Origin of the sequence: uncultured Helicobacter sp. (genome assembly GCF_937906905.1) — a bacterium.
Classification (GTDB): domain Bacteria; phylum Campylobacterota; class Campylobacteria; order Campylobacterales; family Helicobacteraceae; genus Helicobacter_B.
Genome location: NZ_CALERY010000022.1, coordinates 115,343 through 170,201 on the forward strand (window position 1 = coordinate 115,343; position 54,859 = coordinate 170,201).

The following is a 54,859-nucleotide window of genomic DNA, read 5'->3' on the forward strand; positions in this document are numbered from 1 at the left end:
TGATTAACCTCAAACACACTAAGCTTTGATTTACCATCAAGCCGCTTGGCAAGCGTCTGGCTGAAATACTCGGGGATATGCTGGACAATGACGATTGGCGGGAGATTGCACGCAGGGAGAGCGACGAGAATCTCCTCTAGCGCGATGGGTCCGCCGGTGGAAGAGCCAATCACAATGAGTTTCTCACGACTGATAAGACAAGGATTGCTCTTTAGCAGGACATCTGGGTGATGTCTGTCTTCGATTGCTTTTAGATCGCGCGGCATGCTAGTCCCTGATTTTAATGTAGGTCTTATTGCCTAGGCGCTCGACTTTGTCTTTGAGCCCTAGGATATCATCGGCATGCCCAATGTAAAGCGTGCCATTTGGCTTAAGCGTGCGTAAGAGCCTTTGCAAAATCGCCTCTTGCTCTTTGGGCTGGAAATAGATAAGCACATTGCGACAGAAGATAATATCAAACTCATCTTGGCGGAATGGATAGGTAGTATCATGCAAATTAAGCTGAAAAAACTTAATCATCTTTTTGAGCGTGCTTTTAGCGCGTATAGTTTTGGTGCCATTAGCAAACACTTGGAGCGTGTCAAAGTATTTATCCATGTTTATCCAAGTTGGCAAGGAGAGTGTAGGGCTTAGGGTAAATACTCCATCTTTGGCATCTTGAAGAACTTTGGTGTCAATATCGCTGGCATAGATTTCCACATCGCACGATGAATTATACACCTCGCAAGCATAAAGCACGGTAGCAGCGATTGAGTATGGCTCCTCTCCTGTTGATGAGGCTGCGCAGTAGATTTTGATGTTGAACTGGTTTTTGAATAGCGCAGGAAGCACGCGATCAAGCATATCTTGAAAATGCACCTTTTCGCGGAAAAAGTCCGTTTGGTTTGTCGTGAAAGCATTGATAAAAAGTTGCCTAGCTTGGGGGTTTCTGTTTGCCAAAGCGATAAGCTCACTCGCAGTAGTGATATTGTCAAACACAGGAAATTGCTTCAAAGAGTCAAGGCGGTTTTTCATCATGGTGTGCTTGGAGCTATCCAAATAAATCCCCGTAAGCGTATGGAGATAGGTCTGGATCTCTTTAAACGCCTTATTTGTATCGATTACCAAGTGCGATCCTTTATCAAACTTACCAAACCCAAGCCTGCCGAGTCCAAACTTACCAAACCAAAATCAAAAGCTCTGGCATTTTTCAAGCATTTTCTCATAATATCGCAATGCCTTTGACACAAGATAGCTATCATCATCGTAGAAAAGTGTCTCATAGCTGTTTTCAAACGCATTTTTACTCCAATTTGCCGAGCCGATATAGAGCCTGGCACCATCGATAATGGCGAGCTTTTGGTGCATTATACCATAGTAGTTAGCGTTTTGGGCTTTTTCGCCTTTGAGCAGGCAAACGGAAATGTTATTATATTTATCCAAATAGCCAACGACAGAGCGCGAGTCGTTTCTGCTGCCTTCATCAAAAATCACGCGGATTTTCACGCCGCGCTTAGCGCTATCACGCAGAGCTTTTGCCAACTCACGATTGGTAAAGCTATAAATCGCGATATCGATGGATTTGTGCGCGTGTTTTAGAGAGTCAAGCAGAGTTTTATAAGCTTTATCTCGCTCATAGGGCATCATAAATAGCTCACTTCTGGCTAGACTTGGTATGGGCAGTAGCGCCGAGACAATCGCAAAAAGAAATGCTAAAGAAATTCTCCTCAACTCCAAATCCTTGCAAGTAAATCTGTGCTATAATGAGCGACATTTTACTCCAAATTAGGTAATTTTATGAAAATCGTTTTGATCAATACTGACCCAATGGTCGCCAAGCTCGTCGAAGCCACCGCCAAAAAGACGGGGATCTCGCTCACAAGCTATGCTAACACAGATGAAGTGGATTCTAGTGTGCTGACACAGGAGAGCTTCGTATTTATCGATGAGGGTGCAATTGGATCAGATAGCGGGCGTGTGAAGTCTATCGCACAGGGCTTCCTAAGCTGCCTGCTCTATGCCAAAACCAAGCCCATAAAAGAATTTACGCATGTTGTCAAAAAGCCTTTTCTCCCTACCGAGATTTTAGATATCCTCCAAGCCGAGCTCTTAAAGCTTGGTCAAGATTTGCGCAATGCCTCCAATATCACAAAAGATCAAATCGCAGAATCTAGCGAAGTAGGCGCTGGAGAATCTGGCGAACATGCCAAAGAGGCAAGCACACATACTGACACTAACATCAATCCCAAAGAACTTAATATCAAAGATTTAGATCTTAGCATGCTTGATGAAGCTGGTGCTGGGGGCTTGGCTGGCGATTTGCAAGAGGGACTTGACTTGGGAGATGATTTGGAGCTAGATCTACCAGAGAATCTGGAGGGCGACTCATCAAATGCTCTTGATGAAAAACTTGATAAAACATTCGCTCTGGATTCTAATACGACAGAATCCGTGGAGGATTCTGGGGAGCTAGGAGCAGGCTTGATAGAATCTAACGCAAACTTGGATTCTGTGGATTTAGGACTAGACTTGACGCTAGACTCTGGAGAATCTAGTGCGCAAGCGGAAACCGCGAGCGATAACGACACAAAAGAAGCAAGTGCAGGGGAGATTATAAATTTCTTAGACGAAAGCGACATGGAGGAGCTAGATTTTAGCGAGATTGCAAACGATGAGAGCGATGAGAAAAACAGCGCAAGTCTTGATGAAACAAGCATAGAGAGCATGGCAGACACCACAGCAGGCGATGAAACTAGCAAAGCAGAGGAAGCAGAGAATCTAAATCCCGCTATAACCAACGATAATGACACAGAGCCCATGGACTCTAGCGCAGAGCCTACAGCTTCACTTGATGAGTTAGGAGAGCTTGGCGAGGCGGATTTCACAGCAGATTTGGGAGAGGATTTAGACACAGATTTGATTGGGGATTCTGCGCTGGATTCTGTGGGTTCTCCCCAAGATGAAGCAAGCTCTTCTAACGCTCTGGGAGCCCTTGATGAAATCGAAAACTCCACACAAACCGCAATCCTCCCGCAAGATGAAGTAGAGCTCGTGAAAACCCTGCTCGAAGATTCTAACGAGCCACTTGATAAGGCAGATGAGCAAAAAGCAATCAATCAGGAGAGCAGCCAAGAAGCCAGCGATGATATGCCAAGTAGCGATGTGCTAGAAGAGCTAGAATCTAGCGCGGATTCTGGAGCGGATTCTAGCAATGATACAAGTGGCGATATGGAAGCAAATATAGATTTTCTACCAGAATCTAGCGAACTAGATTCTGGCGAGCTAGGGGCAAAAAATATACAAGAGGAAACACAAGAAGCACTGCTGGATAGCACAGAAAATGAGCAGACCACCAAGCAGCATGAAAGCGACATAGAGAATAGTGATGAAGAAGGGTTTGCAGACATCTCGCTTGATGACTTGGCGCAGGTCGATCCTCAAACACATGGCATGGATTCTCAAGCAGATTCCGCCACAAAACCAAATACCAATAGCACAAACAATGAGCAAAACGACTTCTTGCAGCTTAGTGAAAAAGAGATCTGCAAGGTGCTTGGTGAGGAGATCCCAGAGGATATCGCTGGGCATGGAGATATTGCTGGGGATATGAGCCCAGAATCTAGCCAGGATATCATGAAAGACGCCCCACAAGACACGCAAGAGCTTCTAGAGCCAGAATCTAAGATAGCAGAATCCACAGACATTGAAGAATCACCAGAATCCACCGAGCAAGAAATTGCCCAAAAGCAGGGCACAGAGAGCAATCTGGTCGCAGATGAGGCTATGGCAGATATGCAGGATATTGAGGGAGATTTTGTAGAAGACATCGAAATCCCAGCAGACGACCCCACAGAATCTAGTCAAAATCCTAGCACAAGCGCTATGGCAGAAGAAGTAGATTCCGCACCAGCAGAAGCACAACCAGATCAAAACACGGAAAATACAAAAGCTCCCACAGAGACTTTGGACAACAAAGCCCAAGTGGAAAGCATGGAGGATTTAGCAGATCTGGCGTTGGATAAGGACGACTTAGATGAAGATGGTGCGGAGAATTTACATACAGAAGATATGAGCCTAGAATCTAGCCAAGATATGGATCTAGACATAGATCTAGGAGCAGACCCAGATCCAGTAGCAGATGAGTCTCTATCAGCCCTAGAAGCTGAAAATATTAGCCCAGACCCTGCCAATGACTTAGCCGATGAATTAAGTGAAAATTTAGGAGATGATTTAGGCGAGTTTGGTGCGGGACTACAAGCGATCAATGATTTGCGCAATGAAATGCAAACACTTGGCGATCTTGATCCATTTGCCACAAATAACATCATGCCACATGCAAGTATGCCAAGCACATCAGGCACACCAACACTTGCTAATAGGACACAAGAAGAGCTTTTCAGCGAGCTGCTTGCCAACAAATCTGCACAAGAGATCCGCTCCCTACTCAATGGAGCGCAAATCTCAATCAATATTAGTTTCTCAAATAAGCAATAGAGGCATACATGCAAGCACAACAAAACCAAAAGCTCCATGGCAGAATGCTTATTCTTTCAGGTCCATCTGGCTCTGGGAAATCAACACTCTGCAAGGTTTTACAAGAGCACTTTAGTGATATTTACTTCTCTATCTCCACAACCACACGCGCCCCCAGAGAGGGGGAGCAAGATGGAGTGGATTATCACTTCGTAAGCCAAGATCGCTTCATCAGTGATATTAAGCAAGGTGCATTTCTAGAGTGGGCACAGGTGCATAACAACTACTATGGCACTTCGCTTTTACCCATACAAGAGGCGCTTGCGCAAGGGAAACTAGTGATTTTTGATGTAGATGTGCAAGGACACCAAAGCATTAAAGAGCACTACGGGAATCTCGCACGATCGGTTTTTATCACAACAAAAAGCAAGCAAGTCCTGCGCGAGCGACTAGAAAGCAGGCAAACAGACTCTAGTCAAAACATCGAAATGCGCCTGCTACACGCATACAATGAAATGCAACAACTTGCGCATTTTGATTATCTCATCGTCAATGACGACATACAGAGTGCCAAACGCGCCATTATTGGGATTGCCACCTCACTAGAGTTTATCCCACAGCCCGAAGTCTATCGCACATTGTGGCAGGATTTCGCACAAAACTAATCACACCACAGAGCAGATACCAAAGCCAGGATCTAGCCCACTCACGCAAATACCATAGAATCTAAAGCCCAAATCCCATCTCCCCAACCAATCTCCAGAATCCAGTAAAATCTAGCCCTAAAACCCTACGCCCATTTCTAATGCGACAAACAGGCTACTAGGATTTTGGTAGCGCCCAGCAATCTGTGCCTCCTCCAGAGCATAGACCACACAAATCGCCCGAGCAAAATACTCTACTCTCGTGTGCATATAGATTCCAAGCGAAGCTTGCCAGCGATGAGCGCCAGAAAATGATGTATGCGCAAAATTCTTATACGCCCTATCTGCGACTTGATCAAACCCCTGATGAGATCCGCCAAAATCCCCTAAGCTCGCCTTGCGCACAGAATGCAAGCCCGCTGCGACATAACTATACTGCATGCTAGATTCCAGCGCGAGAATCTCCCCAAGTCTTATATGCGTGCTCGCTCCCACTCCAAGCGAGAAAAGTGTCGTAATGAGGGCGCCTACTTGCATGGATTCTAGTGGAGCGATGAGCTCTAATGTGATTGGCGCATGCGCACTAGCGAGATTTAGCCCAATACTAGGCTGCGCAAACGCAAGCATGCCAACACTTCCATGCGCACTATCCCCGGCAAATCCAGAAACCCCAAACCGCGTGGCAAGACGCGCAATAAAGCGCTGCTGCCATAAGCCAATGTCGCCTGCGACATACCCGCCATAATTTGTGCCCTGCTCCTGCCCCACTCCGTAGGCGCCAAATCCAACGCGTTTATCAATACATCTGGCTTCTGGGCTAGATTCTGCACAGGTGAGCGCATGTGCCATGCCTTGAGCAAGTATCCAAAACCCCAAAAACAAGACCCCCCTTAGAGTGCTAGAGCGCATTATATGCCGCCATTTTCCTGAAATCTCGCAGAATCTTGTGGGTTTTCCACATCTAAGCTGCTTTGAGAATCTGGGGTAGAATCTGTGCCTGGAGTTTTGGCGACTTGAGATTTTTCACTTTTAAAGGGCGGACCTTTTGCGATGATTTTTGTAAGCTCTGCGGCGCGCTTTGGATCCATTTTGCCTAGAATCTTTGCCATTTCTGTCGCACTTAGTGAAGCAAGAATACCCGCAGCTTCGGCATCATCAAGCTCTGCGATAATGGGCGCAGCTTTAGATTCTTTCATACCAGAAAATGTTTTGGCGACCTTAGAAGTGGAGGTTTCTTTTATCTCTTTGAGCAGCGCTTCGTTTTTGGCAACAAGATCTTGGATAGCCTTTTTCTCATCAGCCTGGGTTTTGGCGATTTTCTGCGCACTAGCGTTCATGGACTCTATTTTGGCATTAAGCACACTTTCTTGCTCTTTGAGCTTAGATTCTCGCTGATCAAATAGATTTTGCGTGGCGTTTTTGTAGGCTTCAAGATTTTGCATTTTCTCATTGAGAGAGCGCAGACTCTGGGTAATCTCATCTTTTCGTGATTCAAAAATCGCATTACACTGCAAAACATGCTCTGGATTTGCCTCTTGCTTTTGGATTTTGAAGTTTTGGGCTTTGGGAGATTTGTCTCCTGTGGCAGTGCTTTTGGTAGTGTTTTCATCTGTATGTTGCGACTCTCCTTGTGGCGCAGCATACAATGCGTATAGCACAAATACCAGCAGTGCAAATATTCTCATAGTAGCTCCTTTTTATGCAGCAAAATCGCCACTTCATCAAGCTCTTTTTGCTCTTTTTGCTTCATGGCTTTTACCATCTCCTCACGCTGCTTCTCGCGGATATGTTTGAGCTTCTCAAACTCCACATACAGCGAGCGGTGCTGGGATTCTAGTGCAGCGATTTGCGCTTTTAGTATAGCTATCCCTTCTTGGATAGAATCTATTTCAAAGACAAACGCCCTTTTGCGCGCATTGGCTTTGAGAAATGTATCAAAGCTCCCAGAATCTGGTCGCTGTAGCCTTGCAAGCTCTGCGACAAGTGCGCTCATCTCGCTTTGCTTGCTGGCGACTTGATTATTGGCACGCACAATTTGAAGCTCACACATATTGAGCTTTTGCTCTTGGGCTTTGATGAGCGCATCAAATTGTGTTTTCATGACTCTAGATTCTAACGATAAATCGTCTCACTTCGATCAGCACCCGTGGAGATGAGCGCAATTTTCACGCCTACAAGCTCTTCTAGCCGAGTGATATAAGCTTTAGCCTCCTCTGGTAGCGCGTCATAATCTTTCACACCTCTGCACTGCTTGCCCGCCCAGCCGCTCATGCACTCATAGATTGGCTTAGCATATTCCAAATCGCTTGGGACATACTCTATACGCTTGCCTTTATACTCATAACCCACACAAATCCGCAGCTCTTCAAGATAATCAAGCACATCAAGCTTCATAAGTGCAATAGCACTGCAGCCATTGAGCTTGCAAGCATAGCGCGCAGCCAGAGCGTCAAACTCTCCACACCTGCGCTCACGCCCGGTTGTCGTGCCAAATTCTGCGCCCTTATCTCGCAAAATCTCCCCTCGCGCACCAGAGTCCTCCGTAGGGAAAGGTCCATGCCCCACGCGCGTGCAGTAGGCTTTCATAATCCCCAGCACATAATCAATATCACGAGGTGCGAGCCCACTTCCTGCACTCGCCCCAGCCGCAATAGTCGTGGAGCTCGTAACAAATGGATATGTCCCATGATCAATATCAAGCATACTACCCTGCGCGCCCTCTAGGAGAATCTTTTTGCCCTGCTCTTGGGCTTCCCAAAGGAGTGCAGTAGTGTCTGTGATAAAAGGCGCTAGAATCTTAGCAGCAGATTCTAAGGAAGCGAGATTCTCTTCCAAAAGTCGGGCGATTTCATTGTTTGTGGCAGTGCTATGCCCTACATTAGAATCGAGCGATTCTATAAAGCTCTGCAAACGCTTGGAGAGCTTTTGGATAATTATTTTGCCCTGCTCACTATCGCGTCCGCATTCATAGAGATTGCGCAAATCACATGCACGCAAACCCACGCGCGCAATTTTATCCGTATAACAGGGACCTATGCCCTTTTTGGTCGTGCCTATGGCATTTTGACGCTCAAGGCTAGAATCTAGCTCTCCATGCAAAGACAGAATAATATGCGCACGATCAGAGACAAAAAGTCGCCCCAGCAGCGCCTCTGCGCCGCCAAACTGCTCGAGCTCGTGTATAAGTGCATGTGGCTCGATGACCACGCCATTGCCAATGATATTGATACAATGGGGCGTAATCACACCAGAGGGGATAAGATGCAATGCGTATTTGTGCCCATCTACGACAATCGTATGCCCAGCATTATGCCCTCCTTGATAACGCACGACATAGTCGTAGCGCTGGGCTAGGACATCGACAACTTTTCCTTTACCCTCATCACCCCACTGAATCCCTACAATCAAATCTGCCATTTTTACTCCTTTACTTCTGCCGCATGGTATGCACTAGATCAATAACATTATCTGTATAGATTCCAAATCCACAGCACAGGCAGTCCTGGATTTTATATTTGCCCCCGAGCATAAGCGTCTTGTTGCCATAAAATACACGAAACACCACATCATCATAATAATCCACAAATGGCATTTCAAGCGGAGAGATAATAATCTGCTCATACCGACAGGCATGGGCTTTTTGCGAGAGACGCTCAAGCTCAAATCGCAAAAACATCGGGGAGCGAGGTAGAAAATCATCTAAATCTTGCAAACTACTGATGCGCGCTAAATCACACATAAACTGCGCCTTTTTCTCAATCTCGCGCATAGAGAGAGATTTGTAGGTTGCTTTATCCACACCAATCTCACTCATACATAGCTGGAGAATTTTGATATTGCTAAACTGCAGCAAAGCACGCACACCACATCGATCCAGAATCTCAAGCCCAATAGTAATCATCGTATTTAGGTCATTGGTATGAATAGATTCCGCGCCAATTTGGTAGATCTCATTTGTTGGATAGCTAAAGACTGGCTGGATATAAAACCAGTTTTTATGGCTTGTGGCGCGCTCCAATCGCTTTGTAATCGTGCGGATTGTATCAATCGTAGAGTCATAGCGCAGAGAGATTTGGTGATTATTTTGGCTACTTAGGCGGATAAGGTGGCGATCAGAGAAATTCTGCTGGTGCTCGAGATAGGAAAAATAAGGCGTGATAATCTCTTCAAACTCATATCTGTAAAAAATCTCACACGCAGCATTTTCTAACTCGCGCTTGATTCTGGCACTTTTGCCAAAGTAGAGTTTGGTGCCTTCTGGGGTTTCGTGTTCGAAAATCATAAGAATCTCTTTTGTAGTGTTTTCTTGCGCTTTTTAGGTGGCTTGTTATTTCTTGTGCCTCATTGGCTAGATAAACAAAGAATTTACGCTCTCGTTATGGTAGATTCTACGCACCACTTCAGCAAATAGTGGGGCGACATTAAGCGTGGTAACCTTACTGCAACTCTTACACAAGGGGATAGAGTTGCTCACAATCACTTCATCTAGCACGCTCTCTTCTATGCGCTCAATCGCTGGACCGCTTAAAATCGCGTGCGTGCCTAGAGCCATCACAGAAGTAGCTCCCTTATCTTTCAAAGCTTGGGCTGCTTTACACATAGTCCCAGCAGTATCAATCATATCATCGACTAAAATCACATCTTTGCCGCTCACATCACCGATGATATTCATCACTTCACTCTCATTTGCTCTCTCTCTGCGCTTATCGACAATGACTAAATCAAGCCCAAGCTTTTGCCCAAAATACCTAGCCCTAGCCACTCCGCCAATATCTGGGCTAGCGATGATGGGGTTTGGGAGCTTTTTGCTACGGATATGGTCTTGAAAGATAATTGAGCCATAGAGATTATCTACTGGAATGTCAAAAAAGCCCTGTATCTGCCCTGCGTGCAAATCCATAGTAATCACTCGATCAATGCCGGCATTTTGGATAAGGTTTGCTACAAGCTTGGCGGTGATTGGCACGCGTGGAGCAGCCTTGCGATCTTGCCTTGCATAGCCAAAGTAGGGGATAATGGCAGTGATAGAGCTAGCGGAGCTGCGCTTAAAGGCATCGCTCATAATGAGCAGCTCCATAAGGTTGTCATTAGTTGGCATACAAGTAGGCTGGATAATGAAAACATCTTTGCCGCGCACAGATTCATTGATCTGCACGCCAATTTCGCCATCACTAAAACGATTGATCGTAATCTTACTAAGCACTGCGTCGAGATGTTTTGCAAATTCTTTGCCAAATTCTGGGTGTGCATTCCCGCTAAAAACTTTAAACCCTTTCATAAATCCCTTCTCCTTGCGATACTGCTCCTAACCGCGCTTGAAGCTGAATGCGCCCATTATAGCATATTTTCTATTTTTCTCTCTGCAGGCGATACTCTATCTGGGAGCTGATAGATTCTAGGGCGCATTGGATTTGTGGCTGGCTGAAAATTTGGCTTGATCGAGCTTGCAAAATAGTGTGTGATCTAGCGGCTTGACCAGCTTGCTTGACACCAGAGAGACAAGCGGCAATGGCAGAGTATGCGCCCTTTGTATCAATAGCACTCAAAATCTCATCGCCCAAATACACAAGCCCCAAATCCTCCCCAAATGCACGCACAAACATCTTGGCATGATCATAGCTTGGCGAGTCTCCTTGAGAATCTAGTTTAGACTTCACGATAGAAGCGATAGGCGAGATTTTAGCGCCCCTGGAATTTTGGCTAGATTCTAATCCAAAGCTCTCATGAGAATCTAGCATTCCAGAGTCTAAAGATTCTATCGAAGTTAGCACGCTTCTCAAGCGCTGGTGGCGCACGAGCTCTGGCAAGGCATTTTTGTGGAAGCGAAATAGCTTTTCTTCAACAAGCGTTGTGCGTGCGCTAGATATGGGCGTGCGCACACAGCCTAAAATCTCATCGCCCACCCGGACAAAGCGCAATGAAGGAAGTCGCCCTTGCAAAAACATCGTAGGGTGACTTAGGCTAATATCCGCCTGCAAAGTCGCAGGAGTCAGCGTAAAAGCTTCATAAAAACGCTCGCGCTTATCACTCATCGTCGTGTAAGCACGCGCAAGCGGCACTGCTATGCCCTCGTTAAATACATCTAAATGCCCCAGATACTCCACTTGCATATTGACATCTGCACCTGCGATTTCCTCGCTCCATGCCTTTAGCGCAGACTCTAGAGAATCTAGCATAAACCCAGCTCGCGTCAAATCCATAGCCGCATGTTCTTGGCGCTTAGGGTCGATGACTTCAATCTCACAGAGTCTCTCGCCCTGCTCTCGCGAGAACACTAACTGCGCATAAGCACGCAAGCTGTAAGTATCTTGGCTAGGGCTGATGAGATAGAGTATATCATCAGCTAGCACATACAATCGCCCATCAAAAGGAAAAAGCACCACCTCATCGATAGTGCTTGGAAAACACGCAGCATTAAGCCCTGGTTGGATTGAATTAAATCTCTTGCCAAAATGCACAAGCACCACACACTGCTTCTGGTTAAACTCAAGCACTCGAGCAAATAGAGATTCTTTAGATTCTGTGGAGTCTCTGGAGGAGTCAGCGACGATGGTAAAAACCCCATGCGAGAAAAACCCAGAATCCTGCCCTGCACGATTCTGGGAAATCAGCGCATGTAGCATGGATTCTAGCGAGATTGGTGCGAGACTTGGCGCAATAGAAGCAGATCGTGTAGATTCTGGTATGGATTTCATAAGCCAGCGCAGTGGTATTGGTATTTTGGCGATCTCCCCGCCCTTTTGGACATAGGCTTGTATATAGACACGCAACGCCTGGATATCATAAAATCCCTCAAGCCGAAAATGCAACATCGCAAGCAAAAGATACATCGCGCTATCATTGCGCTTGGTGGGGTCAAGTCGCATTTCTTGGAAGATAGTCGCTTTAGCTTGAGTGAGAATACTGCGCTCCAAGCGTGCTTGCAAAAACGCCTTAGTATAACGATCTTTGCAAGAAGATTGCAGACTCTTAGCATGGGCAAATTGCTTTGGACGCTCAAGGCTGGTAACCACATGTCTTAGCCAAGCTATCCCAGAATCCGCCGCCAAATCCGCCAAGCGCTCCAATAGCGTAGAATCCATGGATTCTAGTAGCTCTTGCACGCATGTATCTAGTCTAATAGGGCTTTGCGTTGGCATAAATGACCGAATCACATCTCGCGCACCCTGAAAGCCAAAAAGCTTGCTTGTCTGGGGAGCTGGATTAGTATAGGCTGGATTGGGGGTGGCATTTACCACCAACACACCCAGAATCAACAGCAGCGCAACTCTCACCTATGTCTCACAATCGCACAAGTTTCGCGCCCATGCCGCCCATGTGTGCTGGCGCATCGGCAAAGCTCACTACACTAGGGTGTGTGCGTAAAATCTCTGCCACTACGCGCGAGAGCACACCTGTGCCTATGCCATGATAGATGAGCACCTCATCAAAGCCAGCAAGCAGACTATCGCTGATAAAATTCTGCACCAGTTCTTGTGCCTCCTCTGCGCGCAGTCCATGCAAATCAAGCGTAGGACTAGTGCTCTTGGCAGAGGTTAGGAGCTTGGTGCGCGCAAGCGATTTTATGCCAGAGCCCTTTGCCCCAGAGCTTTTTACACTAGAGTCCCTAGATTCTGGCAATACAGGGAGCTTGCTAGCGCGCTCAATCTCTACACGCTTCACGCGCATACGCATACCAGATTCTAGTTCAAGTAGTGCGGAGCGAGAATCTAGCTGTGCAATCACCGCACGCTGGGATTTGTAGCTAATCACATCGCCACGCTTGATATTTGCTTTGTTTTTTGATGTATCCTGGGTGTTTTTAGATACTGCAGTGTTTGTCCCAGAATCCTGCATGCTCGCTTTGATACCAAACGCACCATGCGATTGTCGCAAAGGCTCGATAATCGCATGCGCGCGGTTTAAGTTTCTGTGAATATCTTGGAGAGTTTTTGCCTGCTGCTTAAGTGCGCTCTGGGCTTCATGGTAGGTAGATTCTAGCTCGCGCACTTTTTTAGCATAGCGAGCTTCTAGATCAAGAATCTTTTGCGCGTAAGATTCTTGCTTCTTTTGGGCGCGTGCGATTTGTTCTTCTAGGCTTGCTTTTTTAGATTCTAGCTCAAGCTCGAGATTTATGCTTTTCTCAATAAGCGTATTAAGGCGTTCTTTGTCATCGCCATAGTGGATTCTAGCTTGCTGGATAATATGCTTTGGGATACCATATCGCTCCGCACTCTCAAACGCATAACTCTTCCCAATACTACCATGCAGGAATGTAAATGTCGCCTCATAGCGCTGCAAATCAAACATCGCTGCACTAAGCTGCACGCGAGAATCCCTGGCCATAAGTGCAGCCAAACGCTTGTGGTGGGTAGTGATGATGATTTTATTTGATCGATCGAGCAAAATCTCTAGCAGTGTCTTATATAGGCTTGCTGCCTCATCGGCATCGGTGCCTAGCTCGATTTCATCAATACCTAGGAGCAACTCATCACGCCCAAGCTGCTCTCTAAACTCCACAATCCTGCCTGCAAAGGTGCTGATGTCATTTTTAGAGCTTTGGGGATTAGAAATAATGGCATAGATATGTTTATAGTAGGGGATAGCGCTTTTGTGGGCGTTGATTTTCATAGGGATTAGATATTTAGCTAGAAATGCCGCAGAAAGCAGGGATTTTAGCAGCATGGTTTTCCCTCCAGCATTCACACCTGTGAGCATAAGAAGCTTAGCAGTGAAATCCACACTCACAGGCACAGGCGCACGCAAGCGCGGGTGGCAAAACTCCCGCAGGATAAATGACGCAGAATCTACCATGTGCGCAGGAGCTTTAGTCTTTGTGCTAGATTTGGTGCGCGGCTGACTATTGACTTGCACAAATGATAGATTATACGCACGCGCAAACGCACATCGCCCAAAAAGCCCATCACAAAGCTCAAAGCGCTTATCAAGGAATCGCAAAAATGCTAGCTCCTTGCGCGCAATATCACTAAGGCGAGCGCAAAGCTTGGCAATCTCTAGCGCAAGCAAATCTTGCAAATCACGCTCTTTCTCATAGAGCCTGGCAATCTCTTGAGGCAGCACATAAAAAAACCCGCCCGCAGTGCGATCAAGCACAGCACCCTTAAGCACGCGCGTGTAGCCAGCTTTCAGCAAGAGCGTTTGCGTGTCGCTTAGAAGGTGGATTTGCTTATCAACAAAATAAGGCGCGAGCGAGTCTTTGTGCAAGAGAGATTGGAGAGTGGATTTGATAGAGGATTTCACGCTAGCAAGCTGGGCTTGTATCCCATCAATCACCTCGCACGCCCCAGCTCTAATCTCACCTCGCTCATCAAAGATACAAAGCTCGCTAAGCAAGGTCTTGGGGATTAGGATTTTTTCTATCATTTGCGTGAAGCGAAGCTGTGGGAATGGCAATAGGACCTGCTGGAGTGTATAGAAAAACTCCAGCTCCTTGGCAATATCAGCCAAATGCGTGAGGCGGAGCGTGCCTTGCTTTTGCAAGAGCATAAAGGCATAAGAGAGCGAGGCAATGTGGGGCAGTGCAGGCAGAGAGTCTAGCGAGTCAATCTCCTGGATCAGCGCATAATGCACATACATATCGCCCTGGAGATAGATCCCCTTGGATCTAGCAAAAAACCCTGCCAAGCTATAAAGAAACTCCTCCAAATCCAACCGCTCAATAAGTATAGAATCCTTAGAGCAAAAGTGCTGGCAATACTGCGCAGGGCTTAGGGACTCCAAAGGCTGCGGGGACTGCAAGGACTCCAGGGAAGACTCTTGCGCCAGCAGCCCAGAATCTAGTGCATGCTCTAGGGTGCGAGTGGATTCTGGGCTAGAAGCTGAAAAATGCGCAGAAGTGCTCATAGAAATCTCATCGCATAGCTTCTTGTGCAAGCATAGGCTCAATAGATTGGATAATCATTATAGGTCTATGGCTAAAAGAATCCATCTGCATGCTAAATTGCACCCTAGCCCACTCGCCCTGCATGCAACCATCTTTGGCAAAAAACCACATTCCCTGTATGGGGGTATTAAAAAAGCTAAATTTCTTGTGTGATTTTATGGGCTGGATTTTTTTAATGCGCAATATACTTGTGAAAATAGGCTTAGGATTGCCCTGACCATAGGGCTCAAACTTATCAAGCAGCGCGAAAAGCTCCTCATCAATATCCCTAGAATCTATGGGCAGCACTGCCATTTCACCTAGCGCTTCCCCCTCATCTCCACACCCGCACTGCCCGCTATCGCCTGTCGCACTACCACTCCTTGACTTGCACTTAGGCGGGTCTTGAAGCTGACTCAAATACGCACAAAACGCCTCGAATAACTCACTCTCCACACTAAGCCCAGCTGCTTTGCTATGCCCGCCAAACTCACCTAAAATTTCACTCGCCCCTAGCAAAATCTCCATAATATCAATGTCATTCCACGATCTCGCGCTGCCCTTTAGGCATGTTTGAACAAGATTTTGGGAGTGATTGGGTGCATGAACATCTGCTGGATTTTTCAGGCTGGTAGAAAGCACAAATGCGGGACGCTCATACGCACTAGCAAGCTGTGCTGCGACAATACCAAGCACCCCCTCATGCCAATCATCTCCACGCGCAACAACTGCATGCTCATAGACAATAGCACTCGCATGCGCGGATTCTAGCACGGCTTTTGCAGTATCTTTGCGCGTTTGATTGAGCATTAGAAGTGCTTGTAGCCCAGAATCTAGCGCATGCTCTAAGGTGTGCGTGGATTCTGGGCTCTCTGGCTGGCTAGCTGGCTTGGATTCAAGCGCCTTGGCGTGCATATTGGATTCTAAGCTATTGCAATCAAGCAACAAAAACTCGCTCGCAATCCGTCCCTCCCCCATACGCCCAGCAGCATTGATAAGCGGGGTAAGAGAAAATGAAATATCCGTAGCAGTAACATAGCGGGTTTTAAGCCTGGATTTTAGCTTACGCAAAGCTGGAATCTGCGAGCGATCAAACTGCTTAAGCCCATAGAGCACGACACATTTATTGATTTGGGTTAGTGGCATCATGTCTGCAATTGTCGCAAGCATAACAAGCTCTAGCAGTGGTGTTAGCGAGATTTCTGCACCAAGTGCGACTTTCAACCCTGCGCAAAAATACCACGCCACAAGCGCACCACAGATTTCTTTCTGCACGAAAGTGCAGTCGCGTTGCTGGGGGTTTATGATAAATGGCGCATTTGGCAGGGTGTCTTTGGGGATATGATGATCAGTGATGATAAGCGGTATCCCCTGTGTAGCACAATACTCCGCCGCCTCATAGGCTGTAATCCCATTATCCACGGTAATAATCACATCGCTTGGGTGCTGCTTGATAATCGCACTAGATATTCCATAGCCATCGACAAACCGACTTGGGATTACATACTCGACATCTCCATAACCTAGCTGGGCAAAAAACTTCATCATCACTACACTAGCAATCACCCCATCGACATCATAATCCCCCACAACCAGAATCTTGCAGGGCTTTGCGGTATCCGCAGGCGTGTTTTGTATGTGGGAGCTATTTTGCGCAGTGAGATGTGGGCGGATCTTCTCCGCGAGAAACTCGCTCGCCTCTTTGCAAGATTTTAAAGTATAGGGGTGTGGAAGTGAAGAAAGCGTAGGGAAATCCCACTGCTTGGTGCGATTATGAAGCAGGGTATAGATCTCCTGCTTGCTTAGCACATGGGGGGTTTGCTCGGCTTTGGATTCTGTATTAGACATGCGGTTGGGCTTTAGCCTTGCCTGCTGCTTTGGCTTCTTGTGCGGCTTTGACAAATGCTAGGATAATGGGGTTTGGTGCTTGCAGTCTTGAAGTAAATTCTGGGTGAAACTGCACTGCGACGAAAAATGGGTGATTCTCTAGCTCGATTGCTTCAATGAGACCTTGTGGCGATTCTCCACAAATCCGCATGCCATTTGCCTCTAGTCTTGCGCGGTAGGCAGGGTTTGCCTCATAGCGATGACGATGACGCTCTTTGATACTTTTGGCATTGTGATAAGCTTGCGCGATTTTACTACCTTTAGCCAGGATACACTCATACTCACCAAGCCGCATGGTCCCGCCCATGGGGGATTGGTGAGTGCGCACTTGGGTTTGCCCGCTACTATCAATAAAATCTTCGATAAGATAGATACATGGCTCGCTTGTATCTGGGTCAAACTCAGCAGAATCCGCCTGTGCAATCCCCAGCTCATGACGCGCAAACTCGATAATACTTAGCTGCATGCCAAGGCAAATCCCAAGAAATGGGACATTGTGGATTCTGGCATACTCGATAGCATTGATTTTCCCAAGCACTCCACGAGAGCCAAACCCCCCAGGTATCAGCACACCATCAACATCGCACAGCTCATCAAGCTGACCACTTTCAAGCATTTCGCTATCAATCCACTTAATATGCACACGCGTGTCAATATTCGCACCCGCATGGATAAGCGCTTCTGTTAGGGATTTGTAGGATTCTTTTAGGTGGAGATATTTGCCTACAAAGGCGATTGTAATCTCATCTTTGGGGGAGATGATTTTTTTTACCAGCATATCCCATTCGCTCATGTCTGGTGTAATGGACTCTAGCGAGAAATGTCTAGCCACAGGGGCGAGAATCCCTTCTTTTAGGAAGTTGAGTGGGCATTGGTAGATACTCTGGGCATCAAGGGCTTCTATCACACTATCATCTGCCACATCACAGCTCATCGCAAGCTTTCGCTTCAAATCTTTGCCCAGAGACTTTTCGGATCGCGCGATGATGATTTGGGGTGTAATCCCTATACGGCGAAGCTCCTGGACAGAGTGCTGGGTGGGTTTAGTTTTAAGCTCGCCAGCGGCTTTGACAAGCGGGATAAGTGTTACATGGATACTAAGTGTTTGGTTTGGCAGCTCGTGTTTAAGCTGACGCATAGCCTCTAAGAATGGTAGCCCCTCGATATCCCCGATCGTCCCACCAAGCTCGATAACAAGAAAATCCGCCCCCTTGCCCACAGCTTTAATGCGTTGCTTAATCTCATCGACAATATGCGGGACAACCTGAATTGTCTTGCCTAAATAGTTCCCCTTACGCTCGTTTTCGATGACAGAGAGATAAACTTGCCCGGTGGTGAAGTTATTGTTTTTGCTTAGGTTTGTGTTTAAAAATCGCTCATAGTGTCCAATGTCTAAATCTGTCTCTGCACCATCAGCAGTAACAAACACTTCCCCATGCTCAAGCGGACTCATCGTGCCAGGATCGACATTGATATAAGGATCGATTTTTAGGATATTCACCCTATAACCACTCTGCTTAAGCAGCGTAGCAAGTGATGATGATGAAATCCCTTTCCCCAGTGAGCTAAGCACGCCCCCTGTAACAAAAATATATCTCGTGTGCGCAGTGTGTGTATGTGGCATATTGAAGTCCTTCCACGCGCGAAGCTTTTGTATGCACTAGGCACTAAAACTCTGCGCTAAAATCTAGCAATAATTTCCATAATCCTATACAAAAACCCCTTACAAAGTCATTATTTTTAGGTTTATATTTCTGTTTTACAATTCTGCGGTTTTAGCCTTACAGAGCGACACACCACCCAAGGACTCCGCTGATGATATTTTGCATTTGCTTTCTAGTGCTGCTAACTATCCCAAATATCCTCATTGATCTCTTGCAGATAAATCATGTCAAAAAATTCTCTCAAAAACCAGCCGTTATCCTACCTAGAAATGATTATGCTCTCTCTGCGAGCTACTCGCTGGCAAGTCTTAGATTCTCAATTTTCTCGCATATCTTTGAAGCAGGAATCTTTATCTGCTGGGTATGGTTTGGACTCTCTATGTGGCAGGCATTTCTCGCAGAAGAAGCAGCACTTGGGTTTATTCTCTTTGTGCTGGGGTTTTTGTTTATCACTTCCTTGCTCCAGCTTCCGCTCAATGCCTACAAGCAGCTCGTGCTAGATAAGCGCTATGGATTTTCTAACACGACTTGGAGCATATTTCTTACTGATACGCTAAAGAGCTATGCTCTTATGGGGATTTTTGGCTTTATTGTGCTGTGGATTTTGCTTATGGTTATGGACTATACCTACTGGTGGGCACTTGGCTTTGGGATTGTTTTTGGGTTTGTAGTGCTGATGAATGTTCTATACCCCACACTTATCGCGCCAATTTTTAACACATTTACCCCACTTAGCGACGAAGCATTATCTAGTAAAATCGCCGAGCTCATGGGCAAAGCAGGCTTCAAAGCAAGCGGCGTGTTTGTCATGGACGCTAGTCGCAGAGATGGGCGACTGAATGCATATTTTGGCGGGCTTGGAAGCACCAAGCGCGTAGTGCTCTTTGACACACTGCTGGAGAAAGTGAGTTCAGAAGGCTTGCTTGCTATTCTCGCCCATGAGTTAGGGCATTTTAAGCACAAAGATGTGCTCTTTAATCTCTTTCTCTCCGCCTGCGTGCTGTTCGCGCTCTTTTTTATCGCTGGCAATCTCCCCAGCATACTATTTAGCGCGCTAGGCTTGGAGAACAACCACGCCACCAGCCTAACCATCTTGCTACTCATCGCGCCAATCGTGTCGTTTTGGGTCATGCCACTTATAGGGTATTTTAGTCGCAAAGCAGAATACCGCGCTGACTCTTATAGCGTCTCGCTTACCAATGCTCGCGTGCTCAAAGAAGCACTCATACGCCTAGTCAATGAGAACAAAACATTCCCCTACTCACACCCTGCCTATATTTTCTTTCACTACACACACCCACCGCTTTTAGAGCGACTTTGCGCACTTGATAAAACCCCACAATGCAAATCAAACAAGCCCTAACACACGCAATCCATACGCTAAAATCTGCAGAATCTAGCGACTCCGCTGCATTTTTAGATTCTGCAAGCCTTTTGGATTCTGGGGGTGCTTTAGATTCTAGGGACGCAGGTGCCTACTCGCCAGACATTTACCCCCTAGCCTCTCACCCCACGCAAGCCGCGCCAGAATCTACACGCACGCGCTTTAGACTTGAAGCAGAGATTCTGCTAGGCTTTGTGCTAGGGCATGATCGAGTATGGCTGCATACGCATGATGATCACATACTAAACCACGATGAGCAAAGGCAGTTTTTCACGCTTATCGACAAGCGTGCGCAATCCTACCCTATCGAGTATCTCACCAAGCGTGTGAGCTTTTTGGACATGGAGCTTTTTATTGATTTTGGTGCGCTTATCCCACGCCCAGAGAGCGAAATTCTAGTCGAGCGAGCATGCAGCCTACTAGAGTCCATCATCTCCGCAAACACGCATACCCCACACACAAGGCAAAATCCCCACATCATCGAAGTAGGAGTAGGCTCTGGGGCACTTAGTATCGCAATCGCACGCGCCCTACCCCAAGTGCAAATCACTGCCACAGATATCAGTGAAAGCGCACTTGCTATCGCGCAAAAAAACATCAAACATTTTGGGCTAGCAGATCGTATCACGCTGGTGCAAACCTCGCTATTTGAGGGCGTGGATACTGCTGGAGTCTCGCTTGTGCTTTCCAATCCGCCCTACATCGCGCGCGCCTATCCTATCGGCAAATCACTGCGTTACGAGCCTGCTTGTGCGCTATTTGGTGGGGATCGGGGTGATGAGATTCTAGCCGAGATTATCCGCGCTTGCGCACGAGAATCTATCCCTACACTCGCATGTGAAATGGGCTACGACCAGCGTATCTCCATGCAGCAGCTCTTAGAATCCAGCGGATATAAAGCGGAGTTCTACACAGATTTGGCGGGATTTGATCGCGGCTTCACTGCCCATAAAAAGCTTTAAGACCTTTTGATTTTGCCTAGATTGAGCGCTAGAATCTAAGGCAATCTCGCTCCTAGAGCAAGTCCAGCACAGCTTGGGCATGCCCCTTGGCTTTGACATTATAAAAGGCATGCTTAATCACGCCATTTTGGATAATAAATGTTGAGCGAATAATCCCCATGAGCTTTTTGCCATACATCATTTTCTCGCCATACGCGCCATACGCACTCGCAGTTGTTTTATCTGGGTCGCTTAACAGGATATGGACCAGGTTGTGTTTGCGTGCAAAATTTTGATGACATGTAGGGGAGTCCGGGCTCACACCGATGACCACAGCATTTTTGGCATAAAATTGCGTAAGCAGTGCGCTAAAGTCCTGCGCCTCTATCGTGCAGCCTGGTGTATTGTCCTTGGGATAAAAGTAGAGAATAATTGTTTTTTGCGCGAAATCTTTGAGCGAGATTTCAGCGCCATCTGCGTTTGGCAAGGCAAACTCTGGGGCTTTGTCATTTGGCTGAAGTTTTATCGTAGAGCTCATGAGATTCCTTTATGCAAAATTGCGCGATTGTAGCAGAGCTGCGCTTAAGACAACCAACCCTAGCCCAGGATATCCATCTCCTGCGCGCCGTGATAGAGTGCAACATAGCGGGTGATGAAGCTATCGCGCGCATTGAAATAAGGGTTTTTAGGAGTGGCGGGGCGTTTGGATAGATTTTGGGGGGTATTTGTAGGTGGATTCTCGTGATGAGATTTGGCAGGATCTTTGATCTGCTTTTGAGTAGATTCTGTGAATATGTAGAGCGCTTGGGCGGCAGCCATTTTCTCCACCTCGCTAAGCCCCTCGCTCGCGCGCAAAAATACTTGATACTCCCTATCGCTCATTTTCTCCAAAATCTCTAGCCCAAATGTCTCCCTTTGCGCTGAAGCAGAATCTATATGTGCTTGCGTGGTGGGGGATTCTTGGTGCTCTGGCTGGGGTTTATCAGGCTTTTTTGCAGGGGCTGTATCACTAGCCTTGGTCGAAGGGGCGTTATGCGAAGTTTGTGCGCCCATGCTACCAGAATCTAGCAGCGAAGCAAGAGAAGTCTTAGAAAGCCCATAGTCAATACGCACACCACGCTCCAAACGCCAAATATCAAAGCCCATGAAGCAAAAACCACTCCAACCAGCCCGCTTCTATATGCGCCACTACAATCTACAACGCATGGAGGCTACACAATAGCTTCCAGCAAGATTCTAGCGACATTGCGCGCGCTGCCGTGCTGCAAGTAGGCGCGTAGCTTGTAGGCACTATCAATAAAGTCTTGTGCGTGTGCTTGGTGGTAGGCGCGCAAGAGATTTTCCACGCTCATAGACCCTTGGACTAGCTCTTGGTGGATTGTGGAGCTGCCGCAGCCGGGCTTCTCCCCACACAAGGCATTGTAGAAAATATTTGCCAGCCCAATATAGCGCAAATGCACAAAACAGCGCGCGATATAGTAGTCCAGCCACGCTGCCTTATAGCCTAGCGCAAAGGGCGTGCCAAGTAGCGCAGCCTCTAAAGTCGCCGTGCCAGAGCAGATGAAAGCAAAGTCTGCTTGCATAAGTGCGGACCTTGTCTCAAAGCATAGGGTAAATTCCTGCAATGCTCCCTTTGTGCTAGGATCGCTCTCATAGATAGCCTGCAAATGCGCCATATCGCTAGAATCCTGTGCGAAAGTGCTTGGGATCACAAGGAGCTTTTTGGCATTAGGCAGCTGCTTTGCCACGGCATAAAAGGTGGGGAAAATCCGCCTAATCTCCCCACGCCTAGAACCGGGCATAAAGACAATGCAAGGCGTGTGTGGTTGGGAGCTTGCAGGGGTGGCTTTGGCATTTGCCCTAGAATCTAGCAAGCTGGATTCTAGCTCATCTAGCAGCGGGTGTCCCACATACACAAGCTGCCCACTCTCTCTTGCCTGCTTACTATAATACTCCGCCTCAAAGGGCAAAATCCCAAGCAATTTATCGCAATATCGCTCTAAAATCTTTGCTCGCCAGCTTTTCCACGCAAAGAGCTGGGGCAGGATATAGTAGTAAATTGTTGCGCGTTTGTTTGTGGGCTGCATAGCCCTTATACGCTTGCTTAAGCGAATGTGGAATGATGAAGAATCCATAAGCATAATTACATCAGCTTCTAGCGCGATTGCAGCTAGCTCCCTTTGCGCGCGCCATAGAAATGGGATTTTTACAACCACATCGCTAAAGCCCATAATGGAAAAGTCTCTTGGGTGGTAGTGTGGAGCTAGCTTGATCGCGCCTCTATGAGAGAGCTCCGCAAACAAGCTAGGGTCAAAGACCCCCACAATCTCTAGCGTAGCTTTAGAATCTAGCGTAGATTCTAAAGCTAGTAGGGCAAGCAGCTCGCGCACAACTTCTTTAGCGTGGATATTCGCGCTAGGCTCTAGCGCGCTAAGAAAAAGTCTCATTACTGGCAATCCTTATTTGGCATAAGGAAGTATAACAGCTTTTATGCAAAGGATTCTACGCTTTGCGATGAGAAAGCACAATTGGTAAAAGGTAGATTCTAGGGCAGTGGGTAGATGTCAAAACTCATTGGCTTAGGCGTATTAAAGAGCAATTAGAATCTCATAAGATTTTTATAGATGATACGAGCTTGAATCTCTGCTCAATGGCACACGCAATGTTTCAGCCATCGTATTGGTAGGAAAAGCCTTGCTACTATGAGCATTTTATCATTATGAAGACTTTTTCACTTATGAGCTAAAAATCTTTATGGATTATCATAAAGTGGCGTGCTATCTTTGCTTACAAAATGATGAGTGGCTGGATTATGAAAGCTATTGACATATCCGCATTAAACACGAGCTAGAATCTAATGGGATTTCTGTGTGATAAGGAGTTTAAATCCTTGATAGATTTGACACACACAATAGTCCAAAAGCCCTTTTCTTAGTGTAAAATAAGCGATCTTGGTCGCCATGAGATTCATAATTTCATAGCGCAATAAACAATATGCACTTGCTTAGTTTATAAAAGCTAGTATGCAAGCGTGATAAATACCACTTCTGGCGGGTTAAAAACTCTTGGTAAGCGGTAATTGAAACTAAGACCTCGCGAGATGATGAGATACTGATCGCGAGGCGCGCGTAATGTGCCAGCAGCATCTCGGCGAGAATCTGGCATCTTGGATCTTGGCGTGTGAGAATCTAGCTGATACACCCCACCGCTAAAGCGCGGAAAAATCCCTTGGTTTGGCACATAGAGTCCATTTAGGAGATAAGGGATTCTCACCTGCCCGCCATGTGTGTGTCCGCTTAGGATAAGATCCACAGGGAGAGACTGGAAAAGCTCAATAAACTCTGGGCGGTGGGAGAGCAAAATACGAATCGGAGCAGAATCTACCCCCAAATCCAGATTAGATTCTAGCGGGCATGTGCCAAGATCAATCGCTGCACGCACAAGCTGCGCCCACTCCTGCTCCCATACCCCACCTTTCCATTTGCCCCTATCCCACTGATCTTGGCTTATGGCTAGATTCTCTGTATTTTTGATAGTGTTTAGGGGTTTGCGCTTACCTTGCTCATCATAAGCACTGAAATATGGATCATCTACGCCAAACACCACAAGCTCACGCCCATGAACCAAAAGCCGCTGGCAAGGTGCATGAAAATCCAGCACCGACACGCCAAACTCACGCAGCTTTTGCTTGATATATACAATCTCCCCGCTCCAAAATTCATGATTCCCGCTGACATAAAGCTTTGGTATATGTGGGAAGCGTGAATGAAGCGCAGCAAAAAACTCCCACGCACCCTGCATATCCTCATCATCATCGACCATATCTCCACTTAGCGCGATAAGATCAGGTGGCGTGGCTTGTAGCGTGGCTAGAATCTGCTCCTGGTAGATTCTACCAGAGTGCAAATCGCTAAGCAGGGCAATTGTAATAGGTGATTGAGTAGTGTGGATAGGAGCAGAAGTAAGGGCTATTTGCGATGAGTGTGAGAGCTGCAGAACATAGTGGCGCGTAGTGAGCGGCGCATAGAGTGCGACACACAGCAGGCAAAATCCCCCACCAGCCAGCAAAAACCACAGCATAGATTTCATTTATTCAGGCTGCTCCACAGATATTTGTGTTTGATTTGTGGGGCTAGTGGATTGCGTGGCAGTAGATTCTGGGGGCTGCTTGGGGCTAGTAGAATCTACTGCTTGAAAAGTAGAATCCAATAGCGCATAGATTTGTGTCTGCAATGGGCTATGATATGAAGCCACCCACGCTTTGATCCCCTGACCTTGCGCGTTTGTAATCTCTCTGTCTGCCCCATGCTTAAGCAGTAGCTCTACGATTGTAAGATAAGAGGTTAGATGAGCATTGCTAGATTCTGCGGATTTAGATTCTAGGCTGCCTTTGGCAAGCAGAGATTCTAGTGCGGCGATGAGCGGGGAGCAGTGCCATGGGCTTTGTTTAAGCAAGCAGGACTTCTCGCCATTGCTTTTAGCACCTTTGTCTAGCAAAACCCCCACCGCATCGACATAGCCATTTTTCGCTGCGGTATAGAGGGCATTATCCAGCTGCACACCAGAATCCAATATCAACGCAAACAGCTCACGCGCAAGCTGTTTATCATCGCGATCTGGAAAGCTCTCAAGCACGGTAGCAAGCATGTCATACTCGTGATTTGGAAACTTAGCTCCAGCATTAAGTAAATAGCGCGTGAGCTCCACATCGCCTGAAGCGATAGCGATGATAAGCGGGCTTGGACTAGATTCTGGGCTAAGGCTCGCGCCAGAATCTACAAGCAGCTTGACAATGTCGCTACGCCTTAGCGCACACGCGATTGTGAGCGCATAGCTTGGGTGCGCAGAGGTAATGTAAAAAGCATTTGGATTTGCCCCGTGCTGCAGCAATGCAGCGATAAGCTTGGCACTTGGATCTGGCACTAGGAGGGCGCGCAAGAGCAGGTCGCCTGGTAGATCCTGCGGGCTATTTTGTAGATCATCTTGGTGGGCTTGGCTAGTATCTTGCCCAGAATCTTGGCTGGCATAATTACTAGATTCTACACTAGATTTACCTTGAGTGGAGTCTAGGGCTTTGGGCTGGGCTGCCACGCTTACGCCTTTTTCATCAAGCAGCAGCACCGCTGTATTCACAAAACCTAGCGCGATTGCGGATTCTAAGGCTTGCTGGTAGGATTTCTGGGAAAGCTGCTTTAGCAGCATGCGTTTAGCGCGAAATGCCTTGCCTATCTCACTCTGGGGCGTGAAAGTGGAGTTAAGAATATTTTGCGAGAGAGCTTGGAGCGTAGGATCATCTGCGCGCAAAGCATTTTGATAAGACGCACTAAGGCTAGCAATAATCTGCTTAATGAGTGTTTGGAGATAGATTTGGTAGTCTTTCTCATCAAGGATTATAACATCACGCTTATGCAGCACGCCTGTGAGATCATCATCAATGCTCACGCGCACCCAGTTTGAATTAGCTTCATCAGTGCCCCCCGCGGTTATTGTAAGCAGAAAGTCGCTTTTATAGAGCTTTTGAATGATTTTGCCATTGGCAGAGTCTTTGAGGTTGATGAACTCCGCCTTGCTCACTAGGCTCGCCCCCTGGTGTGCATTGGCTAGGGCAAAAATTGGCACAAAAAGTAGAAGTAAAATATATCTCATGATCTCCTCATTTTACACAATGTCATATAGGGATAATGTCGATGCGTTGTGGCATTGTGGCACGATTTTGATCGACACTTGTGGCAGGGCTATCAAGCGCTGACGCAGGATAAGGAATGGCATGGCGCAAAATCTCTGTGAGAAACTGCTCTGGTCGATTTATCCAATACGCATAATCGCATACAAGAATCAAGCACTTTTTGATTCTGCTAATTGCCACATTGAGCGCATAAGCAGCGTTAAGATTCCTAGAATCTGTGAGATGATAATGCAGCATAACAGGCGAAAACACCACACACTCAAACTCCTGCCCCTGCGAGCCGTGAATCGTCCATGTGTGTTTGTAGGGGATTTTATACTCATACAGAAGCTTGCGCTGGCGGACAAACGGCGTGATGATCGCGCTTGAGGTGGGATCGAGTGTAGGGAAAAGCTTGGCAATCACTTGTGCCTCGGCATGACTCATTTTATCCTGTGTGCTTTGATTTTGCAGGGTTTGTGAGCTTGACTTGCAGTCGATAAAATACAGCTGTGTTGGCTCATTTTTCCCACAAAGACCATTATGATAGATATGGTGATCTAGGATTTTTGCTAGATTATCCCCATATCTATGTGTCTGGCGCAAAATCGCTAAACTGGTATGGGTAAATTGCAGCGGCGTGGTCTGGGGCTTATGAAAAATTGGCGCACTTGGGTGAAAATTCGACTGCGTAAGAAAATCCTCCATAAAAAGCGCAGAGAGATTGAAGAGATTTGCCACACTTTGTTCTCCTTGCATGCACGATTGGGACATTTCGCAGATTGGCATAAGCTGCTTATGATCACCAAGCAGCGTGATAGGCGCACTCTGGGTGGCGAGTGCTAGGGCTTTGCTAAGAGGCGTGAAAGCACACTCATCAAGAAAAAAATGTGCAAACTCCATGCCAAGACCCTTATAACGCCTGATGAAACCATCCATTGTCATGCCAACCACGAGCGAATCTTTAAGCCGGGGTTTTAAGGTCGTGCCACCAAAAAGACTTTGGGGCTGCTTTTGCTGCAGAATCTGGGGGTCGCACACCTCAACAAATCGCTCCAAAAAATTTGTGCTAGGCGTGCCAAGCCGCAAGATTTTAGCGCGATCCAAGCCCAGCGTATCAAATTTAACAATAAGTGCTTTTAGCACTTGCTCGAGCGCGGAGTTTGTAGGTGCGAGCACGCACACCTGCTTATCACGATAAATATAATGTAACAATGCTTCAAACAATACCGCTTGCGTTTTCCCACTACCTGGCGCGCCCCAGACATAGCTAAATGGACTTGTAAGAATGGTGCGCAGAGCTCGGGCTTGCTCCTCATGCAGATAAGGCGCGATTGTTAGATTCTGGTAGGCGCTTAAAGTGGAGCCTGCGGAGTTGAAGTCTAGACTAGATACTACGCCCGGCTTAGACGCAGAATCTAGCGCAAAAATAGGCGCATTTGTAGGCAGGCTTGGCTCATTTGATTGCTCGAAAAACTGCTCGAGATTACGGATAAGAAATTTCAAATCGCTAAAAATCTTGATTTGCGCTGGATTCTTGCTAATCTTTCTAAATAGCGTCAAATCGGCACATTCAATAGCAAGGACTTGGGTTTTCTCATCATAAAATAGCACCTGGAATCCACTCTCATCGCCAAGAAAATAAAGCGTGGAATCTATTTTGATTTGCAGCGAATCGGTGCTTAGCATTTTAGCGCGCACGCGAAGCTTTATCACAGGCTCGCTACATTGGATTTGCACAATCCCTATCTCCTCACAGCCCAGATTATGCGCCAAGAGATAGTCATAATACACCTTACAAGCTTGTATCAACGCAGCCTTAGGGCTTGTGCGATGAATCTCTTGGCTTATGGAGTCCGGGCTGACCGAAGACATCTGCAAGAGAGTTTTGGGAGAAATTTCACTAGACATGAAGCTTGGCATAGAAGCGCTGCAAATGGAGACTAAGCAAACATCTCATCAATAGAATAGATTCTAGGTGCTTTGCCTGCAAGCCAAATCGCACACTCAATCGCACCTTTGGCAAATGTCAAGCGATTGGTGGCATTGTGCGTGAGCTCTAAATACTCGCCATCAAGATAGAATCCCACGCAATGCCGTCCAGCCACATCGCCGCCGCGCAGTGAGACTATACTAAGCTCGCCAGGCTTCCGTGCGCCTTGTTTGATTCTATCGGTTACCAAAATCTTCTCCAATGGCTCTTCGCGTCCTTTGGCGCAAGATTCTGCGAGACTTAGCGCAGTGCCACTTGGAGCGTCCTTTTTATAGCGGTGGTGGATCTCACTTATCTCAATATCGGCATTAGGGAGCTTGGCAGCGACTTGCTCGACCACCTGGCGCAAAATCGCCACTCCAAGCGACATATTCGATGCATAGAGCACTGCAGCACGCTTGGCATAAGACTCCATGAGAGCGAACTCTTCCTTGCTAAGCCCTGTGGTGCCTATTACGCAAGGAATAGAGGCAGAGGCGGATTCTAGCGCATGCAAGAGAGAGTTTGTGGCTTCTTTTGTGCTAAAGTCGATAAGCACATCACAGCTGCGCAGCAGCTCTGCGAAATCATTTGTTACAAAGCTCCCCTCTGGCAGACTAAAATCCAGCTGCTTACGCACAAATACCGCGCCAAGCTCAACCCCACTATAAGAGCCAATCTCTTGAATAATAAGCTTGCCTACGCGCCCACTTCCACCAAAGATTCCAATCCTTATCATGCAAAATCCTAATGCACAGAATCCAAATACGCGATTGCCTGCAATGCAGCAGTAGCTCCATCACTCGCAGCGCAGACGACTTGCTTTGGCGCATTGATACGAATATCACCCGCAGCAAAGAGTCCTGGAATATTTGTCCTCATCGAGAGATCAACAACAACAGAGCCATACTCATCGCACGCACAGAGCATAGAGCCATCATCTTGGGCTAAGACTTGAGTATTGACATCATAACCTACAAACACAAAAACACCTGGCGCGACAACTTCACGCGTCTGCTTACTCTGGGTATGCTCGATAACAATGCTTGTTACACCTGTATTGTCGCCTTTAATTTCTAAGGGTATGTAGGGAGTTAGGAATTCGATTTTAGGATTAGCTTTGGCATGCTCGATTGTTACAGGTGCAGCACGAAAGCCATCTCGCCTATGCACAAGATAAACTTTAGCACACATTTTGGTGAGATAGATTGCCTCTTCCAATGCAGTATCACCGCCACCGATAACAACAACTTCTTTGTCTTTATAGAAAAATCCATCACAGGTAGCACAGGTGCTAACACCACGCCCCCAGAATGTATCCTCTCCAGTTACACCTATACGCTTGGGACGACCACCCGTGGCTAGGATCACAGATCTTGCTTCTGTCGTTTTGCCATCTTCGTGGTGTATCACAAAGTGTGAACCACTTTTGGTGATTTGCTTAACCGCAAGCATTTCGTGCTTTAGCCCGAAGCGAAAACACTGCTCCTGCCATGGCTCCATGAAATCCAGCCCGCTTTTTATCTCGCTCACCCCAGGGTAGTTCTCTATCTCACTACTCCCAGTGATCTGCCCACCTGGCATACCTTTCTCGAACAAAACAACATCTTTAATCCCACCACGCGTAGCATACAATCCAGCTGAAAGCCCCGCAGGACCACCACCAATAATCGCTAAATTTATCATAAAATCTCCTAGTCCCCCACCAGGGGGAAACTCAAACACCTGAAATGCTGATAGAATCTTTATATAGAAGCCTATAGAAGTGCGTTGATTTTGTCTGCTAAAACAGCCTTGCTTGTCGCACCCACAATTTGATCGACAATCTCGCCATTTTTCATGAACAAAATCGTAGGAATGCTGCGGATTCCAAACTTTGCAGAAAGCTCTTGCTCCTGGTCAGTATTGACTTTGCAAATAGCCGCTCTGCCCTCAAACTCCCCAGCAAGCTCATCAATCACAGGGGAGAGCATGCGGCAAGGACCACACCAAGTCGCCCAGAAATCCACAAGCGCTACGCCATTTTTTGTTACCTCATCAAAATTGTCCTTTGTTAGCTCAATGTATTGTCCCATGTTTTCTCCTTATTATTGGGTAGGCGGAGATTATACAACAAGTAGTGTAATGTTTTGGAAAATCTCGCAGGTATTTTTGATAATTTTTACAATTTATGTGCGCTATAAACAATCGCGCACATACCATAATGGCAATATCCATACACCCCATGCGCGACAGCAAATCACAAACCCATGGATTGCCACGCAAAAGGTTCACACAGCAACAGAATCTAGCGTTTATAAAATGGCGGCTTTTTTGATGGCTGTGGTTTAATGTTGTAAGTGGGGTGTGGGTTTATCTCCAAATCTTTTTTCAAGATTCTGTAGTTATCACAGCCTTGCTGCAAGCCTGCATTACAAGTATAGGCATAAAGATCAAGCGCGTAGCTTGTATTTTGCGTAACACCCAGCCCCTTTTGGTAGAGCACACCCAAATTATTGCAGCTTTTCACATCAGCGGAATCACATGCCATTTTGAAGTATTTTGCCGCATAGGCATAGCTTAAAGGCACGCCTTCTAGGGCATTGGCATACATATAGCCAAGATTTGCACAGCCCTTGATATCTCCAGCATTACAGGCAACATAGTTTAGGTCGGCTTTCGAGAGAGCATGCTTATTTTTACCATAAATATTTTTAGTGTTGCTCATGAGACCTAAGTTATAGCAGCCTAGATTACTGCCGCCATTGCATGCAAGCTTGTAGTAGCGAATCGCAGTGAAAAAATCTTTATTCACACCATCGCCATTGGCATACATGAAGCCCAAATTGTTGCAAGCAATCGCATCACCACCCTGGCATGCAGTGATGTAAAATTGCACGGCAAGCTCTTTGTCGTCCTTGCTCGCATTTGTTTTGTCGTTGTAGAGCATGGCAAGATTAGTGCATGAGGTGGGATCACCTGCAGAACAGCCCATTTCATAATATCGCTGGGCTTTCTCGAGATTAACATCTACACCCTTACCTGCGACATACATTGTCCCAAGCCCAAAGCAACCTGATGGATTCCCACCCTCACAGGCTTTTTTAAACAATCCAAAGGCTGTAACAAAGTCGTTTTTCTTCGCTGCATCAATCGCTGCATTGAGCTGGGCTGTAGGGATATCTGGTGCTGTGAGCCTGTCGCTTAGAGGATATTGATGAGGTAGGAGATTGGAATCTTGCAGGTTTCCACTTAAACCTCCCATGAAATTTGGGTCGTTTGGATCAAGCGGTAGATTCTCGCCATTTTCATTATTGATAGCGAGATTTGGATTTTGCGAGGGTGGCGGGAGATTATTGTCATCATACTGCGCACCTTGCTGGGCTATGGCATCTCGATCAAGTCCATAGGTAAATTTTCCCTCTTCAGCCTTGAGTGGTGAAGCTGCAAGCACCACAAACAAGCACAATATAGCCAAAGCAATAATGTGAAAACTCCATTTTCTCTCAATAACCCTATCCATGTCATACTCCACGAAAATTTCCTAACAGAACCAAAGCAAAAAATATTCCTAAATATTTGCAGCCAGAACAACAACAGCACCACAAACACACCAAAACCAGAATCTAAAATACAAACCTAGCTGCAATACAAAAAAGGGAGTAAAACACAAGAATTAAAGAAGCAAAAAGTAAAAGTGGTGTCCTCGGCGGGATTCGAACCCACGACCTTACGATTAGGAATCGTACGCTCTATCCTGCTGAGCTACGGGGACAAACCCCAAACCCCAAATCTTAAGCTAGGATCCGGGGAGATAGCGAGTTATTTTTTCGCTACGAGATCTTTCAGGCTTTTGCCTGGTTTAAATTTAGGCACATACTTATCAGCTGTTTTATAAGTTTTGCTGCTTCCAGGAACCTTACCAGATTTACCCTTTTGCATAACAGCTTCAAATTTACCAAATCCAACAAGCTCTACGCTTTTTTTCTTGCTTAGTGCTTTTTCTACCGCAGCAATAAAAGCATTCACTGCAACTTCTGCATCTTTCTTGCTAGGAAGCTTTCCAGCATCTTTTACAAGCTCAACAAATTCTGCTTTATTCATCGTATCTCCTTTAGAGTGAAATTTAAAGCGGATTTATTGTAGCCATTTTGTATCCCAAAATCAAGTGTTTTAGCCGATTTCAGTTACTTCCACTCGCATTTATCCCGCTTTTTTACCTAGTTCAAGCCCTGCAGCAGAGAAAGCACCTGATCCTTATATCGTGCAAGCGCCTCTTGCGAAGTAGCCTCAAAGCGCGTTACCAGCACAGGTGTAGTATTGCTTGCACGCACCAGCGCCCACCCCTCATCAAATACCACACGAACCCCGTCAATATCAATGATTTCACGGATATGCGGAAAACTACTTGGGGGATTGACTAGGGCAGATTTCAACGCAGTAATCTGTGTAAATTTTTTCTCTTCTGTGGTAGCAATCTTCTCCTCATCAGTAGAATAGAGCTTGGGCAGAGCATTTATGGCGGATTCTATCTGTGCAGGGGTAGAATCCACAAACAGCTCTAGCGCACGCAGTCCGGCATAGAGCGCATCATCATAGCCAAAATACCGATCATGAAAAAACAAGTGCCCGCTCATTTCCGCTGCCAAATGCGCATTCAGCTCTTTTAACTTGGTTTTTAGATTGCTATGTCCTGTTTTATACATCACTGCCTGACCTATGGCATTTATCTCATCATACATCACCTGTGAGCATTTCACTTCCCCTATGACGATAGGTCGCGCAATACTCTTAGCCATGTCCCTGGCAAAGAGTATTGCCATCTCATCGCCTTTGTAGTTGTGATTCTCGCTCATAAGCGCCACGCGGTCTGCATCGCCATCAAATGCTATGCCTATGGGAATCTTATGCGCTTTCATTGTAGCCTTGATATCGGCGAGATTTTTCTCCTCACTTGGGTCTGGGTGGTGATTTGGGAATGTGCCATCAGGCGTTTCATACAAGCTCACATGCTTTATCCCAAGTCGTGCAAGCACAGATTCTAGCCCAATTGCCCCCACGCCATTACCATAATCAAACACCACTTCATAAGGAAACCCTTCAAGCTTTTTAAAATGTGCTACAAGAAAATCCTGATATGCCTCCAACGCATTGAGGGGCTTTGCTTGCACGCTAGAGGCAGTATAAGCGAGCTTACCCTGCTCCAGCAGCCCTGCTAGCTCCACCCCAAGCGCCTTTATCTGCTCGCCATAAAAGGGCTTTTGCGAAATGGTGATTTTAAATCCATTATACTGGGGGGGATTATGGCTGCCCGTAATCATCACGGAGCTTTTGATAGCGCTTACACCAGAATCTATCTCATGAAATGTCGCAAAATACGCTACGGGCGTTGGAATCATTCCCATGAAATACACCTCCACCCCGCTAGCCATGAAACCATCTTTTAGCCACTCATAGAGTATGGGGGAATGCGTGCGCGCATCATAGCCTATCGCCACTGCACACTCGCCAGCAGATAGAATCCGCTGCCCCAGCAGTGCCCCTATACCAAACACGCTTTGTTTTGTTAGATTCTCCTCAAAAATCCCGCGTATATCATACTCACGAAAAATACTCATATCCATGCAAACTCCTTATGGTGTGATGAAATTGGTCGCCAGATTCTCATTGAAATTTGATTCTGGCGCTAGGATTCTGGTTTAGATTCTGCTTGACTTGGCGCTGTTTGGGCACCTTGAGCAGAATCCCCAGAAGATCCTTGTTTGGCTCCCTCTGGCTTCTCCATGGAGAGATCTTTTGCCTGCTGACAAAGGGTTTTCCATTCATTGTGTCCCTCAAGCTTTATGCACTTCTCAAAATACCCAAGGGCGGCTTTTTGATCGCCCTTTGTGCGCGATAGTCCTGCGATCGTGTAGTAGAGCTGCGCTCGCTCTTCTTGTGTGATTTTACTAGATTCTAGTGGCTTTAGCAGTGCGATGGCTTGCTCATAGCGCTTGGATTCTCGTAGGACATTTGCCAAAGCAAACTCCGCATAAGGACTAAACTCATCGCTTTTATGGCGCTTTTGCAATGTGATAATGGCATTTGCATACACTTCTATACTCATGCTGTCTTTCTCATCAATCGCATAGCCCAGAAGCGCTGCATACACAGGAATCATACGCTCATCATCACGAAAATGCTCTTGTAAAAATGGCAAAGTCTTCTTTGCCTCACTCCTAGAATCCAATGCCTGTAAAATCCTAAAAAGCGTAAATGCCACATCATAGTGCGCTTTCTGGCTAGCAGCAAGCTTCATCGCATCACGCGCAGCAAGCGAGGCTGTTTGATACTCGCCAAGCTTGTAGAGATTGTCCGCACTTTTATAAAGCCACAAGAGACGATCGCGATCACTTTTGCTAGATTCTGGCATACCACGGGCTAGCTGCTTGGCGATTGTATTAAGCCCTGCTTCATCAGCGCAGTCAAAAGCAAATACCCTCTCCTCTGGCAAGAGATTGTAAGTTGTAGTTTGGATAAGCTGGCGATTTAGCTGCTTGCAGTCTTTGGCAGCGACAGACTCCTTGAGTAATGCATCAAGCGCCTGCTGGCGATAGGGGCTTTGCTTATCATCTTTGTAGAGGGCGAATACTTCCTGATATTTGCCATTTTGCAGCAAGATTTTCGCGCTTAGCTCCTTTGCCTTTGTGGCTTCCTCGGTATCTGGGTATTTTGACATAAGATAGGCATAGTGCTTAAGCTTCTCCTCATCTCCACCCTCAATGGCAAAAAGTATCGCATCATCGCGGTCTTGGACATCTTGAAAGCGAGGGGGCTTATCCTCAGCATAGGCTTGAAGATAGCGCTGATTGGCTTCATGCGCACGCTCAAAATCCTGTGCTTTAGCATAATAATCCCCAAGCATAAAAAGCTGCTCTTCCTTAAAGTCCATCTCCTTGGTATTCGCACTTAGATACTCTGCCACAGAGGCAGCGACTGCGTATTGTTCATTCTCTACAAGCGAGTCGATAAGCTCTTTTGTCAGCCCCAAAGAATCCAAGAAAAACCTTGGGTAATTTTGCAGCACTTTAGAAATCAGCTCCTTGGCGCTTTGGAAATTCTGCTGCTCTAGTTCAAATATCGCCCACTCCAGTGCGATTTCACTCGCACTTGGGATATCTTTCGCCTCTGTATAAGCGCGCTGGAAGTAAATCCGGGCATGTGTAGGGGCATTAAGCTTCGCGAGCTTGGCTAGCTGCATATCCGCCAGGGGTGAAAATGTGGATTCTGGGTATTCGTTTAAGATACGCTTGTAGTAGTATTCTGCTTCTGCGGGATTGCTCTCTTTATAATATGCTTCGGCAAGGATATATAAAATCTCTGGCACATCAGGATCGGAGGCATATCGCCGCACCCAATCAAGCGCTGACTCTATAAGCGGCTCTTGATCCTCGAGATCAAGTTTTGAACTAGCAATAATGCGATTATAAGTCAAATCACGGCGAAATACAGAATCTGGATTTTGCATAAGCGCTTCGTTTATCTCGGTAATCGCACCGATATAATCCTGCTGTGCCATAACAGATTTGATATGTGAATAGATTTCGAAATCCCTGTTTTTCGTAGCTTGGAGCGGACGATTGTCGGTGTTTAGCTCAGGGACTATAGGAGTCTGTTCGCCCAAAATCTTTACTGGAAAAAGCAATCCCTGCTTGTAGTTTTCTTGCGAGAGAAATGGGATTATTTTTTTATAGCCTACAATCTGCCATAAATGCGCGCTTCTTTGTGGGTATTTATCAAGACTAAAGCCCTCTTTTGGATCTTTTGGGATAGCAAAAAGCTTTTGCTGGTGCTTGGGATAGACATAAAGCCAGAAATCCCCATCAATCATCTTATACGACAAGCGGAAAAAGCTATTCTCCAGCCCAGGAAATCCACGATCGGGGATTCTGGAAATTTTACACTCTATGGAGATCGCCTTGCCATAGGCATCTAGCACTTCTGCACATGCAAATGGCGTATCATTGCGCAAGCTTAGCACAGAGAAATCCTGCCCAGCCTCCTTGCCAAATGTCGTGGAAATTTCCAACGCGCCAATGCCTGCCACCATAGCACCAAGCAATACAAAAACCCGATATATTCTCATACTCTATAATCCACTCTCTGCCACCCTCTTGGCACTTTCTAGCTATTTTGGTTCAAGGGGATTGAAGCATACACAGCCTAAGCACTAGTGCTATCAATACGCCCCAACCACATACTGCCCTATAAAATCAAGCAAGAATTGAACCATAAAAATGCTAATACAGCACGCAATCGCCAAGCCCCAGAGCAGGATTTTGGCAAAAGTATTTGCACTAAAGTAAAATCCACCAAAAGATTTAGGCGAGCTCTGCGAGCATTGTTCGCTAGCATTATGCACTTCTTGAGAGAGTCTGGCAAAATTAGCTGGGGTTTGAAAATACATCGCCACCACAGGTCGCAGGTAGTAAAATACCGCAATCGCGCTATTGATAAGCAAAATCCCCCCTAGCCACACATAGTCCAAACTAAACGCACTCATCACAACGCCAACTTTCCCGAAAAATAGCCCAAATGGCGGAATCCCAGCAAGCGAGATGAAGAAAATCCCCCCTAGCACGCCATAGGCTGGAGCTATGCGCGCTACACCTGCAAGCTTATCGCAAGTAATCGCACTAGATTCTGGTGTATTGACGAAATTTGTCTTAGCCAATAAGCCAAATGCGCCAAGGTTACTCACAACAAAGAGAATCCAATACAAATATAACGCACTAAGGCTCATTTGCGTATTGATAAGAATACAAGCTAGCACAAAGCCAGAATGTGAAATCGAACTAAAGGCAAGCATACGCTTGATATCTTTTTGCACGAGTGCTGCGATATTTGGTAGTGTGACAGAAAGCACAATAATCGGGTAAAGCACATAGGAAACAAGCCACTGCAAGTTGCTTTGAACAAAAAGACTAAACACACTGATTGCCAGAGTAAAAGCAGCGATTTTGGGGATTATAGAAATGACACCCGCCATAATCGCGCTTGAGCCTTGATAGACATCTGGTGTCCATGAGTGAAATGGCACTGCAGAGATTTTAAACCCAATCGCTGCGACCATAAATATAATCCCAAGCACAATAGCAAAGCCTGAAAGATAAGAGCCCATACTCATGGCGTTATATAATGCACCCAAATCAAAAGACGCGCTTGCAATATACCAGCATAGCACCCCAGCAATATAAAGCACGCTCGCTAGCACACTGAGCACAAAATACTTCACGCCTGCTTCTATGGAGGCTAGATTCTGGTTTAATGCGATAAGTGCGACAAGTGAGAGTGAGCCAATCTCTAGACCAAGGAGAATAACAAGGAGATTCTGGCTTGAAACCATAAGATCAAATCCCGCAACCATAAACAGATACAGCGGATAAAACTCCCCTACTCTAAACCCCCTATCATCACTAGCCCATGCAATCGCGCAACCAGAATCTACGCCACAAGCACCTCCACCAAAAGAAAGCACGATAAACACCAGCGCACAGAGCCCCATAGTCAGCTGGGCAAGAATCGTGAAGCCACTAATATGCACGAGCGTGAAAAATGCCTCGCCAGGCTGCAAATATGCACTAGCAATCATACTAAGCAGCAAGGCAATGGAGCAAAGCGCGACATTGAGCAGACGCTGGGCGGAGTCAAACGCGCGTGCAAACACATTGATAAGCAGCAGCACAAGCGCACCGACAATAAGCACAAGGCTAGGAGCAATCGAGCCAAATTGCAGACTAACAAGTGTTAGATTATTCATGGCGTCCTCCAGCATAGGGGTTATGCGTGCTCGATCTTGCGCCGCTCTGTGGCGCAGAATCCACGGAAAGGGAGTCTGCCTTAGAATCTAGCTTGGATTCTGTGGCACCAAGCCCAGAATCCACTTGAGAATCCAAGCCTTCGTGCAATACAGCTTTCACGCTCTCACTCTGCGCACGCGAAGCAGCAAGGTGAAGCGAGTCTTGTGCGCCTAACTCGATAGGTGTGAGTAGGGGCTTAGGATAGATTCCAAGCACGATAATAAGCACGCTAAAGACACCAAAGACAAATCGCTCACGCAAATCGCAATCACTAAATCGCGCGAGATTTGCGCCCCCTACACCTAAAAACACTTTCCTATATAAATGCAGCATATATGCCGCAGAGAGAATAATCGTAAGCCCGCCCAGAAGCGCAATGATAGGGTGGCTAGCAAAAATCCCAAGCAAGCTCAAAAACTCACCTACAAATCCTATGCTAAGTGGTAGCCCGACATTTGCCATCATCACAAGCGCAAATACCGCGCTAAACACAGGTGCCACGCGCACTATCCCAGAAATCGCACTAATATCACGAGAATCTATGCGCTCCTCTATACTGCCTATAAGCATGAAGAGTGCTGCGCCCACAATCCCATGCGCAAACATCATAAACACTGCTCCAGAGAGACCAACCAGCGTGAAAGAAAACACCCCGAGCACAACTACCCCCATATGAGAGAGCGAGCTATAAGCGATGACTTGCTTCATATCTTTTTGCGCATAGGCAAGCATCGCGCCGTAGATAATCATCACAAGCCCCAGCAGCAAGATCCATGAGCTAGATTCTACACTCGCATCTGGAAACAGCGGCAAACAAAATCGCACAAGTGCGTATGTCCCCATTTTTAGCAAAAGCGCAGAAAGAAACACCGAGCCAATTATGGGCGCATCTCCATAGGTGCGTGGTAACCATGCGTGAAAAGGGATAATAGGAATTTTCACTGCGATTGCGAAGAAAAATGCCAGAAATAGCCACATCTGGTAGCTTGGCGGTAGCGGCTGCGCAAGCCAATCGGCAAGCTCGAAGCTAAATCGCCCATGCTGCAAGAAAAACAAAAACCCATAATATAAAATTCCAAGCAACATGATAAGCGAGGCAAAAAATGTATAGAGAAAGAAGCTCAACGCACTTTTCACGCGATCACCACTACCCCAAACGCCAATCATATAGAGAATTGGCAAAAGCGAAAGCTCCCAAAACACATAAAAAAGCATAAGATTTTGCGCACTAAACACGCCTATGAGAATAGATTCTAGCAGAAGCACACTTGCGATGAAATGCCCCATGGATCGCACACCACGCAAAAACACCACACTAAGTAGCGCGATAATAGCACAAAGCGCGATAAGCACTAGTGCCATGCCATCAATTCCCACATGATAAAACACACCAAATGCAGGGATAAGCGCGAAACTATGCTCAAACTGCATGCCACCTTGTGTAGTATCAAACCCAAACCACAGCGCACATACAAGTCCAAGCTCAATGCCAGCACAAATCACGCCAAAAAGCTTCGCGCTCCCATCATGCAAAAATGCCGCCATGACGCCTGCAATCAGCGGGAAAAAAATAATAACGCTTACCATATATTCCATTACATACCTCCTAGCACAAACACGCTAAGCCCCAGCAACATAATTAGCACACCAAAGACCATAAGCCTAAGTGCGCTTGTAAGGCTACCATTTTGGATTCTCGCTAGCAGGCGTGAGAGCCAGAGAAGTAGCACACCCACCGCATACATACTTTTCTCAAAAACTCCTCGCTCAAATCGCCACGCCAAGCTACAAAGCCAGCCAAAAAAACGCGAGAAAATAAGATGATAGAGTGCTGGGATATAGTATTGGTGCGATAGGAGTGTGTGGAGTCTGCATTTGCTAGATTCTGTGGTTTTACACACACGAGATTTGCACGCACACCCATAGCGCACCACTGCAAGCACAATCCCAAGAGTCGCCACCCCAAGCGCAATCCCCGCGAGACTCATCGCACTTAAATCTCCATGTGGCATACTAAAGGGCTTAATATACTGCAACATAGCGAGCAGCTCATCATAGTAAAACCCTGCGATAATCGCTAACAGCGCGAGTGGTAGCATGGAGTAAAGCATGGTCTTGCTCGCTTCATGTGGGTGCTCTATGGCATAGGCATTGTGCGCCTTTGGTGCAAAAAATACCAGCATAAAAAGCCGAAAGCTATAAAATGCTGTCAAAAATGCACCAAACACCAGCACACCCCAAAGAATCTTGTACTCAGTATTAAAGCTAAATTCCAGAATCAAATCTTTGGAAAAATACCCAGCAAATGGCGGAATCCCACAAAGAGCGAGATTACCAATTAGCATGAGAAGCATTGTATATTTGAGTGGGCGCGCAAGCTTGCCCATACGCGTGATATCAAGCCCATCGCGCATAGCGTGCATGATATTCCCAGCACCTAGGAAAAGTAGCGATTTAAAAAATGCGTGCGTAAAAAGATGAAAGAGCGCTATCCAATATGCCCCAAGCCCAGCAGCGACAAACATATAACCAAGCTGGGAGAGCGTAGAGTAGGCGATAATGCGCTTCAAGTCAGTATTGACCACTGCCATGGAAGCAGCAAAAATCGCTACAAATGCGCCAAGATAAGCGATATATTCGCCAATTTGAGGGATTTGCGCATAGAGTGGATGCGCACGGACAACAAGATACACTCCAGCAGTTACCATAGTCGCAGCGTGGATAAGCGCAGAAACAGGCGTAGGACCCTCCATAGCATTAGCAAGCCAAGTATGCAGTGGGAACTGCGCGGATTTCCCCATCGCCCCGATGAAAAGCAAAATCCCAATCCAGCTAAGAATGCTAGGCGATACTATAGCTGCACTAAAGACTTCACTATACTTGACGCTCCCTGTGCTGTAAAACACCAAAAAAATCCCAAGCAGCATACCAAGATCAGCGATTCGATTGCTTACAAAAGCTTCGATAGATGCAGCATTTGCGCTGGAGCGCTCATACCAGAATCCTATGAGCAGATACGAGCATAGCCCCACACCCTCCCAGCCGACAAACAGCCCCAAGAAGTTATCACTTAGCACCAAAAACATCATCGAAAACACAAAGCCACTTAGAAAGCTGAAATATCGATTGAAGCCACGATCGTGTGCCATATAGTCGATAGAATAGATATGCACAAACAACGACACAAAGCTAATGACAACAATCATTACCGCGTTTATACTATCAAGGCTAAAGCCAAATTCCACGCGAAAGCTTCCCACCCCTATCCATTCAAATAGTGTCGTAGAGAAGCTCACCCCATGTAGCGCGCAAATCCCAAGCCCCACACTTGCAAGTAGCGATATCCCTATGCAAAAGCTTGCAAACCAGCCTATAAGGACACATTTCTCCCTCCCGCCAAACGCTCCTGCCACAATCGCACCAAGCAGTGGGGCAAATAGCGCAGTAAGCAAAAGCATACTAAACACATTAACCCCAGCAGAATCTATCCAGCCACTCATGCCCTATCCTTTCATCGTGCTAAGTTTGTCGATATCGATGGATTTTTGCTTGCGATACCATAGTAGCATGAGCCCAAGCCCCACTGCCACCTCGCTAGCAGCAAGCGCGATAATAAAAAGCGCAAATACCTGCCCGCCCATGTCCCCTAGCATCGTCCCCACCGCGACAAAGGCAATATTGAGCGCATTTAGCATAATCTCGCTTGAGAGAAACAACATAAGGATATTTTTCCTACGCAGCATGCCAAAGAGTCCAATACTAAAGAGAATCACGCTAAGGATTAAAAAGTCATATATACTAAGATATGGACCAAATTGCGTGGTGATAAGCGTGGTATTTGGGGTCATCATGAATGAGCCTTTATAGAAGATTGCGTATCAAATTTTGCACCAGAATCTAGTGCTGATGTCGTGCTAGAGTTGCTATTAGCATCTGGCGATATGGATTCTGTAGATTCTCGTGTGCGGATACCAAGCGCTACACCTGCGATAAGCGCCACAAGTAGCAGCACGCCTACTGCTTCAAATGCTAGCACATAGCGCCCAAAGAGAATCTGCCCCACTGCAAAGGTATTTGGATTTTCAGTAATAGCCATATCCGGCTCTTTTAGCATGAGTGCCTGGGTGGCTGTGGTCTCATAGGCTGGCGCACAAAGAAGCATAACAAGTAGCAGTGCAATAGCAATAATCATCACGCTTATGCGAATATCGCCCTTATGCCGCTCACGCACCAAACTCATGGAGTCAATAAACATCAGCCCAAAGGCATAAAGCACCACCACTGCACCTGTATAGACAGCAATTTGCACTACGCCTAAAAACTCCGCCCCCAAAAGGAAAAAAAAGCTTGAAATAAAAATCATGCCACTTGCCAGAGCGGTTAGCGCATAGAGAATATTGCTTGTAGTAACGACGATGAGAAACATAACAATGGTTAAAAACATAAAAAAATAAAACGCTATGGCTTCAAACATATCTCCTCCTTGTTATATAGACACACCTTGCTGACTCGCTGGATTTGTAGATTCTGGTGCCACTTGCGCGCTAGAATCTGTGCTAGACTTTGTAGGAGGCTCTGTGGCAGGAAGCTCCACACTAGATTCTGGGGCTAGGGGCTTCTCCCACACGATAGGCGTTGGTTTAAGCCTAGAATCCGCATCCACACTCACACTGCCAAACCCGCTAAACTCCACTTGGCTAAGTGATTTGGCTTCATGCTCTGGGCGCAGGAGCGAAGACTTGGGCGCAAATTGCGCGCGCGCAAGACTGGCATTCTCAAAACGATTCCCCATGACAATCGCCAATTCCGGGCACACCTCCGCACATAGCCCGCAGTAAATACAGCGCCCGAGATTTATTGTATAGGAGTCGATTTTCTTGCGTTTGTCTTCACCTTTATGCGTGATGATACGGATACAATTACTCGTGCAGATTTTCTCACAGAGCCCACAGCCAATACATCGCTCATTTCCAGATTCTAGGAGCCGCTGGAGACTATGCACAGCTCGGTAGCGCGGAGAAAGCGGGATATACTCTGCTGGATAGTGAATTGTAACCTTTTTGCTAAAAAACTCTTTAAGCGTAAGCCATAATCCCTTAAACAAATCCAATCCACAGGTGGTTTTTATCGTTTTGCCTACTCGAGCGAGCGGGGTTTTAGGCTCTTTGCGTGGTGGTAATTGGGTATAACACTCTCTCATATTTCACTCCTAAAACAGCAAAATAATGCCAGTAATTAGCAAGTTTAGCAGCGCTAGAGGCATAAGCACTTTCCAGCACATGCTCATAAGCTGGTCAGGGCGCACATGCGGGAATGTCGCACGCACCCACATCGCAAGAAAAACAAAAAAGCAAACCTTAAGGATAATAGCGATTCCACCTGGTATAAACCACAGAGGTTGATAACCTCCGCAGAAAATCAGCGCGATCACAAAGCCAAAAGCAAACAAATGCGCATATTCTGCAAGGAAAAACATTCCCCATTTTAGCCCACTATACTCGGTGCAAAACCCAGCGACAATTTCAGCTTCATGTTCGAGTAAGTCAAATGGCGTGCGGTTAAGCTCGGCATAGCTTGCTACGAGAAATAGCACGAATGCTAAAGGCTGTTTAAATAACAGCCAATCAAACACACCACCTGCTTGGTAGTCATTCATCGCTACAAGCGAAAGCGAGCCCACAAGCATAAGTGGAGGCAGGATACTAAGCGTAGAAACCACCTCAAAGCTTAGAAGCTGGATACACGCACGCATAGCACCAAGGAGAGAGAATTTAGAATTGGAACTAAGCCCTGCAAGCAATGGCGCATAGATTCCAGCCGCCCCAACAGCCAGGAAGAAAAGCAGCCCGACATTGATATCAGAAATGATAGGAGAAATCGTCCTGCCAAATAGCTCAAACTCGCCAAAAAACGGGATAGGTGCCATCGCTACAAACGCGCTCATCATCGCAATCACAGGTGCAAGCATAAAAATGATTTTATTAGCATTTTGCGGGCAGATGTCTTCTTTGGTAAAAAGCTTTATCGCATCAGCCAAAAACTGCAAGAGCCCAAATGGTCCCACATAGCTCGGTCCAAGTCTTCGCTGGAAAAACCCTAACACTTTGCGCTCGAGATATGTCCCAAATCCCCCAAGAAATGAGAATACAAGCACAACGACAAGGATTTTAATACAAGTTTCAATGATAAACTCACTCATGCTTTCACTCCTTGCTCTAGGCTTTTACCTTCGCCTGCCAAGAGACTGGATTCTAGGCTAGATTCTACCACATCGCTAGAATCTAGCCCTTGGGTATTTGCCTGCACTCGCTTCACTTGCAAATACTCCCCAATACGCAAACCAAGCTCTTGGACAATCAGCGGGCTAATAAGCCACACATCTCCCACCAGCGCATAATCAACATACACCCTAGCGCGTAGCTCACAAGCCTCCTGCCCGCCCTGCTCACACACAAGTATAATCTCTTCACCTAAGCGCAGCCCAAGCGCATCAAAGTGTGCTTTTGATGTGTAGAATCCATCTTTTTGCTGCATATTTGGATCAAGCGCGCTTTGTATGCCAAAGAGATTTTGCGGGTAGGAGATAAACGCATTGGGCGCTGATACGGCGGTATTGGTAGGATCTAGCACTCTCTGGCATGCCCCTAGGGGCGCGACAGGCGCAAGCTCTTTATCACAAATCACCCCAAGCATATAGCCCCTACGATCTTCCCCGCCTTGTGTATAGAAATTTGGCAAACTACCAGAATCTAGCGTGCTAAAGCCTTTCTCCCGTGGCAGTGCGAGGGAGAAATCACTAAGACTTGTAAAGCTCGAAAAATGTGCCACAATCTCTGGATATCGTGCAGAATCTGCCCCTTCCATAAGAGCCATAGCTCTCTTAGTCGCCACAAACTGCGACAAATCCCTATGCAATATGCTCGCCAAATCATCACCCTGATAGTCGCGCACCTTCACTAGTGGTAGCACGCGGTTTTCGAAATTTGTCATACTGCCTTGCATTTGCTGGTGGCTTGGAAGCGCGACATCTGGGCTAGATTCTAGCCCAATAAGCGTGCGGACACCACTAGGCAAATGCTCATCAAGCACACTCCAGGCACAATCCCACACAACATCGCCCTGCGTGCGGATACCAATTGTATGCAGCAAACGCTCATCGCAGGCATGTTTAGCATGAGATTGTTTAGATTCTGGGGCGTATTTTGGGTCTGGGTGGAGTGTGCAAATCCTAGCAATCCCAGCAGTATTGCTACCAGCAGGGATAATAAATACACGCACGCCACAAAGCTCAAGCAGCTGGAGAGCTGCGACAATAGCACAAGATTCTAGCGCGCTCATCATTATCTCTTGCCCAACAAGCAGGCTCACGCTAGAGAGGTTGATACCTGCAAGCTCGCTAAGCGATTCCATGTCAATCCCCGAAAGTGCAGCATAGCACACAGGATTTGGAGCAGACTGGGGATTAGATTCTGGGGATTCTGCGCTCTCAATAGCAGGACCCGCGGAATCTGCTGCATTAGCCTCTATGTTTGGTTCTTGGACAATCGCACTTGCAAGAATCTGCTCTAGCAATACTGCAAGCTGATGTTGGAGTGCGCTAGCGTTGGGGCTCTCTGCGATAGCAGAATCTAGCGCACTCTTTAGACTAAGGAGTAGCGCACCAAGGGCAAGCTCGCTAGATTCTGGTGCATAGGCGATGTGTTTAATCGAGCGGGAAAATGAGCTTAAAAGCGCATCGCCAAATGGGTGCATGTAGTAGAATTTCACGCCCTTTTTTATGCGGATTGTATTATTGATCGCATATTGCAGCAGTGGAGCATGCAGACGCACCGGGCAGCCAAGCGCGATAATGGCACTAGAGCTCTTAAGCTCCTCTAGCGTGTGATTAAGTCTAAGATAGGGGAGAAACCGCTGATAGGCGCGTGCAGACTCATTATAAAGCTCTAGAGAGAAGCACTCGCTAGCGACTTGAGCAATCATAGCTTCTTCATTTGTGATATTTTCACCCAAGCGTAGAGCGCGGGCATAATGCGCAGAATCTGCACACTGAGATTTGTCGTCAGGGTGAGCAAGAAAAGTGGCTAAATTGCCAGATTTTGCACTATTTTCACTAGATTCTCCCACACTAGAATCTATCCTACCAGAGCCTGCTTGAATAGATTCTAGCTGCGATTTTGATCGCCCTGCCCCATGTGAAAACACAGAAAACCCAAAGCGCCCTGCCCCACAGATTGGCGCAAAGTGAAAATCATTGCTCACACGAAAAATTTTGTGCTCGCCCTTGGCATTGTGATGACGACTCTCATAAACAATATGGCAGCCCATGGCACACTGCGCGCAGGTGCTTGGTGTTTTTTGCAGCTCCCATGCATTGGCACTATAGCTGAAGTCTTTGTAAGTGAGTGCGCCCACAGGACACACAGCAATACACTCTCCGCAGTCAAAGCATGGTGAATCGCCCACAAACTCGATAAGCGATTTTTGCTTCTTGCTCCACACACTATAAGGATCTTTTAGCATAGAATCTTTATAGGAGTCTGGCGCATGTAAGTCGGCTTTGCCAGCTTTTAGCTTGGCTTCCCCGATGTTATCCTTACAAGTCGTTATGCAACGCTCACACACAATGCAAAGATTTGGGTCATAGAGTGCTTGTGCCCATGATTTTTCATGCTTCTCATCATCAGGCAGAGCGTAGTCCTGGTGCGCAACCTTAGTGTAGAGGGTAAGATTTTGCAGCTCGCATTCACCACTTTTATCACAGACTCCACACTCCAGCGGGTGATTAACATCATAGGTTTGCATAATCATCTGGCGCTCGCGCTGGATCTGGGGGGTATTAGTCAAAAGCTCCAGCCCATCTTTTGCCTTGGTGTTGCAGGTATAGACACGCTTACCATCAGGACTCTCTGCCATACACATTTTGCACGCAAGTGTAGGTGAACAGCCTCCTAAGTAGCAGATCGTTGGAATGTAGATTCCATGCGCTCTGGCGACATCGACAATCGTCGCACCCTCCTCACAGCGGATTTTTTGGTTATTGATGGTGATTGTAACTTCAGCCATGATGACCCCCGTTCCCTAAAGTTTGCCCTAAAGCTTGTGTGGCAGAATCTGTCTGCGCAAAATGCGCCTTGATAAATGGATAGCGCCCAGCAAGCTCCGGGTGCTCATGTGCCAAATGCGCCATATCAAGCACAGCAAGCGCGCCTTGTAAATATGGAGCTTGGACAATGCGACAGGTGATAGTGCATGTGGATTCTAGCATAGGATCTAGATACAAGTTTGCCTGTGTATCTGGCGCGAGCTTCATAAGCCGCAAAAACCCAGCGCTCGCAAAAAGCACAGGTAGAGAATCTCTCTCAAGCATGCGAACAGAATCTGCCACTAAATTAACTTGCGGTAGCAGCGAGCAATACACATACGCGCCGTTTGCCTCCTCAATCGTTGCCAAAAGCCCAAGGATCTCCGCCACATCACTAGAATCTAATCCAAATTCTAGCAGTGAATTTGCGCTAGATTCTAGTGCAGGCAAAATAGCACTATCATAGTCAAGCGGGATAATCCTTATACCACCAAGCTGCCCTATAGTGCATAGCGTGTGGGCAATAAGCTCTGCATGCGGGTGAGTAAAAAAGCTTGCGCCCACTATGATAGAGGCGCATTTAGCATGCGCTAGAATCTGCGCAATCACCTCCAGCTCCTCCTCTGCGAGCGAAGATTCTGAAGCGATATGCCCCACATCAAGCTCATCAAGAAATCCCCGAAGAAACTCTGGCAACCACTGAAAACTCGACAAATGCGGCTCCAATGCCTTAAGAAGCAACACCACCACGCCAAGCTCCGCACCAATCTCATACCGCTGCTGCAACAACTCTGGAGAACTTAAATCCGCTCTTGCTAGCCTTGTATCAAAAACAGGGTGCAGACAAACAACTTGCGAAGCAGGATTTTGCTGGGAATCTAGCTCAAGCATGGGCGCAAGATTGCTCCAGCACTCACCAAGCACAAGCAGCACATCACTATCCGCGATACGCGCTTGCATGCTTTGGCTCACACATTCTCCTAGCATACACTCTCGCTTGCAGCGGAATTTATGCTAGATTTTGGGGCTGACCCATGGGTGGGGCTTGACTTACGCATAACAAGCGTCCAGTCGCGGTGATTGAAGCGTAAAGAGTTCATCACCTCATAGCCCAGATCGCTCACAAACTGCGCGCTCCTAGCTACATGCGAGAAATCATCAATCTCAAAGAGAAATATCCCAACCTCACCAGATCCAAGCTCGCGCGCAATAATCTCGCCCATACGATCATAAAACTCACCATGCAAATGTCGTAAATCAAATCGCTTCATGCTGTCTCCTATCGATCCACTTCACCAAAAATCGCATTGCACGATCCCACAATCGTTACGATATCTGCGATATATGCACCCTCAAGCATTTCTTGCAAAATAGCCGTATGCGCGAAGCTTGGGGTTTTGATTTTCACGCGCTGCGGATAGCTCTCGCCAAGCGAATGGATAAAAAATCCAAGCTCGCCACGCGGAGATTCTGTAGGTGCATAAACTTCGCCTTTGGGCGGTCGCATACCCTGCGTAACAAGCACAAAATGCTGCATAAGCGAGTAATTTTGCGTCATGATTTCTTCTTTAGGCGCAGAGAGATATTCTGGAGCGCGCGCCATAAGCTCACCACTACTTGGATAAAGCGCGATGAGCTGGCGCAGAAGCTTTATGGATTCTGCAATCTCTAGCATATAGAGCCGATAGCGATCATAGCTATCCCCACAAGTCCCCACTGGCACGCTAAAATCCAGCTCGCCATACAACTCATAAGGCTCTTCTTTGCGGATATCATAGGCAATACCCGTGGCACGCAGCATAATCCCACTTAATCCCCAGGATTTCGCACTCTCCTGGCTAATCGCCCCTACACCCTCAAGCCGCATTTTCCAGATTCTATTCTCATCAAGCAATCCCTCAAAAAGCTCGACACTTTTTTGCGCCTCGATAAGAAATGCTTCCAGGCTCTCCAGCCAACCAGGTGGAAAATCCAACGGCACGCCACCAATCCGTATAGCATTATGCGTGAGTCTCGCACCACAATACTCTTCAATGAGATCCAGCCCATATTCACGCGTTTTAAACGCATAAAGAAACATTGAGAGAGCACCAACATCCATGGCATGCACTGCGATGAAAAAGACATGCGAGATGATGCGATTAAGCTCTAAAAGCGTAGTGCGGATAACTTGGGCTTTTCGTGGGATTTCTAGACCAAGCAGTGTCTCAACCCCATGGGCAAACGCGTAGTTATTACCAATAGCTGAGATATAATCAAGCCTATCAGTAGTTGGCATAAATTCATTGTAGATCATATTTTCGGCAAGCTTTTCAATCCCGCGATGCAGGTAGCCTATCTCTGGCGTAGCTCTTTTCACACGCTCACCCTCAAGCTCAAGAATCAAGCGTAGCTGCCCGTGTGTAGATGGGTGCTGAGGTCCAAAATTTAGCACCATAGTATTGTCATCGCGCTCGAAGCTAATGTTTTCAAACTGCGGTTGAAGCCTTGTATAATGCTGTCCCATGCCTACCCTTTCCTAGTAATCTGCCCCGTTGTAATTTGCTAACTCCACCCTGCTAACCATAGTTTCCAAAATCTACTTCCGCTTAGGGAGCAAAGTCTTTTTCGCCCGAGCGATATCCTTGACAAAAACCGCTTTAGACGCTTCCATGAAAAGTCCCTCGCCCTCCTCGCCTATGGCATCAAGCTTTGAGAAGCTTCGACTATCCTCCGGATCAACCCGCGCGCTATCACGCTGTTCGGGTCCCACCACCTCGCGATACTCTTTGCCAAAGATTTTGTCAATCTCATACCACGCTGCATACTCATCGCCCTGCAGTGGATAAGAGCGTAGCAGCGGGTGCCCTACCCAGTCGCGTGGCATGAGTAGGCGCGTGAGATTTGGGTGGTTTAAAAAATGTATGCCAAACATATCATAAATCTCACGCTCACTCCAAAGTGCCAGTTTAAAGACAGAAGAGACAGAATCCACTTGCTCGTGCTCGCCAATGTAGCATTTCACACGCACACGCCGCTTACTGCTAAAACTCTCCTGCAGAGAGTGAAGCTGGTAAAAAAGCTCAAAACGACCCTCGCGCGCAAGCATATCAACAACGCTCATTTCGCTAAGCACTTCATAGCCAAGCGCATGCAATCTTTTTAGCACGGGGAGCATATCACTGCTGCGCACCCAAAATACTGCTTGATCTAGCTCAATATAGGCATTTTGGATAGTAAATGCACTTATAAGATGATTATAGATAACCTCATAGGCACTGCCTTGCATAGGGAGCTTTGGCGTGTGAGTAGGCTGGTAGAATCTAGGCGTGTGTGTTGCACGCTTTTGGACATCTTTATGCGCGGATATGGATTCTGGCATACTGGCTCCTTTTCTCAATCAATCACTACCATGACAATCGTAGCTAAACCACCCGCCCAGATCGTTGTTTGGAGGGCAAGGCTTTTTCCGATCGGATTTTGCGCTGAAGAACAAGTAGTGCATACTGCAATGTCTCTGGGCGTGGCGCACAGCCAGGCAGATAAATATCCACAGGGATAATCCTATCCACGCCCTGCACGGTGGAGTAGGTATTAAACATTCCGCCAGTATTGGCACAGCTTCCCATGGAGATAACCCACTTTGGTTCAGGCATTTGGTCATAGAGACGGCGTGTAAATTCTGCGTGCTTTTTGGTCAAAGTGCCAGCGATAATCATCACATCACTCTGCCTAGGCGAAGCGCGGAAAATCGTCCCAAACCTATCAAAGTCAAAGCGACTCCCGCCTGTTGCCATCATCTCTATCGCGCAGCACGCAAGCCCATAAGTCATAGGCCAAAGCGAATTGCTCCGCCCCCAGTTAAGCAGTTTATCCAGCGTGCCTAGCACGATAGGCGCACCTATCGATTCTAGCTGTTTTGCCATTGCAATGCCCCCTTTCTCCACGCATACACGAGTCCAATCATTAGCAGGAAGATAAAGCTTATCATCTCGATAAACACAAAACCACCAAGCTGATTTTGGATAAAGTCCTTATACACCACAGCCCATGGCACCATAAACACCACTTCTACATCAAAGAGCACAAACAGCAGTGCGATGATGAAAAAATGGTGCGAAACTTTCGCGCTCTGCTTGATAGGCACAGGACCACACTCATACGGGGCGAGCTTAAGCTTATCTCGCTTTTTTTGTGCAAGTTTGCGTGAGATGAAACGCTGGATTTTAAGCGTGTAATTAAAGGCGATAAAGCTGAAAATCAGCAAGATAAATACACCAAAATACGCATGCTCAACATGGATTGGCGCTTGGTGGAGTGTTTGAGGCTGAATGATTTGAGATTGGGCGAGCAGATTCTGGCTAGGCATGAAACTCCTTCATAAACTGCTTAAATCGCGGGATCTTGGCTCCCACAGACTGGATTTACGATTTTAAACCTAAAAAGTTTAATAATTTCTTAACTTTTATACGCAAATGCCGGTTAAGCATGGGGCTCTAGCTTGTATTGATACATGAGGGCATAAAACTCTTTAATCCCATCTAGCTCACTTTGGCTAAACCCCGCTTGCAATCTCGCTTGTGTGTGTAAAATCCTACCGCAAAGACTAAAGCGTGGAAATTTCGCACACAGCCCCAGAAATGCTCGCTCATGCAATGCCATATCCCCCACACGCTCGCGCAATCCCCCAGAATCTAGCTCCGCATGATCTAGTGCGCCAAGCAATGCAGCTAAATGCGCAGGGGCTGGATTTTGACAAGCTAGATTCTCGCGCGCGCTATTCGCTGCTTGCTCTTGCAGATTCTGCGACTTTGTATCGTGCGTAAGCTCGTCAATGCCAAACCTCCACCACCGACTACCAAAACTCACATGTCCAATTTCATCTGCTAAAATCACGCCAAACACGCGATCAATCTCCTTGTATAGCGCAAAATCCTGCCCACCACCTAGTGCATGAAGCCTTTGAAGGACAAAAGGATTTGCATCAAGCCCTTTAGCCTCAAGCCCCCTATGCACCACACCCATGCGGTAGATAAAACTCTCTTGCGTAGCAGACATAGCCTCATAAAGCGTGGCATGCACGGGGAAATCCCCATAGCGCGCACCAAGCTCACCTAGCAGATTTTCTAGCGCGAAAAAATGCCCAAACTCCTCATCTGCCACCTGCAACCAATCCGCATAATATTCACCAGGCAAATACACAAAACGATAGGCAGAATCTAAAGCAAGCGTAATGGCACTATACTCGATATGCGCGATGGCATGCAGGGCGCGAGCGATATTAGTATGCTTGCAAGAGATGTGGCTGGGGTTTTGAGACGAGGCATGATTAAGCCTCTGGCGTAGTTTGGCTACCGGTAGCACAGGCGCTGGAGAAAATGGCGCGATGTGCGTGTGCGGATTCTCAAGTGGATTTTTGCGGAGCCTTTCTTGCAGATACTCGTGGTGAAATTGCACGCGCCCACTACGAAAATCCTCATAAAAATGCTTAAAGGCGTCGTATTTCTCGCGCATATTCTCTATACGCAAAATCCCCTCAAGCATAGAGAAAAACTCGCCAAAATCAGTGCTAGAGTTATTGTGTATTTTAGATTCTGCACGCACGCTAGCATCTAGCCCTAAATCCACATCAACATCTGCGCTAGATTCTGGTGTAGATGTTGCAGATAGCTTGACACATTTCATCACAGAATCTAAAGCGCTCAAACTTAGCGCCCAAGTAGGGCTTGGATTTTCTCGCCTAGATCATCGAGTGATTTTAGCTCGCTTGTTTTGATGAGATATTTGCCATTGACAACAAACGCCGGCACACCCTGGATAATAGCAATATCATAGCTAGCTTGCCACTGGGAGAGTAGCGCCTCAACCTCTGGGGTCTGGAGAGCTTGCTGGAACTCCTGCTCGCTCACGCCCGCTGCCAAAAGCCCTGTTCGCAAAAAGCCTTCAGGGTCCCTGCCATCTTTCCAGCGATTTCTCTGTATATGATATTCGTCGAAATACGCATTTTTCGCTCGCTGGAATGCAGATTTGCGCTCATCAAGAATATCAATGCCCGCTTGGCGATCTTTGACAATAAGCACGGCTAGAATCTGGCTCGCGAGCTTACCATAATCGCCCTTTTGCTCAAGATGATAGAGATGAAGCGTAGTAGATTCTGGGAGATCACTCATGATCTGGGGTAGGATTTTAGAGTATTTAAAACAAAATGGACAAGCATAGCTATACACCTCGATAAGCGAGTTTTGCGCGTTGGGGATTGGGGTTTTTAGCACGATGTAATCCACTCCCTCTTTTAGATTTTGTTGTGGATTTTGCGTATCTTGCAGGCTCGCTGCACTCTTTTGTATCGGGCTTTCTGGCTCGTTTGGCTTATTTTGGATAGACTGGTCAAGTCGGGGGTCTGGCTGTGTCTGTTGCACTACTTGGGCTTGCTGCACCTCCTGTGTCTGTGAGACTTGCAGGAGAGACTCCGCATTTACCATACCCACAAACACACCAAGCATACAGCACATGCCCACAAAGTCCACAGCCCTGCTTATAATCCTATCCATGCAAACTCCTAGTCATAAATCACAAATAACCTCTAAAGGCACATTCAAAAGCGCATTCTACTAGAATTTGCCAAAATCTAGTATAAAGCCACAAAGCTTGTTATCTATACTCATTTATAATGCTCATATAGTCAAAATTTCTGTGTCATTATGTGCATATTTGCACTCAAATAATCTCCGTATTTTTTGTATAACTCACATATAAAATCCACACAAATTTACATAATATTTTGCATTTTTATGAAAATTTTACTATACTTTTTAGCGTGTCAAACCTAACTATACATCTAACTTCAAAAGGAGTCCAAATGGGAGCACAAATCTACCCAACAATCGAAGAAATCAAAGCGAAGAAAAAAGAATTTCTCGCTAAAACAGCTAAAGCAAAAAAGCAAAAACCAAACAGAAACCAGCAGCTTCTCGCATTCCTTAACGCGATAAAACCCGAAATCAAACAAAGCATTAGTAATGGCGCCTCAAACCCCAAAATCATCAAAGCCATCAACGAAACCTATGGTGTGAAAGTAAGTTTGCCTAGCTTTGCTAGATTCTGCGAAGAAAATGGGATCACAACCAACGCCAAACCAAGAAAGCCTAGAATCTAGCTGCCATAATCCACATTTTGCATATAACACTCACTAGATTCTCACATACTGATTTGACACAATATATGCGAGAATCTAGTCCCAATCATTCATCGACTCCAGCCTAGTAGGCATCTAGCGTATTTTTGGATTCTATATCATGAAGCTTTACACTTCTAAAGAAACATCGGCTACGGCGAGCGCTTCGCTTGTTTTGAGCTAAAAACGGCGTTTTTACAAAAAATGGATTCTGGGATTAAGTAAGAAATCTAAAAAGCTAGCAAAGGATTCTAGGAGTGAAGTTAGTTTGAGAGTTAAACGATTCTAAGGGTTGCGGTGGGGCTAGTGGGGTTTTTAAGGATTTTAGGGGGGGG

At 46.6% G+C, this 54,859-nt stretch carries 47 protein-coding genes and 1 tRNA gene (1 of these 48 only partly in view); 5 read left to right on the top strand and 43 right to left on the bottom strand.

Annotation, left to right across the window (positions count from 1 at the left end; all coding sequences use genetic code 11):
- From Q0171_RS05745 to Q0171_RS05755, 3 genes are all read right to left on the bottom strand, one after another.
- Nucleotides 1–266, bottom strand: the start of a protein-coding gene (locus Q0171_RS05745; RefSeq protein ID WP_299327673.1) for a CheB methylesterase domain-containing protein. The gene continues 421 nt to the left of window position 1, outside the view; only the first 266 of its 687 coding nucleotides appear in the window; it begins with the start codon at nucleotides 264–266; the stop codon falls past the left edge of the window.
- A gap of 1 nt (nucleotide 267) precedes the next feature.
- Entirely contained in the window at nucleotides 268–1,107 is an 840-nt protein-coding gene (locus Q0171_RS05750; RefSeq protein WP_299327674.1) for a protein-glutamate O-methyltransferase CheR, read from the bottom strand.
- Between the two features lie 63 nt (nucleotides 1,108–1,170).
- Nucleotides 1,171–1,710, bottom strand: a complete 540-nt coding sequence (locus Q0171_RS05755; protein WP_299327676.1) for a phospholipase D-like domain-containing protein — start codon at nucleotides 1,708–1,710, stop codon at nucleotides 1,171–1,173.
- A gap of 66 nt (nucleotides 1,711–1,776) precedes the next feature.
- Between Q0171_RS05755 and Q0171_RS05760 the strand changes: the two genes are divergently transcribed.
- Nucleotides 1,777–4,473, top strand: coding sequence for a hypothetical protein (locus tag Q0171_RS05760; protein ID WP_299327678.1), 2,697 nt, complete (start codon nucleotides 1,777–1,779; stop codon nucleotides 4,471–4,473).
- 8 nt (nucleotides 4,474–4,481) lie between these two features.
- Nucleotides 4,482–5,117, top strand: coding sequence for a guanylate kinase (gmk, locus tag Q0171_RS05765; protein ID WP_299327680.1), 636 nt, complete (start codon nucleotides 4,482–4,484; stop codon nucleotides 5,115–5,117).
- 117 nt (nucleotides 5,118–5,234) lie between these two features.
- Here the strand turns inward: gmk and Q0171_RS05770 are convergent, their stop codons facing one another.
- The 10 genes from Q0171_RS05770 to Q0171_RS05815 all read right to left on the bottom strand — a co-directional run bounded on the left by Q0171_RS05770 (nucleotide 5,235) and on the right by Q0171_RS05815 (nucleotide 18,469).
- Nucleotides 5,235–6,005 (bottom strand): hypothetical protein, encoded by a 771-nt coding sequence (locus Q0171_RS05770; protein ID WP_299327682.1) that lies wholly within the window; start codon nucleotides 6,003–6,005, stop codon nucleotides 5,235–5,237.
- A complete protein-coding gene (locus tag Q0171_RS05775; protein WP_299327684.1) occupies nucleotides 6,005–6,781 on the bottom strand; it encodes a flagellar protein in 777 nt (258 codons plus the stop codon). Before Q0171_RS05775 ends, Q0171_RS05770 begins: the two co-directional genes overlap by 1 nt.
- Entirely contained in the window at nucleotides 6,778–7,197 is a 420-nt protein-coding gene (locus Q0171_RS05780) for a flagellar export protein FliJ (protein WP_299327686.1), read from the bottom strand. The genes Q0171_RS05775 and Q0171_RS05780 overlap by 4 nt, the downstream gene beginning before the upstream one ends.
- Nucleotides 7,198–7,208: 11 nt before the next feature.
- Nucleotides 7,209–8,513 carry an adenylosuccinate synthase gene (locus tag Q0171_RS05785; protein WP_299327688.1) on the bottom strand — a complete coding sequence of 435 codons (1,305 nt, stop codon included), beginning with the start codon at nucleotides 8,511–8,513 and terminating at the stop codon, nucleotides 7,209–7,211.
- Between the two features lie 10 nt (nucleotides 8,514–8,523).
- Complete coding sequence (locus tag Q0171_RS05790; RefSeq protein ID WP_299327690.1) at nucleotides 8,524–9,378, bottom strand: ATP phosphoribosyltransferase regulatory subunit; 855 nt, start codon at nucleotides 9,376–9,378, stop codon at nucleotides 8,524–8,526.
- A gap of 66 nt (nucleotides 9,379–9,444) precedes the next feature.
- Nucleotides 9,445–10,374: a ribose-phosphate pyrophosphokinase gene (locus tag Q0171_RS05795; protein WP_299327691.1), complete on the bottom strand. Its 930-nt coding sequence runs from the start codon at nucleotides 10,372–10,374 to the stop codon at nucleotides 9,445–9,447.
- 70 nt (nucleotides 10,375–10,444) lie between these two features.
- Nucleotides 10,445–12,370 carry a hypothetical protein gene (locus Q0171_RS05800; protein WP_299327693.1) on the bottom strand — a complete coding sequence of 642 codons (1,926 nt, stop codon included), beginning with the start codon at nucleotides 12,368–12,370 and terminating at the stop codon, nucleotides 10,445–10,447.
- 7 nt (nucleotides 12,371–12,377) lie between these two features.
- Nucleotides 12,378–14,939, bottom strand: a complete 2,562-nt coding sequence (locus Q0171_RS05805; protein ID WP_299327695.1) for a Smr/MutS family protein — start codon at nucleotides 14,937–14,939, stop codon at nucleotides 12,378–12,380.
- A 7-nt stretch (nucleotides 14,940–14,946) separates the two neighbouring features.
- Nucleotides 14,947–16,806 carry a DHH family phosphoesterase gene (locus Q0171_RS05810; RefSeq protein WP_299327698.1) on the bottom strand — a complete coding sequence of 620 codons (1,860 nt, stop codon included), beginning with the start codon at nucleotides 16,804–16,806 and terminating at the stop codon, nucleotides 14,947–14,949.
- Nucleotides 16,799–18,469 (bottom strand): CTP synthase, encoded by a 1,671-nt coding sequence (locus Q0171_RS05815; protein WP_299327700.1) that lies wholly within the window; start codon nucleotides 18,467–18,469, stop codon nucleotides 16,799–16,801. The genes Q0171_RS05810 and Q0171_RS05815 overlap by 8 nt, the downstream gene beginning before the upstream one ends.
- 191 nt (nucleotides 18,470–18,660) lie before the next feature.
- Between Q0171_RS05815 and Q0171_RS05820 the strand changes: the two genes are divergently transcribed.
- Both Q0171_RS05820 and Q0171_RS05825 read left to right on the top strand, forming a co-directional pair.
- The gene (locus Q0171_RS05820; RefSeq protein WP_299327702.1) at nucleotides 18,661–19,872 is read left to right on the top strand and encodes a M48 family metallopeptidase; all 1,212 of its coding nucleotides are present in this window, start codon (nucleotides 18,661–18,663) and stop codon (nucleotides 19,870–19,872) included.
- Nucleotides 19,851–20,855 carry a HemK/PrmC family methyltransferase gene (locus tag Q0171_RS05825; RefSeq protein WP_299327704.1) on the top strand — a complete coding sequence of 335 codons (1,005 nt, stop codon included), beginning with the start codon at nucleotides 19,851–19,853 and terminating at the stop codon, nucleotides 20,853–20,855. Before Q0171_RS05820 ends, Q0171_RS05825 begins: the two co-directional genes overlap by 22 nt.
- A 52-nt stretch (nucleotides 20,856–20,907) precedes the next feature.
- Here the strand turns inward: Q0171_RS05825 and Q0171_RS05830 are convergent, their stop codons facing one another.
- From Q0171_RS05830 to Q0171_RS05975, 30 genes are all read right to left on the bottom strand, one after another.
- The gene (locus Q0171_RS05830; protein ID WP_299327706.1) at nucleotides 20,908–21,372 is read right to left on the bottom strand and encodes a peroxiredoxin; all 465 of its coding nucleotides are present in this window, start codon (nucleotides 21,370–21,372) and stop codon (nucleotides 20,908–20,910) included.
- A 59-nt stretch (nucleotides 21,373–21,431) separates the two neighbouring features.
- Nucleotides 21,432–21,980 carry a hypothetical protein gene (locus tag Q0171_RS05835; RefSeq protein ID WP_299327708.1) on the bottom strand — a complete coding sequence of 183 codons (549 nt, stop codon included), beginning with the start codon at nucleotides 21,978–21,980 and terminating at the stop codon, nucleotides 21,432–21,434.
- A 65-nt stretch (nucleotides 21,981–22,045) separates the two neighbouring features.
- The gene (gene lpxB, locus Q0171_RS05840) at nucleotides 22,046–23,281 is read right to left on the bottom strand and encodes a lipid-A-disaccharide synthase (RefSeq protein WP_299327710.1); all 1,236 of its coding nucleotides are present in this window, start codon (nucleotides 23,279–23,281) and stop codon (nucleotides 22,046–22,048) included.
- A 571-nt stretch (nucleotides 23,282–23,852) separates the two neighbouring features.
- Nucleotides 23,853–24,923, bottom strand: coding sequence for a metallophosphoesterase (locus Q0171_RS05845; RefSeq protein ID WP_299327712.1), 1,071 nt, complete (start codon nucleotides 24,921–24,923; stop codon nucleotides 23,853–23,855).
- Nucleotides 24,924–26,480: an ankyrin repeat domain-containing protein gene (locus Q0171_RS05850; protein WP_299327714.1), complete on the bottom strand. Its 1,557-nt coding sequence runs from the start codon at nucleotides 26,478–26,480 to the stop codon at nucleotides 24,924–24,926.
- A gap of 22 nt (nucleotides 26,481–26,502) precedes the next feature.
- Nucleotides 26,503–28,422: an AAA domain-containing protein gene (locus tag Q0171_RS05855; protein ID WP_299327716.1), complete on the bottom strand. Its 1,920-nt coding sequence runs from the start codon at nucleotides 28,420–28,422 to the stop codon at nucleotides 26,503–26,505.
- 20 nt (nucleotides 28,423–28,442) lie between these two features.
- On the bottom strand, nucleotides 28,443–29,210 hold the full coding sequence (dapB, locus tag Q0171_RS05860) for a 4-hydroxy-tetrahydrodipicolinate reductase (protein WP_299327718.1): 768 nt from the start codon (nucleotides 29,208–29,210) through the stop codon (nucleotides 28,443–28,445).
- A gap of 8 nt (nucleotides 29,211–29,218) precedes the next feature.
- Entirely contained in the window at nucleotides 29,219–30,157 is a 939-nt protein-coding gene (trxB, locus tag Q0171_RS05865; RefSeq protein WP_299327720.1) for a thioredoxin-disulfide reductase, read from the bottom strand.
- A gap of 71 nt (nucleotides 30,158–30,228) precedes the next feature.
- Complete coding sequence (gene trxA / locus Q0171_RS05870) at nucleotides 30,229–30,546, bottom strand: thioredoxin (protein WP_299327722.1); 318 nt, start codon at nucleotides 30,544–30,546, stop codon at nucleotides 30,229–30,231.
- Between the two features lie 212 nt (nucleotides 30,547–30,758).
- Nucleotides 30,759–31,985 carry a tetratricopeptide repeat protein gene (locus Q0171_RS05875; protein WP_299327724.1) on the bottom strand — a complete coding sequence of 409 codons (1,227 nt, stop codon included), beginning with the start codon at nucleotides 31,983–31,985 and terminating at the stop codon, nucleotides 30,759–30,761.
- Between the two features lie 163 nt (nucleotides 31,986–32,148).
- Nucleotides 32,149–32,225 (bottom strand) — tRNA-Arg (locus Q0171_RS05880).
- 47 nt (nucleotides 32,226–32,272) lie between these two features.
- Entirely contained in the window at nucleotides 32,273–32,554 is a 282-nt protein-coding gene (locus Q0171_RS05885; RefSeq protein ID WP_299327726.1) for an HU family DNA-binding protein, read from the bottom strand.
- 116 nt (nucleotides 32,555–32,670) lie between these two features.
- The gene (locus tag Q0171_RS05890) at nucleotides 32,671–34,068 is read right to left on the bottom strand and encodes a phosphomannomutase/phosphoglucomutase (protein ID WP_299327763.1); all 1,398 of its coding nucleotides are present in this window, start codon (nucleotides 34,066–34,068) and stop codon (nucleotides 32,671–32,673) included.
- Between the two features lie 68 nt (nucleotides 34,069–34,136).
- On the bottom strand, nucleotides 34,137–36,575 hold the full coding sequence (locus Q0171_RS05895; protein WP_299327728.1) for a tetratricopeptide repeat protein: 2,439 nt from the start codon (nucleotides 36,573–36,575) through the stop codon (nucleotides 34,137–34,139).
- Nucleotides 36,576–36,668: 93 nt separating this feature from the next.
- The gene (locus Q0171_RS05900; protein ID WP_299327730.1) at nucleotides 36,669–38,249 is read right to left on the bottom strand and encodes an NADH-quinone oxidoreductase subunit N; all 1,581 of its coding nucleotides are present in this window, start codon (nucleotides 38,247–38,249) and stop codon (nucleotides 36,669–36,671) included.
- Complete coding sequence (locus Q0171_RS05905) at nucleotides 38,242–39,885, bottom strand: NADH-quinone oxidoreductase subunit M (RefSeq protein WP_299327732.1); 1,644 nt, start codon at nucleotides 39,883–39,885, stop codon at nucleotides 38,242–38,244. Before Q0171_RS05905 ends, Q0171_RS05900 begins: the two co-directional genes overlap by 8 nt.
- Complete coding sequence (gene nuoL / locus Q0171_RS05910; protein ID WP_299327734.1) at nucleotides 39,885–41,789, bottom strand: NADH-quinone oxidoreductase subunit L; 1,905 nt, start codon at nucleotides 41,787–41,789, stop codon at nucleotides 39,885–39,887. The genes Q0171_RS05905 and nuoL overlap by 1 nt, the downstream gene beginning before the upstream one ends.
- 3 nt (nucleotides 41,790–41,792) lie before the next feature.
- Nucleotides 41,793–42,137 (bottom strand): NADH-quinone oxidoreductase subunit NuoK, encoded by a 345-nt coding sequence (gene nuoK, locus Q0171_RS05915; protein WP_299327765.1) that lies wholly within the window; start codon nucleotides 42,135–42,137, stop codon nucleotides 41,793–41,795.
- Entirely contained in the window at nucleotides 42,137–42,763 is a 627-nt protein-coding gene (locus Q0171_RS05920; protein WP_299327736.1) for an NADH-quinone oxidoreductase subunit J, read from the bottom strand. The genes nuoK and Q0171_RS05920 overlap by 1 nt, the downstream gene beginning before the upstream one ends.
- 12 nt (nucleotides 42,764–42,775) lie before the next feature.
- Entirely contained in the window at nucleotides 42,776–43,489 is a 714-nt protein-coding gene (nuoI, locus tag Q0171_RS05925; protein ID WP_299327738.1) for an NADH-quinone oxidoreductase subunit NuoI, read from the bottom strand.
- A gap of 9 nt (nucleotides 43,490–43,498) precedes the next feature.
- The gene (gene nuoH / locus Q0171_RS05930) at nucleotides 43,499–44,488 is read right to left on the bottom strand and encodes an NADH-quinone oxidoreductase subunit NuoH (protein ID WP_299327740.1); all 990 of its coding nucleotides are present in this window, start codon (nucleotides 44,486–44,488) and stop codon (nucleotides 43,499–43,501) included.
- Nucleotides 44,485–47,352 carry a 2Fe-2S iron-sulfur cluster-binding protein gene (locus Q0171_RS05935; protein WP_299327742.1) on the bottom strand — a complete coding sequence of 956 codons (2,868 nt, stop codon included), beginning with the start codon at nucleotides 47,350–47,352 and terminating at the stop codon, nucleotides 44,485–44,487. Before Q0171_RS05935 ends, nuoH begins: the two co-directional genes overlap by 4 nt.
- Nucleotides 47,345–48,343 (bottom strand): hypothetical protein, encoded by a 999-nt coding sequence (locus Q0171_RS05940; protein ID WP_299327744.1) that lies wholly within the window; start codon nucleotides 48,341–48,343, stop codon nucleotides 47,345–47,347. The genes Q0171_RS05935 and Q0171_RS05940 overlap by 8 nt, the downstream gene beginning before the upstream one ends.
- A gap of 8 nt (nucleotides 48,344–48,351) precedes the next feature.
- On the bottom strand, nucleotides 48,352–48,642 hold the full coding sequence (locus Q0171_RS05945) for an NADH-ubiquinone oxidoreductase subunit E family protein (RefSeq protein ID WP_299327746.1): 291 nt from the start codon (nucleotides 48,640–48,642) through the stop codon (nucleotides 48,352–48,354).
- A gap of 8 nt (nucleotides 48,643–48,650) precedes the next feature.
- Entirely contained in the window at nucleotides 48,651–49,877 is a 1,227-nt protein-coding gene (gene nuoD, locus Q0171_RS05950; protein ID WP_299327748.1) for an NADH dehydrogenase (quinone) subunit D, read from the bottom strand.
- 72 nt (nucleotides 49,878–49,949) lie between these two features.
- Nucleotides 49,950–50,732, bottom strand: coding sequence for an NADH-quinone oxidoreductase subunit C (locus Q0171_RS05955; RefSeq protein ID WP_299327750.1), 783 nt, complete (start codon nucleotides 50,730–50,732; stop codon nucleotides 49,950–49,952).
- A 43-nt stretch (nucleotides 50,733–50,775) separates the two neighbouring features.
- On the bottom strand, nucleotides 50,776–51,276 hold the full coding sequence (locus Q0171_RS05960; protein ID WP_299327752.1) for an NADH-quinone oxidoreductase subunit B: 501 nt from the start codon (nucleotides 51,274–51,276) through the stop codon (nucleotides 50,776–50,778).
- Nucleotides 51,261–51,719 (bottom strand): NAD(P)H-quinone oxidoreductase subunit 3, encoded by a 459-nt coding sequence (locus Q0171_RS05965; protein ID WP_299327754.1) that lies wholly within the window; start codon nucleotides 51,717–51,719, stop codon nucleotides 51,261–51,263. Before Q0171_RS05965 ends, Q0171_RS05960 begins: the two co-directional genes overlap by 16 nt.
- A gap of 113 nt (nucleotides 51,720–51,832) precedes the next feature.
- Nucleotides 51,833–53,056: a DUF455 family protein gene (locus tag Q0171_RS05970; RefSeq protein WP_299327756.1), complete on the bottom strand. Its 1,224-nt coding sequence runs from the start codon at nucleotides 53,054–53,056 to the stop codon at nucleotides 51,833–51,835.
- Between the two features lie 2 nt (nucleotides 53,057–53,058).
- Nucleotides 53,059–53,901: a thiol:disulfide interchange protein DsbA/DsbL gene (locus Q0171_RS05975; protein ID WP_299327758.1), complete on the bottom strand. Its 843-nt coding sequence runs from the start codon at nucleotides 53,899–53,901 to the stop codon at nucleotides 53,059–53,061.
- Between the two features lie 308 nt (nucleotides 53,902–54,209).
- On the opposite strand from Q0171_RS05975, the gene Q0171_RS05980 reads away from it, so the two are divergent.
- Nucleotides 54,210–54,506, top strand: coding sequence for a TraK family protein (locus tag Q0171_RS05980; protein ID WP_299327760.1), 297 nt, complete (start codon nucleotides 54,210–54,212; stop codon nucleotides 54,504–54,506).
- Nucleotides 54,507–54,859: the final 353 nt, after the last annotated feature.

Coding starts and splice junctions, on each gene's coding strand:
- Q0171_RS05830 (WP_299327706.1), bottom strand. CDS start 21,372: ATGAGCTCTACGATAAAACTTCAGCCAAATGACAAAGCCCCAGAGTTT.
- nuoD (WP_299327748.1), bottom strand. CDS start 49,877: ATGGGACAGCATTATACAAGGCTTCAACCGCAGTTTGAAAACATTAGC.
- Q0171_RS05935 (WP_299327742.1), bottom strand. CDS start 47,352: ATGGCTGAAGTTACAATCACCATCAATAACCAAAAAATCCGCTGTGAG.
- Q0171_RS05825 (WP_299327704.1), top strand. CDS start 19,851: ATGCAAATCAAACAAGCCCTAACACACGCAATCCATACGCTAAAATCT.
- Q0171_RS05820 (WP_299327702.1), top strand. CDS start 18,661: ATGATATTTTGCATTTGCTTTCTAGTGCTGCTAACTATCCCAAATATC.
- nuoL (WP_299327734.1), bottom strand. CDS start 41,789: ATGAGTGGCTGGATAGATTCTGCTGGGGTTAATGTGTTTAGTATGCTT.
- Q0171_RS05920 (WP_299327736.1), bottom strand. CDS start 42,763: ATGTTTGAAGCCATAGCGTTTTATTTTTTTATGTTTTTAACCATTGTT.
- Q0171_RS05895 (WP_299327728.1), bottom strand. CDS start 36,575: ATGAGAATATATCGGGTTTTTGTATTGCTTGGTGCTATGGTGGCAGGC.
- nuoK (WP_299327765.1), bottom strand. CDS start 42,137: ATGACCCCAAATACCACGCTTATCACCACGCAATTTGGTCCATATCTT.
- Q0171_RS05780 (WP_299327686.1), bottom strand. CDS start 7,197: ATGAAAACACAATTTGATGCGCTCATCAAAGCCCAAGAGCAAAAGCTC.
- Q0171_RS05775 (WP_299327684.1), bottom strand. CDS start 6,781: ATGAGAATATTTGCACTGCTGGTATTTGTGCTATACGCATTGTATGCT.
- Q0171_RS05790 (WP_299327690.1), bottom strand. CDS start 9,378: ATGATTTTCGAACACGAAACCCCAGAAGGCACCAAACTCTACTTTGGC.
- Q0171_RS05905 (WP_299327732.1), bottom strand. CDS start 39,885: ATGGAATATATGGTAAGCGTTATTATTTTTTTCCCGCTGATTGCAGGC.
- lpxB (WP_299327710.1), bottom strand. CDS start 23,281: ATGAGACTTTTTCTTAGCGCGCTAGAGCCTAGCGCGAATATCCACGCT.
- Q0171_RS05975 (WP_299327758.1), bottom strand. CDS start 53,901: ATGGATAGGATTATAAGCAGGGCTGTGGACTTTGTGGGCATGTGCTGT.
- Q0171_RS05815 (WP_299327700.1), bottom strand. CDS start 18,469: ATGCCACATACACACACTGCGCACACGAGATATATTTTTGTTACAGGG.
- Q0171_RS05810 (WP_299327698.1), bottom strand. CDS start 16,806: ATGTCTAATACAGAATCCAAAGCCGAGCAAACCCCCCATGTGCTAAGC.
- Q0171_RS05795 (WP_299327691.1), bottom strand. CDS start 10,374: ATGAAAGGGTTTAAAGTTTTTAGCGGGAATGCACACCCAGAATTTGGC.
- Q0171_RS05980 (WP_299327760.1), top strand. CDS start 54,210: ATGGGAGCACAAATCTACCCAACAATCGAAGAAATCAAAGCGAAGAAA.
- Q0171_RS05835 (WP_299327708.1), bottom strand. CDS start 21,980: ATGGGCTTTGATATTTGGCGTTTGGAGCGTGGTGTGCGTATTGACTAT.
- Q0171_RS05785 (WP_299327688.1), bottom strand. CDS start 8,513: ATGGCAGATTTGATTGTAGGGATTCAGTGGGGTGATGAGGGTAAAGGA.
- Q0171_RS05945 (WP_299327746.1), bottom strand. CDS start 48,642: ATGAAGCGATTTGATTTACGACATTTGCATGGTGAGTTTTATGATCGT.
- Q0171_RS05960 (WP_299327752.1), bottom strand. CDS start 51,276: ATGGCAAAACAGCTAGAATCGATAGGTGCGCCTATCGTGCTAGGCACG.
- Q0171_RS05900 (WP_299327730.1), bottom strand. CDS start 38,249: ATGAATAATCTAACACTTGTTAGTCTGCAATTTGGCTCGATTGCTCCT.
- Q0171_RS05770 (WP_299327682.1), bottom strand. CDS start 6,005: ATGCGCTCTAGCACTCTAAGGGGGGTCTTGTTTTTGGGGTTTTGGATA.
- Q0171_RS05965 (WP_299327754.1), bottom strand. CDS start 51,719: ATGCCTAGCCAGAATCTGCTCGCCCAATCTCAAATCATTCAGCCTCAA.
- Q0171_RS05855 (WP_299327716.1), bottom strand. CDS start 28,422: ATGCCAAGCTTCATGTCTAGTGAAATTTCTCCCAAAACTCTCTTGCAG.
- Q0171_RS05805 (WP_299327695.1), bottom strand. CDS start 14,939: ATGAGCACTTCTGCGCATTTTTCAGCTTCTAGCCCAGAATCCACTCGC.
- Q0171_RS05890 (WP_299327763.1), bottom strand. CDS start 34,068: ATGAGTATTTTTCGTGAGTATGATATACGCGGGATTTTTGAGGAGAAT.
- Q0171_RS05845 (WP_299327712.1), bottom strand. CDS start 24,923: ATGAAATCTATGCTGTGGTTTTTGCTGGCTGGTGGGGGATTTTGCCTG.
- Q0171_RS05850 (WP_299327714.1), bottom strand. CDS start 26,480: ATGAGATATATTTTACTTCTACTTTTTGTGCCAATTTTTGCCCTAGCC.
- Q0171_RS05885 (WP_299327726.1), bottom strand. CDS start 32,554: ATGAATAAAGCAGAATTTGTTGAGCTTGTAAAAGATGCTGGAAAGCTT.
- dapB (WP_299327718.1), bottom strand. CDS start 29,210: ATGATAAGGATTGGAATCTTTGGTGGAAGTGGGCGCGTAGGCAAGCTT.
- nuoI (WP_299327738.1), bottom strand. CDS start 43,489: ATGAGAGAGTGTTATACCCAATTACCACCACGCAAAGAGCCTAAAACC.
- Q0171_RS05955 (WP_299327750.1), bottom strand. CDS start 50,732: ATGCCAGAATCCATATCCGCGCATAAAGATGTCCAAAAGCGTGCAACA.
- nuoH (WP_299327740.1), bottom strand. CDS start 44,488: ATGAGTGAGTTTATCATTGAAACTTGTATTAAAATCCTTGTCGTTGTG.
- trxB (WP_299327720.1), bottom strand. CDS start 30,157: ATGATAAATTTAGCGATTATTGGTGGTGGTCCTGCGGGGCTTTCAGCT.
- trxA (WP_299327722.1), bottom strand. CDS start 30,546: ATGGGACAATACATTGAGCTAACAAAGGACAATTTTGATGAGGTAACA.
- gmk (WP_299327680.1), top strand. CDS start 4,482: ATGCAAGCACAACAAAACCAAAAGCTCCATGGCAGAATGCTTATTCTT.
- Q0171_RS05760 (WP_299327678.1), top strand. CDS start 1,777: ATGAAAATCGTTTTGATCAATACTGACCCAATGGTCGCCAAGCTCGTC.